Origin of the sequence: Priestia sp. FSL P4-0332, assembly GCF_038005845.1 — a bacterium.
GTDB lineage: Bacteria > Bacillota > Bacilli > Bacillales > Bacillaceae_H > Priestia.
Map to the genome: position 1 here is coordinate 1,690,759 of NZ_JBBOUA010000001.1, position 57,671 is coordinate 1,748,429.

General features: G+C 34.7%; 62 protein-coding genes and 1 pseudogene (2 of these 63 only partly in view). 37 read left to right on the forward strand and 26 right to left on the reverse strand.

Annotated features, from left to right (window positions below):
* Positions 1-223: the start of an AraC family transcriptional regulator gene (locus MKY06_RS08540; RefSeq protein ID WP_013056385.1), read on the reverse strand. It extends 671 nt beyond the left edge of the window; 223 of the gene's 894 nt are visible here — the first part of the coding sequence; it begins with the start codon at positions 221-223; its stop codon lies beyond the left edge, outside the window.
* A 192-nt stretch (positions 224-415) separates the two neighbouring features.
* Between MKY06_RS08540 and MKY06_RS08545 the strand changes: the two genes are divergently transcribed.
* The 4 genes from MKY06_RS08545 (at position 416) to MKY06_RS08560 (ending at position 2,705) form a co-directional block, all read left to right on the forward strand.
* The gene (locus tag MKY06_RS08545) at positions 416-1,003 is read left to right on the forward strand and encodes an NDxxF motif lipoprotein (protein ID WP_029324358.1); all 588 of its coding nucleotides are present in this window, start codon (positions 416-418) and stop codon (positions 1,001-1,003) included.
* Positions 1,004-1,166: 163 nt separating this feature from the next.
* A complete protein-coding gene (locus MKY06_RS08550) occupies positions 1,167-1,655 on the forward strand; it encodes a hypothetical protein (RefSeq protein ID WP_098278209.1) in 489 nt (162 codons plus the stop codon).
* A 159-nt stretch (positions 1,656-1,814) separates the two neighbouring features.
* The gene (locus tag MKY06_RS08555) at positions 1,815-1,997 is read left to right on the forward strand and encodes a hypothetical protein (RefSeq protein WP_098239462.1); all 183 of its coding nucleotides are present in this window, start codon (positions 1,815-1,817) and stop codon (positions 1,995-1,997) included.
* Positions 1,998-2,306: 309 nt separating this feature from the next.
* Positions 2,307-2,705: a hypothetical protein gene (locus MKY06_RS08560; protein ID WP_098278208.1), complete on the forward strand. Its 399-nt coding sequence runs from the start codon at positions 2,307-2,309 to the stop codon at positions 2,703-2,705.
* Between the two features lie 259 nt (positions 2,706-2,964).
* On the opposite strand, the gene MKY06_RS08565 is transcribed toward MKY06_RS08560, so the two are convergent.
* Positions 2,965-4,479, reverse strand: a complete 1,515-nt coding sequence (locus MKY06_RS08565; protein WP_098278217.1) for an arylsulfotransferase family protein — start codon at positions 4,477-4,479, stop codon at positions 2,965-2,967.
* 356 nt (positions 4,480-4,835) lie between these two features.
* Positions 4,836-5,879: a calcium/proton exchanger gene (cax, locus tag MKY06_RS08570; RefSeq protein WP_013056387.1), complete on the reverse strand. Its 1,044-nt coding sequence runs from the start codon at positions 5,877-5,879 to the stop codon at positions 4,836-4,838.
* Between the two features lie 440 nt (positions 5,880-6,319).
* On the opposite strand from cax, the gene MKY06_RS08575 reads away from it, so the two are divergent.
* Complete coding sequence (locus MKY06_RS08575) at positions 6,320-7,816, forward strand: class I adenylate-forming enzyme family protein (protein WP_098278207.1); 1,497 nt, start codon at positions 6,320-6,322, stop codon at positions 7,814-7,816.
* A 73-nt stretch (positions 7,817-7,889) separates the two neighbouring features.
* Here the strand turns inward: MKY06_RS08575 and MKY06_RS08580 are convergent, their stop codons facing one another.
* Positions 7,890-8,111: a hypothetical protein gene (locus MKY06_RS08580; RefSeq protein WP_013056389.1), complete on the reverse strand. Its 222-nt coding sequence runs from the start codon at positions 8,109-8,111 to the stop codon at positions 7,890-7,892.
* 231 nt (positions 8,112-8,342) lie between these two features.
* On the reverse strand, positions 8,343-10,565 hold the full coding sequence (locus tag MKY06_RS08585) for an MMPL family transporter (RefSeq protein ID WP_340960565.1): 2,223 nt from the start codon (positions 10,563-10,565) through the stop codon (positions 8,343-8,345).
* Positions 10,566-10,700: 135 nt separating this feature from the next.
* Here MKY06_RS08585 and MKY06_RS08590 point away from each other — a divergent pair, with 135 nt between their 5' ends.
* The 6 genes from MKY06_RS08590 to MKY06_RS08615 all read left to right on the forward strand — a co-directional run bounded on the left by MKY06_RS08590 (position 10,701) and on the right by MKY06_RS08615 (position 15,360).
* Entirely contained in the window at positions 10,701-11,321 is a 621-nt protein-coding gene (locus MKY06_RS08590; protein ID WP_013056391.1) for a TetR/AcrR family transcriptional regulator, read from the forward strand.
* 337 nt (positions 11,322-11,658) lie between these two features.
* A complete protein-coding gene (locus tag MKY06_RS08595; RefSeq protein ID WP_053487090.1) occupies positions 11,659-12,432 on the forward strand; it encodes a TerC family protein in 774 nt (257 codons plus the stop codon).
* A gap of 347 nt (positions 12,433-12,779) precedes the next feature.
* Positions 12,780-12,977, forward strand: a complete 198-nt coding sequence (locus MKY06_RS08600) for a hypothetical protein (RefSeq protein ID WP_013056393.1) — start codon at positions 12,780-12,782, stop codon at positions 12,975-12,977.
* A 17-nt stretch (positions 12,978-12,994) separates the two neighbouring features.
* The gene (locus MKY06_RS08605; RefSeq protein ID WP_013056394.1) at positions 12,995-13,285 is read left to right on the forward strand and encodes a spore coat protein; all 291 of its coding nucleotides are present in this window, start codon (positions 12,995-12,997) and stop codon (positions 13,283-13,285) included.
* Between the two features lie 259 nt (positions 13,286-13,544).
* Positions 13,545-13,871 carry a general stress protein gene (locus MKY06_RS08610; protein WP_098287200.1) on the forward strand — a complete coding sequence of 109 codons (327 nt, stop codon included), beginning with the start codon at positions 13,545-13,547 and terminating at the stop codon, positions 13,869-13,871.
* A gap of 727 nt (positions 13,872-14,598) precedes the next feature.
* The gene (locus tag MKY06_RS08615) at positions 14,599-15,360 is read left to right on the forward strand and encodes a PAS domain S-box protein (protein ID WP_013056396.1); all 762 of its coding nucleotides are present in this window, start codon (positions 14,599-14,601) and stop codon (positions 15,358-15,360) included.
* Positions 15,361-15,667: 307 nt separating this feature from the next.
* Here MKY06_RS08615 and MKY06_RS08620 read toward each other — a convergent pair whose 3' ends face one another.
* Together MKY06_RS08620 and MKY06_RS08625 are read right to left on the reverse strand one after the other, a co-directional pair.
* Positions 15,668-15,880, reverse strand: a complete 213-nt coding sequence (locus MKY06_RS08620; protein WP_029324376.1) for a hypothetical protein — start codon at positions 15,878-15,880, stop codon at positions 15,668-15,670.
* Between the two features lie 265 nt (positions 15,881-16,145).
* Entirely contained in the window at positions 16,146-16,568 is a 423-nt protein-coding gene (locus tag MKY06_RS08625; protein ID WP_013082584.1) for an Lrp/AsnC family transcriptional regulator, read from the reverse strand.
* Positions 16,569-16,712: 144 nt separating this feature from the next.
* On the opposite strand from MKY06_RS08625, the gene MKY06_RS08630 reads away from it, so the two are divergent.
* Together MKY06_RS08630 and MKY06_RS08635 are read left to right on the forward strand one after the other, a co-directional pair.
* Positions 16,713-16,919 (forward strand): DUF1272 domain-containing protein, encoded by a 207-nt coding sequence (locus MKY06_RS08630; protein WP_081085204.1) that lies wholly within the window; start codon positions 16,713-16,715, stop codon positions 16,917-16,919.
* Positions 16,920-16,928: 9 nt separating this feature from the next.
* Positions 16,929-17,132, forward strand: a pseudogene (locus MKY06_RS08635) (cysteine hydrolase); the annotation flags it as partial.
* Positions 17,133-17,307: 175 nt separating this feature from the next.
* Here MKY06_RS08635 and MKY06_RS08640 read toward each other — a convergent pair.
* Entirely contained in the window at positions 17,308-17,805 is a 498-nt protein-coding gene (locus MKY06_RS08640; protein ID WP_029324379.1) for a DinB family protein, read from the reverse strand.
* 214 nt (positions 17,806-18,019) lie between these two features.
* Here MKY06_RS08640 and MKY06_RS08645 point away from each other — a divergent pair, with 214 nt between their 5' ends.
* Entirely contained in the window at positions 18,020-18,814 is a 795-nt protein-coding gene (locus tag MKY06_RS08645) for a hypothetical protein (protein WP_098278203.1), read from the forward strand.
* A gap of 185 nt (positions 18,815-18,999) precedes the next feature.
* Here the strand turns inward: MKY06_RS08645 and MKY06_RS08650 are convergent, their stop codons facing one another.
* Complete coding sequence (locus MKY06_RS08650; RefSeq protein ID WP_013056401.1) at positions 19,000-19,311, reverse strand: DMT family transporter; 312 nt, start codon at positions 19,309-19,311, stop codon at positions 19,000-19,002.
* Positions 19,311-19,649, reverse strand: a complete 339-nt coding sequence (locus tag MKY06_RS08655; RefSeq protein ID WP_013056402.1) for a DMT family transporter — start codon at positions 19,647-19,649, stop codon at positions 19,311-19,313. The genes MKY06_RS08650 and MKY06_RS08655 overlap by 1 nt, the downstream gene beginning before the upstream one ends.
* Positions 19,650-19,833: 184 nt before the next feature.
* Between MKY06_RS08655 and MKY06_RS08660 the strand changes: the two genes are divergently transcribed.
* On the forward strand, positions 19,834-20,727 hold the full coding sequence (locus MKY06_RS08660) for a LysR family transcriptional regulator (protein WP_029324383.1): 894 nt from the start codon (positions 19,834-19,836) through the stop codon (positions 20,725-20,727).
* A 298-nt stretch (positions 20,728-21,025) separates the two neighbouring features.
* Here MKY06_RS08660 and MKY06_RS08665 read toward each other — a convergent pair whose 3' ends face one another.
* The gene (locus tag MKY06_RS08665; RefSeq protein ID WP_013056404.1) at positions 21,026-21,172 is read right to left on the reverse strand and encodes a BH0509 family protein; all 147 of its coding nucleotides are present in this window, start codon (positions 21,170-21,172) and stop codon (positions 21,026-21,028) included.
* Positions 21,173-22,120: 948 nt separating this feature from the next.
* Between MKY06_RS08665 and MKY06_RS08670 the strand changes: the two genes are divergently transcribed.
* The gene (locus MKY06_RS08670) at positions 22,121-22,324 is read left to right on the forward strand and encodes a cold-shock protein (RefSeq protein ID WP_013056405.1); all 204 of its coding nucleotides are present in this window, start codon (positions 22,121-22,123) and stop codon (positions 22,322-22,324) included.
* A 282-nt stretch (positions 22,325-22,606) separates the two neighbouring features.
* On the opposite strand, the gene MKY06_RS08675 is transcribed toward MKY06_RS08670, so the two are convergent.
* Positions 22,607-22,810 (reverse strand): cold-shock protein, encoded by a 204-nt coding sequence (locus MKY06_RS08675; RefSeq protein WP_013056406.1) that lies wholly within the window; start codon positions 22,808-22,810, stop codon positions 22,607-22,609.
* A gap of 284 nt (positions 22,811-23,094) precedes the next feature.
* Here MKY06_RS08675 and MKY06_RS08680 point away from each other — a divergent pair, with 284 nt between their 5' ends.
* Positions 23,095-24,495 carry a DEAD/DEAH box helicase gene (locus tag MKY06_RS08680; protein ID WP_029324387.1) on the forward strand — a complete coding sequence of 467 codons (1,401 nt, stop codon included), beginning with the start codon at positions 23,095-23,097 and terminating at the stop codon, positions 24,493-24,495.
* Between the two features lie 295 nt (positions 24,496-24,790).
* Here MKY06_RS08680 and MKY06_RS08685 read toward each other — a convergent pair whose 3' ends face one another.
* Positions 24,791-24,991 carry a cold-shock protein gene (locus tag MKY06_RS08685; protein WP_013056409.1) on the reverse strand — a complete coding sequence of 67 codons (201 nt, stop codon included), beginning with the start codon at positions 24,989-24,991 and terminating at the stop codon, positions 24,791-24,793.
* Between the two features lie 735 nt (positions 24,992-25,726).
* Positions 25,727-26,371, reverse strand: a complete 645-nt coding sequence (locus tag MKY06_RS08690; protein WP_029324389.1) for a glycosyl transferase — start codon at positions 26,369-26,371, stop codon at positions 25,727-25,729.
* Between the two features lie 531 nt (positions 26,372-26,902).
* Between MKY06_RS08690 and MKY06_RS08695 the strand changes: the two genes are divergently transcribed.
* Together MKY06_RS08695 and MKY06_RS08700 are read left to right on the forward strand one after the other, a co-directional pair.
* Positions 26,903-27,697 (forward strand): DUF2935 domain-containing protein, encoded by a 795-nt coding sequence (locus MKY06_RS08695; protein WP_013056411.1) that lies wholly within the window; start codon positions 26,903-26,905, stop codon positions 27,695-27,697.
* 352 nt (positions 27,698-28,049) lie between these two features.
* Positions 28,050-29,645 carry an acetolactate synthase large subunit gene (locus tag MKY06_RS08700; protein ID WP_289913338.1) on the forward strand — a complete coding sequence of 532 codons (1,596 nt, stop codon included), beginning with the start codon at positions 28,050-28,052 and terminating at the stop codon, positions 29,643-29,645.
* A gap of 60 nt (positions 29,646-29,705) precedes the next feature.
* On the opposite strand, the gene MKY06_RS08705 is transcribed toward MKY06_RS08700, so the two are convergent.
* Together MKY06_RS08705 and MKY06_RS08710 are read right to left on the reverse strand one after the other, a co-directional pair.
* Positions 29,706-30,266 (reverse strand): hypothetical protein, encoded by a 561-nt coding sequence (locus MKY06_RS08705; RefSeq protein ID WP_064471535.1) that lies wholly within the window; start codon positions 30,264-30,266, stop codon positions 29,706-29,708.
* A 366-nt stretch (positions 30,267-30,632) separates the two neighbouring features.
* Entirely contained in the window at positions 30,633-32,063 is a 1,431-nt protein-coding gene (locus MKY06_RS08710) for a PQQ-dependent sugar dehydrogenase (protein WP_029324396.1), read from the reverse strand.
* A gap of 317 nt (positions 32,064-32,380) precedes the next feature.
* Between MKY06_RS08710 and MKY06_RS08715 the strand changes: the two genes are divergently transcribed.
* The 7 genes from MKY06_RS08715 (at position 32,381) to MKY06_RS08745 (ending at position 37,922) form a co-directional block, all read left to right on the forward strand.
* Positions 32,381-32,755 (forward strand): cupredoxin domain-containing protein, encoded by a 375-nt coding sequence (locus MKY06_RS08715; protein ID WP_098287197.1) that lies wholly within the window; start codon positions 32,381-32,383, stop codon positions 32,753-32,755.
* A gap of 438 nt (positions 32,756-33,193) precedes the next feature.
* Positions 33,194-33,889 (forward strand): Na-translocating system protein MpsC family protein, encoded by a 696-nt coding sequence (locus tag MKY06_RS08720; RefSeq protein WP_098278198.1) that lies wholly within the window; start codon positions 33,194-33,196, stop codon positions 33,887-33,889.
* Positions 33,890-34,066: 177 nt separating this feature from the next.
* Positions 34,067-34,282, forward strand: a complete 216-nt coding sequence (locus tag MKY06_RS08725) for a hypothetical protein (protein WP_057274723.1) — start codon at positions 34,067-34,069, stop codon at positions 34,280-34,282.
* 139 nt (positions 34,283-34,421) lie between these two features.
* Positions 34,422-35,111: a Na-translocating system protein MpsC family protein gene (locus tag MKY06_RS08730; protein ID WP_029324404.1), complete on the forward strand. Its 690-nt coding sequence runs from the start codon at positions 34,422-34,424 to the stop codon at positions 35,109-35,111.
* Between the two features lie 117 nt (positions 35,112-35,228).
* Positions 35,229-35,660, forward strand: coding sequence for an ATP-binding protein (locus MKY06_RS08735; protein ID WP_098591178.1), 432 nt, complete (start codon positions 35,229-35,231; stop codon positions 35,658-35,660).
* A 544-nt stretch (positions 35,661-36,204) separates the two neighbouring features.
* Entirely contained in the window at positions 36,205-37,467 is a 1,263-nt protein-coding gene (locus MKY06_RS08740) for a glycosyl hydrolase family 18 protein (protein WP_013056431.1), read from the forward strand.
* Between the two features lie 119 nt (positions 37,468-37,586).
* The gene (locus tag MKY06_RS08745; RefSeq protein ID WP_013056432.1) at positions 37,587-37,922 is read left to right on the forward strand and encodes a L,D-transpeptidase; all 336 of its coding nucleotides are present in this window, start codon (positions 37,587-37,589) and stop codon (positions 37,920-37,922) included.
* 147 nt (positions 37,923-38,069) lie between these two features.
* Here MKY06_RS08745 and MKY06_RS08750 read toward each other — a convergent pair whose 3' ends face one another.
* Complete coding sequence (locus MKY06_RS08750; protein WP_029324409.1) at positions 38,070-39,029, reverse strand: aldolase catalytic domain-containing protein; 960 nt, start codon at positions 39,027-39,029, stop codon at positions 38,070-38,072.
* Positions 39,030-39,505: 476 nt separating this feature from the next.
* Positions 39,506-40,552, reverse strand: coding sequence for a YeiH family protein (locus tag MKY06_RS08755; RefSeq protein WP_098322041.1), 1,047 nt, complete (start codon positions 40,550-40,552; stop codon positions 39,506-39,508).
* Between the two features lie 579 nt (positions 40,553-41,131).
* Here MKY06_RS08755 and MKY06_RS08760 point away from each other — a divergent pair.
* The 5 genes from MKY06_RS08760 (at position 41,132) to MKY06_RS08780 (ending at position 45,606) form a co-directional block, all read left to right on the forward strand.
* Positions 41,132-41,701, forward strand: a complete 570-nt coding sequence (locus tag MKY06_RS08760; protein WP_098278195.1) for a MarR family winged helix-turn-helix transcriptional regulator — start codon at positions 41,132-41,134, stop codon at positions 41,699-41,701.
* An 87-nt stretch (positions 41,702-41,788) separates the two neighbouring features.
* A complete protein-coding gene (locus MKY06_RS08765; protein ID WP_098322042.1) occupies positions 41,789-42,817 on the forward strand; it encodes a serine hydrolase domain-containing protein in 1,029 nt (342 codons plus the stop codon).
* 220 nt (positions 42,818-43,037) lie between these two features.
* Positions 43,038-43,865 carry a mechanosensitive ion channel family protein gene (locus MKY06_RS08770; protein WP_223272344.1) on the forward strand — a complete coding sequence of 276 codons (828 nt, stop codon included), beginning with the start codon at positions 43,038-43,040 and terminating at the stop codon, positions 43,863-43,865.
* Between the two features lie 226 nt (positions 43,866-44,091).
* Entirely contained in the window at positions 44,092-44,853 is a 762-nt protein-coding gene (locus tag MKY06_RS08775) for a class I SAM-dependent methyltransferase (protein WP_098278193.1), read from the forward strand.
* Positions 44,854-45,132: 279 nt separating this feature from the next.
* Positions 45,133-45,606, forward strand: coding sequence for a stress protein (locus MKY06_RS08780; RefSeq protein WP_098197171.1), 474 nt, complete (start codon positions 45,133-45,135; stop codon positions 45,604-45,606).
* A 228-nt stretch (positions 45,607-45,834) separates the two neighbouring features.
* Here MKY06_RS08780 and MKY06_RS08785 read toward each other — a convergent pair whose 3' ends face one another.
* Entirely contained in the window at positions 45,835-46,209 is a 375-nt protein-coding gene (locus MKY06_RS08785; protein WP_013056440.1) for a winged helix-turn-helix transcriptional regulator, read from the reverse strand.
* 102 nt (positions 46,210-46,311) lie between these two features.
* On the opposite strand from MKY06_RS08785, the gene MKY06_RS08790 reads away from it, so the two are divergent.
* From MKY06_RS08790 to MKY06_RS08800, 3 genes are all read left to right on the forward strand, one after another.
* Positions 46,312-46,971 carry an MBL fold metallo-hydrolase gene (locus MKY06_RS08790; protein ID WP_029324417.1) on the forward strand — a complete coding sequence of 220 codons (660 nt, stop codon included), beginning with the start codon at positions 46,312-46,314 and terminating at the stop codon, positions 46,969-46,971.
* An 11-nt stretch (positions 46,972-46,982) separates the two neighbouring features.
* A complete protein-coding gene (locus tag MKY06_RS08795) occupies positions 46,983-47,789 on the forward strand; it encodes a carbon-nitrogen family hydrolase (RefSeq protein ID WP_098278192.1) in 807 nt (268 codons plus the stop codon).
* Positions 47,790-48,358: 569 nt separating this feature from the next.
* Positions 48,359-48,952 (forward strand): hypothetical protein, encoded by a 594-nt coding sequence (locus MKY06_RS08800; RefSeq protein WP_098278191.1) that lies wholly within the window; start codon positions 48,359-48,361, stop codon positions 48,950-48,952.
* A 304-nt stretch (positions 48,953-49,256) separates the two neighbouring features.
* Here the strand turns inward: MKY06_RS08800 and speG are convergent, their stop codons facing one another.
* Positions 49,257-49,781 carry a spermidine N1-acetyltransferase gene (gene speG, locus MKY06_RS08805; protein ID WP_013056444.1) on the reverse strand — a complete coding sequence of 175 codons (525 nt, stop codon included), beginning with the start codon at positions 49,779-49,781 and terminating at the stop codon, positions 49,257-49,259.
* A 175-nt stretch (positions 49,782-49,956) separates the two neighbouring features.
* Here speG and MKY06_RS08810 point away from each other — a divergent pair, with 175 nt between their 5' ends.
* Positions 49,957-51,279, forward strand: coding sequence for a DUF1565 domain-containing protein (locus MKY06_RS08810; RefSeq protein ID WP_098287196.1), 1,323 nt, complete (start codon positions 49,957-49,959; stop codon positions 51,277-51,279).
* 303 nt (positions 51,280-51,582) lie between these two features.
* Here the strand turns inward: MKY06_RS08810 and recA are convergent, their stop codons facing one another.
* The 5 genes from recA to MKY06_RS08835 form a co-directional block, all read right to left on the reverse strand.
* Positions 51,583-52,608, reverse strand: a complete 1,026-nt coding sequence (recA, locus tag MKY06_RS08815) for a recombinase RecA (protein ID WP_013056446.1) — start codon at positions 52,606-52,608, stop codon at positions 51,583-51,585.
* Positions 52,605-52,799 (reverse strand): hypothetical protein, encoded by a 195-nt coding sequence (locus tag MKY06_RS08820; RefSeq protein WP_064471540.1) that lies wholly within the window; start codon positions 52,797-52,799, stop codon positions 52,605-52,607. The genes recA and MKY06_RS08820 overlap by 4 nt, the downstream gene beginning before the upstream one ends.
* Before the next feature lie 302 nt (positions 52,800-53,101).
* Complete coding sequence (arsC, locus tag MKY06_RS08825) at positions 53,102-53,524, reverse strand: arsenate reductase (thioredoxin) (RefSeq protein ID WP_013056447.1); 423 nt, start codon at positions 53,522-53,524, stop codon at positions 53,102-53,104.
* Between the two features lie 24 nt (positions 53,525-53,548).
* The gene (locus MKY06_RS08830; protein ID WP_098322043.1) at positions 53,549-54,847 is read right to left on the reverse strand and encodes an arsenic transporter; all 1,299 of its coding nucleotides are present in this window, start codon (positions 54,845-54,847) and stop codon (positions 53,549-53,551) included.
* Positions 54,848-54,865: 18 nt separating this feature from the next.
* On the reverse strand, positions 54,866-55,213 hold the full coding sequence (locus MKY06_RS08835) for an ArsR/SmtB family transcription factor (RefSeq protein WP_098278188.1): 348 nt from the start codon (positions 55,211-55,213) through the stop codon (positions 54,866-54,868).
* A 407-nt stretch (positions 55,214-55,620) separates the two neighbouring features.
* On the opposite strand from MKY06_RS08835, the gene MKY06_RS08840 reads away from it, so the two are divergent.
* Entirely contained in the window at positions 55,621-55,950 is a 330-nt protein-coding gene (locus tag MKY06_RS08840; RefSeq protein WP_029324433.1) for an ArsR/SmtB family transcription factor, read from the forward strand.
* Positions 55,951-56,000: 50 nt separating this feature from the next.
* Complete coding sequence (locus tag MKY06_RS08845) at positions 56,001-56,435, forward strand: ArsI/CadI family heavy metal resistance metalloenzyme (RefSeq protein ID WP_063671221.1); 435 nt, start codon at positions 56,001-56,003, stop codon at positions 56,433-56,435.
* A gap of 435 nt (positions 56,436-56,870) precedes the next feature.
* Here MKY06_RS08845 and MKY06_RS08850 read toward each other — a convergent pair whose 3' ends face one another.
* Positions 56,871-57,671 carry the 3' end of a cation:proton antiporter gene (locus MKY06_RS08850; RefSeq protein ID WP_098278187.1) on the reverse strand. It continues 1,263 nt past the right edge of the window, so 801 of the gene's 2,064 nt are visible here — the last part of the coding sequence; the start codon falls outside the window, past its right edge — the gene reads right to left on this strand; its stop codon occupies positions 56,871-56,873.

Consider the following 57,671-nt stretch of genomic DNA (forward strand, 5'->3'; position numbering starts at 1 on the left):
CAATGACTTTTTCATCTGTGAAAAATAAGCGTTCTGCTGCGCGTGTAAGTCTTCGTTTTCTCACATAATTCATCACTGATTCTCCAACCATGGCTTGGAAGACACGGTGATAATGAAAAGGAGAAAAACAAGCGATTTCTGCTAACTTTTCTAAAGTAATTTGTGTCTCCAAATTCTCCTCAATGTAATCTAGCGTTCTCTGTATACAAGTTACATAATTCATTTACATCCACCTACCTTACGTTCACTATAACAGCAAACAAATCTTTGTTCTTAACATTTTTTGCTACATTCAGTTAGGTGAGGATGTTTTTGTAATGTACGCCTCTGGATGTATAGCCCTAAGGGGATTTTAATGTTGAAATTTTCTATGTAAATTAATGGTATGATTACATTATTAAAGGGAGCGTTTGAATTGAAGAAATTTTGTTTTAGCTTAATGATTATTTTTTTATTAGGTGCTTGTTCTTATCAGGAAAGTACAAAAGAAGCTAGTGAAGAAATTGTATTACCAACTTCCACATTTAGTTCATCAAAAAATAACGCCGTAATTGATGAAAAGGAAATAAAAGAAAGTATAAAGACTTACTTAGATGCTAACGAGGATTTACTCAACACCAGTGATCAATTTGAAGAAATGATGGATTCTGATCAACAGCTAACTAAAGCTGAAGCGAAAAAACTTGAACAACTAAACGATCTGGTCAAAGAAAATGATCGTAACTTTTCCACATATATCTCGCACAACACTCTACCAGAAGGATATAAAAAAGAGTCAGAGAGAATTAGCCGCTTTATTACGGGTTCCAATCAAATTTTGGATGAACTGGATCAAGCAATCGATGACATGGTTGAGCGTATGAGCGAAGGAGATTTTTCTGAAACAGAAATTGAGTCACTTATGAATAAAAATGAAGGTGTAAATGGAAGGGAACAGAAAAAAATAGAGCATTTTCTAGATGACAAAAATATTGATACAAAAGCTTTTGGACGAAAGAGTTAAAATAATTTAATAGATTTGCTTTGGTTAGGGGGAGTTTACTATTGGAATAGTTAAGTCTACAAACAAACTTGCATTTTCTATTATCTATTTAGTCTTCGGTACAGCTTTGGGGATAGTAGCCAAATATTTAGATACCATCGCAGGTGTTGATGGAAGCTGGTGGATGAATATTCTGCCGTGCTTTGGGGATTTGTGTTCTAGGGCCGGTATTTGGGTACTGATTGCTACCCTTATAGCCGCGTATAGTAAAAGCCAAATTAGTGCGGCTCTTAATACATTCATGTTCTTTATAGGAATGCTAACAGGCTATTATATATATTCCGCTTTTCTATTTGGATCTTTTCCAACTAGTTATTTTTTACTGTGGGGAAGTATCGCACTAGCGTCTCCGTTTCTAGCAGCTATTGTATGGATGGCTAAAAATAATTTACGTCTAGCTTGGATATTACCAGCGTTGCCTATGGGGTTATTGCTAAGTCTTTCCTTAGCGGTTGGAGTATTTTATATATATGTAAGTTATATTGAAGAATTCATTATGTATGCTGTTTTATGCGGAGTCTTTTACAAAAATCCAAAGCAGCTAGCGGCAACAATTTCTGTTTCGTTTATCATTTCGTTTATTATCAAACAAGTAAGTCCATTTCACTTTTAATTTAGATTAAGATTAAAAAAAAGAAAGTTTACTATGTGAAAAGGGGGTTTCGGTAACTAACTATAAATACAATTTAAAACGGCTTTTACATATATATTCTTTAAAATACAGTAATTAGGAAACTTTTGTAGAAGTAATTCGTATAAAAGGTAGGAGGTGATGGATATTAACACGGAAAAACGTCTGGATGAAATTGAAAGAAAATTAGATGATTTACATAATAAGATAAGTAATCAAGAAAATAGAACAAAGTATAAACCTATCTTTACAGTTGTGCTCATTTTATCTGCAATTCTCATATTTTTTGTACTAATAGGTGTTGTAAGCTTTTTTACAGGTTAATTTTTTTTACTAATCTCTCAGAATTATTTCTGGGAGACCTTTCATTATTTAAACTAACGACAATTCATTTTGTATAAACTTGTATATAATATAACCGCTTAAGATAAAAGGGGATAAAGTTATGATGGGAAATGAAAAGAAACGTTCCACATTTAGTGCGGCTTTCAAAACCTACGAACAGTTATTAAAAAAGATCTTAAATATGTTCTTTGTTAGATAATATTCTACGCCATGTTAACTAAAGATATATATTTTAATAAAATATAAGGTAGTAAAAATGACATTATGGTGTTTACATGGAGGAAGAGCATGAGAAAGTTTTATATTGCTTTATTTAGTCTTTTCTTTTTTATTTCATTAGTTGGATGTCAAAGTAAAGCTGAGGATCCTTTAGAGTTTTCAGGTGAAACTCAAAGCTGGTCAGCTACTATTACGTTATATCCCGTTGAAAATAGTAAAGAAATAGCTCAAATGAACTTAAATTATCTAGGTGGTGAGGTAGAATCCGTAGGAGATTTTGGGATTAATTTAGACACTTCAAATAATCAAAATGGAATTGCAGTGAGAGACGCAAGGTTAAATAGAGAAGGGAATTTCAAAGAAAAAGTAAAGGTTGATGCTAGTAAAGATGTAATTAAACCTGAATATATGATTTTAACTGTTAAATGGAATGAAAAGTCAGAAGATATTATTTTAAAAGTTAAGTAATTAGGGAGAAAAAGCACCTTATACTCATCTATATCAAATATTCCCTCAGTTCTTTATCCTTACTATTTGTTAAAATATAATATTATATATCAGGAATTTTACTTTTGTAGTTTAGATTAATATAGTCGCGGTTTTTTTTAAAAACCTTAGCTCACATAATTTTTATTTAATTCCGTAAAAGGTGAATGCCCCCCCAAGCCTTCTGAGTAGGAGGCACCATAAGAACATTTTTAAAAATCTAGTAGAGGATTATTAATGCTCACTTTCGTCTATTTCGTCTTATTTTTACGTAAGTAGTCGGTGATGTACCAATGACGTTCCCGCAGGAGTCTAATGCTTTTACTTGAAAATAGGGGCCAACTTCCTGAGCATGAATATCTGTTTCGAATCCAGTACGAGGGGTACTAAATACCACTACTGCTAATTTAAAAGGTGTTGGTCCTGCTAGTACCTGCCAAGCAACCGTTTCGGTTGAACCATTCCATGATGCGTAAACTTTAGCTTCACCGTCGGGCAATAAGTCTACCGTTATGCTAGGCGGATAAAGTGGTAGACCTACCCACTTATTTTTGAATGCTCGATACGAAAGATTCTGATTTGGATATCGCATATCATATAACAAATTAAATGAAGGGTTTCTCCGTGTATTGCCCGCGTTCCTAAATTCCGAAAGGTACGGCTCTTGTCCCCACCCAATGAGTTGATTTCCATTGGAAAGCTTTTGCGCATTTCCTTGACTTGGAACATATAAAGCTGGGTCATGATAATATGTTCGATCTACACTTGCAACTTTGTCTTTATAATCTAAGTGAAGAATTAAACCACGCGCCTGTCCTTCAGGAGGAGAGGTGGAAGAAGCGCAGCAGGCGTCATCAAACAAGCTTATCCTATTTTCGGACCTATAGCGCGCATCATGCTGCCAAGAAAATGCAGCGTTCGGTCCAAGCTTAAAATCACTTTGTTTTCCACCAAGTTGCCAAATTACCTTTCCCGTTTCTTTATCAATGTTATAAATGGCCCACATATTACGCATACTCACTAGAAGTGTATTGTTTGGCCCTTCTTCGACTGAATTTACGTGGTAGCAATCCCATATATTATTAGAACTTGTCGCGGATGAAGCAGGTACCATTGAATCAGCTGGATTAATATGTTCAAGTGCACTCCAAAAGAAAACAAGTTCTCCCGTCTCAATGTCTACTTCTTGAATAGAGTAATCATCAAAATACCCGCGTAATGGTCCACCATACTTAGATAAATCCGCAGGTACTTGTTTTACCGCCGTAAACAAAGCCGTATTCCGTTTGGTGATTGTAAACTCATGCACATCAGCTGTAAATCCTTTTTTAGCAAATAACTTTTTAATGACCTTATAATGCTGGTTGATAATTTGAAAATAAGCACCAGGTTCAGGATCGCCTGCTGGAAGGTTTGGGGTTGCGGTTTGAGTTCCTGAAATTGTTCCTTGCCACATCGTAAGAACAGGGTTCCCGCAGTACATTTGTACTCGAAAGTCTGTGTTTTGGATATATCTACTAGCAAGTGGTCTAAACCACACTGGATTCCCTGTCTGATCCATAATTAGTGCCCCAGTTTGGCCAATCATAGCTGCTTCATATACCGTATAGGGCGCAACAAATAATAGGCCGGGAGCTGTTCCAGGCTTATTAACATTAATGGTAACCTTCATGGGATGTAAATTAGGAGCCGAAACAAAATTCCATACTTGCGGGTTTGAATGATCAGTGGATGATTGTGAATTAAAATTATCCATTCCCACTCTCATCTCCTCTAAATTTTATTATTAGCACTGTCGAGCTATTAATATGTCATTTGCGTCAGAATATGTACATATGTTTTAGGTTTGTGTGTTTTGTTTATTTTTAATGTTTATGTGTAAGGGCAGATGAAATAAATGTAAAAAACGAGCCCTTAGCAGATAAGAGCTCGTTTTTCTCGTTCATATACCATTATATATTATCAATGCAGCAATATTTTAATCGTGTTTAAAGTTGAAAACCATGCAAAAAAAGCAAATTTTTTTGTATATGTTATTCATCAAGATTTAAAAAGATGACCAGGCATTATCTTTATGTAAGCTGAAATTTTCATCTTTTTCTTGAAAAAATTCTATAAAAGGTAAAAACTAAAGCCTATCGCAATGTAGGTACCGACAAGTAAAACACCTTCGAACCAGTTGGAATCACCGTCGTTCACAACGGTCACCGTCATGAGAGCGGCAAGGATCATCGCAATCATTTCCGCTGTATTAAATACAAGAGGCAAGAAATCATACAAGTATGAGAACAGAACGAGTATAGGAGCAACAAACATGGCCGTTTGGACGGTTGAACCAATGGAAATCTCCACCATTACGTCCATTCTGTTATTATAGGCCATTGCAATTGCTGACACGTACTCTGCAGCACTTCCCACTATGGCCACAACAATAATTCCAATAAAAACGTGACTCCAGCCTAAGGCAGCACCTACTGGCTCAATGGTGCCAACAAGTTTTTCACTAATATAAGCTAGTACAATTGTGGCCAGTCCAAGTACAACGATTGCTTTCTTTTTTCCCCATTCTGGTTCCTCTCCATTTTCTTCTGCGTTTCCAGTAAAAATCCCCTTATGCGTGACAAGTTTAAAAAGAAGAGCAAGCAGGTAAATGGTCAGCATCACAATGGCAAAAGAAGTTGATAGAACCTGCATATCTTTATCATCCAGGCGTTTTGCAAAGATAAATGGCAATACAAAAGTTACGATAATAGCAAACATTAAGAGGGAGGTATTATGTCGTGTTTTAAACACACTAAATTTTTGCTTTTTAAATCGAATTCCTCCAACAATCATTGATATTCCGCTCGCGAAAAGTAGATTAACGAGAACTGCTCCAGTAATGGAGGAAATGACGATTGTATTTAGTCCTTTACTTAATGCAAAAAACGAAATAATAATTTCTGCAGCGTTGCCAAACGTAGCATTAAGTAATCCCCCTGCTGTTGGACCTACTACAACGCTAAGGCTTTCAGTAGAACGTCTGATGTAATTAGCCAAACTAATTAATGTCACACAATAAATAAAGAACATGAAAATATAATTCCAATTAAAAATGCTGCCAATAATTGAAAGAGGTACACCAATAATCATAAAAATGAAAAAGACTTTATTCATATTTTCCTCCATGGTCATTTATAGATCCTATAGCAAGAAGAGAAGCTTTATATTATCTTAGCGTTTTTATTAATATAACTCTTAAGACTTTTGTTATTCACATGGAGAGTGCAACTAGCAATTAACTCGACGCATAGAAAGAGAACATACTTAATAGCTGGTGCAAAAGGGGGCTAAATTAAAAAAGAAAAGAATCTTACAAGATAAAGCGCTATGAACTCCTCAACATAAGCTTCAAAGTATATTGAATAGTCTGCTCTGAATAAGCAATATGTATCTTTTACATGCTAAAAAGATATGAATTTTCCAAACGCCTATAATTGACGTTTGCGTTAACGTTAATTATGGGTAATGTAGTTTATAGAATTAAAAATAATTAGAATGAAGCACCATTTAAATATGATTCAAACTGGTCATTATCATTAAAGGAGAGAGCTATCATGTATACACTTGGAGAACTATTAGAGCAAAGGGCTACACAATCTGCTGAAAAAGAGGCTTTAATTTGGAGTACATCTTTCCATACATTTAAAGAATATAATGAACGTGTCAATCAACTCGCTCATTACCTGTTAAGCCATAACGTTAAAAAAGGGGATCGAATTGCAATTCTCTGTCAAAACAATCATCCGTTTCCTACCATTCTGCTAGCCGCATTAAGAATCGGAGCCGTAGCGGTTCCTATTAGCTGGCAGCTTACGAAGTATGAAATTATTGATATTTTAGATAGTGCACAACCTAAAGTTATTTTCTACGACCAAAAATTTCATGAGGTTATTCCTTTTGATTTTGAAATATTAAATGACGTTATTACTTTACAAGTAGGAAGAAAAAATAGTGTGGAGACAGTTGAAGAATATAATGAAATTTTTTCTGCGTATTCTATACTAAATCCAAATATACAGGTCTCTCAAGATGACATAGCTATGCTTCTTTTTACTTCTGGAACAACTGGCAACGCAAAAGGCTGTATGATTGAGCATGGTCATGTGTATTCTTATATACAACCATCTAGTCAACGAATCGATTATGAAGAGGATGGTCGTTTTCTTGCCTCGCATCCTTTTTATCATATGAGTTCTATTAATAATATTTTGAAATCTGTTTCCAACGGGATGGGGTTATTTCTGTTGTCAGATCCTACACCGGAAATCATTTGGGAAACGATTGAAACTCATAAGATCACTATGATGTTAGCGTTTCCCTCTATGTATATGCAAATGCTCGAAGTAGTGAAAAATGCAGGGTCAAAGAAATCTTCACTAAAGGTTGCTATTGCTGGAGGGGCAAAAGTTCCTGCTTATCTTATTAAGGAATATGAAAAATTAGACATCAGCATGATACAAGGTTATGGAAGTACAGAAGCATGGACAGTAAGTGTATGGACACCAAATATGGGAAATGAAAAAATTGAATCAGCAGGTAAGCCTCTTTCTGGTGTAGAAGTAAAAATTATTGATCCTGAGTCAGGACAAGAAGTAAAAACAGGAGAAGTTGGAGAAATTATTATAAAAAGCCCCTATTGTTTTAAAGGCTATTGGCATAATCAAGAGGCGACTGACAAAGTCCTTAGAGATGGTTGGTTCTATATGGGGGACGCTGGAAAGGTAGATCAAGACGGTTTTTTATATATTATGGGACGCTATAAAGATGTTATCGTATATGGCGGTGATAATATCTATCCTGATCAGGTAGAAGAAATAATTGAGCAAATAGATACGGTTATAGAAGCTGCTGTAGTAGGAGTAGAAGACCCAGTTTATGGAGAAAAACCTAGAGCGTATGTGGTAAAAGATCCTCATTCTTCTTTAACAAAAGAAGATATCCTAAAATATTGTAGAGATCGTCTAGCAAGCTACAAAGTTCCCGAAGTTTATTTTATTGATAAACTTCCTAAAAATCAGCTCGGTAAAGTATTAAAAAGAGAACTAAAATGAAGATAGTTAAAAGCGTGGGCTGAATGCAGTCCACGCTTTTAGGATGGAAAATTATATATCTAAAGCAGAAATGTTAAATAGAAAGTCCTTTTATATCAGGATAACAAACACGAAGTGTATTCTCATACTCAGATTCGTATCCTGTAAATACCAGCTTTTTTTCTTTATTCTCATAGTGAAATCCGAATTTCTTTAAATCATTTTTCAATATATCTTCCCTAATTTTCATGGAAGAAGCAATATCTTCATAAGTAGCACCATTATTTAGCTTCTGAATAATCTCACCTATTAACAAGTTACAACCTCCAGTAGTATACGTTTCTTAAGTAATAATTTATCCTAAACAGCTGCTTTTATGAGATACAAGTAAAGATTAACACTTTAAGTGAGGGCTATATTAAAAGAAGTGTAGAAAGCTGCATGTTTTTAATGGTAAATTATTTCTCTTGTCCTTTATCATAAAATTTAATTGATCCTGAAAAAAGCAAAGAGAATATTCTCTTTGCTTTTTTCTTGGCTTTAATATTTACTGCTCTTTTTCTGGTGCCATTTCAACTTTACCTGGCCAGAAAGCAAATTTTCCTAAAACCGTAGTAATCGCAGGTACAAGGAATGGTCGCACAATAAATGTATCTAACAAAACACCTAAAGCTGTGATAATTCCGAACTGAACCAGAACTTGAATAGGCAGTGTTGCTAGAACCGCGAAGGTAGCAGCTAAAATGATTCCAGCTGATGTAATAACACCGCTTGTTTCGCTTACGCCTTCTTTAATTGCTTGCTTTAATGGCATGTGCTTCTTTTTCTGCCAGATGCTTGAGATCATAAAGATATTATAATCCTCACCTAGCGCCACTAAAAATACAAATGCGTATAAAGGAATCGCTCCTTGGATAGCATCTGCCCCCATGATGTTGTGAATAATGAGCCAGCCTAATCCTAAGGCTGCACTGTAGGACAAGATAACCGTTCCAACCAAGTAAAGCATGGCTACAATGGAACGCAAGTAAGCTAATAGCAGGAGCGATATGAAAATAATAATTAATGGGACAATGATACTGTCGTCTTTATCACTCGTGGTCATCGTGTCATACTGTGTAGCTGTTTGACCGCCGATCCATACTTTGGATTTGACTGCGGAAACTCCGGACTGTGACAGTGCCTTTTCAGCTGCATCTCTCAAGTCTGGAACAGCTTTCATTGCTTCTATACTATATGGATTCACATTAAACGTGACGTCATATACTTTTAAATCCTCATTATTTGTACCACTTTGAGGTACAGAAACGGTACTAATAAGGTGATTTTTCTTTAATGCTTTTTCAAGGTCAACCGATTTTCCTTCCGTATCAATGACTACTTGTGCCGGTGCTAGTTCACCAGGAGAGTAAGCATCAGAGATAATGGTAAACCCTTCACGAGAAGGCATATCTTCAGGGAAAGAAGACAATAAATCATATGTGTACTTGATTTGACTTGAGTAAATGGACAAAGCTCCAAAAAAGACTAGACAAGCTACAATGATTGTCCATGGTTTAGTCGTAACCACATTACCAATCCAATTCCCGAAACGGTTTTTCTCTTTTCGGTCACGCACCGGTTTTCCTTTCTTTTTCGCCAATTCCTCTTCCATTTCAGGAGTACGAGGAACGAAAGGATAAAAAGAACCTCTTCCCATAACCGAAAGCAGGGCGGGAATAAGTGTTAAACTTGCTAATCCCATAACTAGAATAGATAAGCTAAAAGGGATTGCAAAACGGTGGTAAGCACCGTATTTTGCTACAATCAAGGCCAGAAGAGAGATGACAACTGTAAATCCACTCATAGCTATAGCACCTGAAGCACCTTTAAAGGCGTTAATAAGTGCTTGTCTCTTATCTTTTACTTTGCGAAGCTCATCCCGATAATGAGAAATTAAAAATAAACAATAGTCTGTTCCTGCTCCAAATAACAAGACCGTCATAATGGATATGGACTGCGAGTCAACCGTAATCCATTCTTTATCTGCCAAAATACCGAGAATCGGACTCAGAACCCCATAGGCAAAACCTACACCGATTAAAGGAATAATCGCTAAAATTGGGGAACGATAAATTACAAGAAGTAAAATTAAGACTAATAAAACTGTCGCGATTAGTAAGGAAACGTCTGCTCCTTCAAATAAGCTGGTTGCATCTACTTGAATTCCTACAGGTCCGGTAACGCGCGTGCTTAGCTTATCTTTTGCATCGATATCTGTAGCAAAAGAATCATATGAAACCTGTTCTTTTACTTGTTTTTTAATCGTGTCTAGATTTTTTTCTAGTACATCCGTTTCAACGTTTTCTTTAAAGAAAATGGGCTGTACAAGCGTTGTACCGTCCTTCGAAATCATATTTTGTAAAGCTGCTAACGGTAATTTGTGCAAAGGCGGAGTAGACGTTTGTTCTTCTAACGGTTTCTTTTCTAAATCTGCCGCCACTTGCTGAATAGATTTTAAGTCATCGGTATTCAAACCTGAATCTTTATGCCATGTAAGCAGGGCAGGAACCCCTGAAGAGTTAGGGAATTCTTTCTTTATGAGATTTTCAGCCTCTACAGAAGGTGAATTCTCACTTAAGTTTGGTGCATTGTTCACTTCCGTTTTATTAACGGCAGGCCAAGCAATTGTTAGAACTGCAGTTGCCAGAATCCATACGGCAATAACAACCCAACGACTCACTTTTCCAGTCATCAATCGGCTGAATGTTGCTAAAGGTGATTCTTTCATTAATTCTCCCTCATTTCCAAATCTGTTTGTTTCTATTACAATATATATAGAACCTTCAATAATTATATATACCAGAAGGTTAATTAATCAACTAGTTTAAATGTGCCAATTTCTTGAACTAGAAGGAGGGCCCTTATGAATACGAATCAGACGCCGAAAAAAAAGCCTGGCAGACCTAAAATAACAACTGAAAATAATATAACAAGAGAGCAAATTTTAAAAACAGCTGCCCATCTCTTTATGGCATATGGATACGAAAAAGTTTCAATGGAGCAAGTGGCTGAAGCAAGCGATGTGACCAAGGCCAGCGTTTACTACTATTTTAAAAATAAGGCAACTTTGTTTACCGTTTCGGTATCAAGTATGTTCCAACGTATCACAAAACAGACAGAGAAATTATTACAAAACTCCAAAGGGCTGAAACACAGATTATATGAGGTAACCTTGGATCATTTAAAAAGACCGCATATTGATTTTGAAACATTATTGCAAGAAGCGACTTCTTCGCTTACAGAAGGTCATATTCATGAAATTCGTGAAGCGGAGAAAGCGATACATGAGGCATTAGAGAACGTATTCAAGCAAGCTGCAAACAGCGGAGAAATCGTCGTAGCAAGTCCAAGATTGCTTGCGCATACATTTTCCACGGTAACAATGATTCGGAACAAAAAAGAATTAATTACAGAATTAGGAGGCCCTGAAAAAACGGCTCAGGCTCTAGTGGATCTTTTTTGGGTAGGGATTAGTCCTAATTAATTTTCTTATTCCACTATAAAAACCGGCTGTAACATATTGGTTAATATGTTACAGCCGGTTTTTTTTATTGTTCACAGGTACTTCTTGAGAAAAGGGGAAGGGCATAACAATAATAGGGTGACTTTCTAACCTATGTAAGTATGTTGACATAAACTATTTACTGACATACTGGAACTCGTGTTTATGTTTATGTTTATCTTAAGAGATGTTCAATTGTTGATTAGTGTTAAAAAAATGAAAATCTTATCTTTTAGAGTTTACTGTAGCATATATGGTTATTCTATTGTAAACAAAACCTTTAGTATAACAGCTTACATTTTGGAAAGGAGAAAAATGGATGGAATCTATTTGGCTCGAATACGTATGGGCATTATTGATTCTAATCGGGTTAGAAGGATTATTATCAGCTGATAATGCTCTTGTACTAGCAGTTATAGCTAAACATTTACCCGAGGATCAGAAGAAAAGAGCGATTAATTACGGAATTCTTATGGCATTTATTTTTCGATTTGGAGCTCTTTTTGCCATTTCATTTATCGCCAACGTCTGGTGGATACAGGCGATAGGAGCAGCTTATCTTCTGTATTTAGGTTTAAAGCATGTCATTAAGGCACGGTTTGGGAAACACAATGAGAATATTCATAATGATGATGAAAAGGAGTCTGCTGGAAAAGGGTTCTGGCCGACGGTGGGAAAAATTGCGTTAGCCGACCTAGCTTTTGCCATTGATTCTATTTTAGCTGCGGTTGCTATAGCTCTCGGACTTCCGGATTCACAGTTTGGAGAAATCGGCGGTATGGACGGAGGGCAGTTTGCAGTTGTAGTTCTTGGAGGGATTGCAGGTCTTATCTTAATCAAGTTTGCAGCGACCTGGTTTGTAAAACTCCTTGAAAAGCGACCTGCTCTAGAAACGACAGCATACGCCATTGTTGCCTGGGTAGGGGTGAAACTTGCTGTTATTACTTTTGCGCATAAAGATATTGGTGTCTTAGATCCTCATTTTCCTCATAGCACTATCTGGACTCTAATTTTCTATGGAGTATTAGTTGGTATTGCTCTATTAGGTTGGTTTGCACCGGGCAATAAGTCATCAGAAAAATCATCGGCCTAGAAGGTAATCGAGTGTAATGCGCACCCTGAATTCACCAATCATCCTTACTCTTTCCGTCCAAATGGATCCTCATTTCAGCATTTAAAAGGATGTTTAGATTCTATAGAAAAGTGAGTTTTGTTGTTTCAAGCGTAACGATCAAGTGCGTTAATCCAAGCCGGGTTAACGCATTTTTTAATTGAAACTATTGCGCAAGCGAACCGGATTATTTTATTTATTATTTTTGTTAGTTTTAATATTCCTGTTTCTCTTTCTAAAATTTCAAAAAAATAATCAATACTTGTTTAAATGGAAATGGTTTGGGAATATAATTCACAAGTCAAAAAAATGACAAGGAGGATGCAAACATGGCAAAGGGACTAGCTATGCACGAAACGCTAGAAGTTCATGAAATCTTAACGCTTAAAACATCATGTGTAACAAAAGGAACAGCTATGTTGGAATTGGTAGAGGATGAGGATTTAAAAAAGATTCTTGAAGAAGATGTTCAAACATCTACTGAAGCGATTAAAGAATTGAAAAAAATCTTAAAGAAAGCTCAATAAATAGGAGGGGTAGAAAAATGGCCACTAAAAGTACTCTTACTAAAACGTTAGATGATCTTGCTATCGCGACTGATTTATTATTATCAGCTAAGAATGGTGTACGAACATACGCGGTAGCGCTTACAGAAACGGCGACGCCTGAAGTTCGAAAGGTATTAAAAAAGCAATTAGATAAAGCCATCGAGCTTCATGAAAAGATTGCCCAATATATGATTGATAATGAAATGTATCATGCCTATGATGTAGAAGAACAAGTAAATCACGATTTAAAAAAGGCAGATAAAGCGTTAGATTTAGCGAAAGGTTAACTAAAATTCCCCCTCTGACAATAGAGGGGGAATTTTTTCAAGGTTACATAAAAAGTTCTCTTTCGATATTTCTACAAAGGAAAAGAAGTCTATATTTTATTCTCTTAGAAGTAGATAATTTACCCCATTTCATACAATATTTAGATGATATTTTATAGTCTTTTATCCCATATCCGAATAAATTGGTTTTAATTGGCTGCTGAAGGATACACCTATTAGTAGAACGACATATTCTATGGGGATAGAGGAGGAGAAAATAGTGAAGGAAATTAAAGTAGCAGAAAATAGTGGTCAGGCAAATAAGTTTATTGAAGAGTTTTTTGCCCACGGGTTTAGTAAAAGTGAAATTTATTTATTGACCTATAATAAAGAGCGCTCGGAATATTTAACAAATACAACAAATACAAAAGAATATCGAGCTTCTGAACAAGGAGTTTTTGAATCTGCAGTTAATAAGTTATTTTCTCGTGAAGATGAACTTCATTCTAAAATGGCCTCGTTAGGTTTAACCCAAGAAGAAGCTAAACAATGTGTCGGTGAAATGAAACAAGAACGTATAATCATTATTGCAAAAAAAGATGTGTAATGATTTTTCCTTGCAATAACTTTCGAAGAAACTAAGTGATCGAGAACTATTAGTAAATCATACTAGCATGTTGCTTTATATATAATATTTGTTCTTCTGTACGAAGGGTTTATGAATCGGAAAGATACTGAACGCAAAGTATATTACTAGAGTCGTTTACTAATCTCATATAGAGGTGAAAGGATAATGATTCAATTTTTGGGTATCCACATAGGGACGTTATACTTTCCTACAAGTATCCTTCTAATTACTTTATTAGTTTTAGTAGGTTTTATTATCTATTTTCTTAGTAGAAGAAAAAGAAATAGAGATCAAACGATTCATTCAAATGAGAATAGGGTAAAGGGGAAAAGAGGAAAAGATAAAACTCTGTAAATGATCTAAAAGAAGAATTAATATATTTCGTCATCAAAAAGAATTCCCGTTTGAAGTGAAAATAAATTATCCTAATCCTACAGTTCCTGATACAGCCTTACACCATGATTTAACTCGTGAGAAAGTATGATTTAAATAAATGCAGAGAGGGCCCTTGAATTCATTTCTAAGGGCTGTTTTTATTTTTGTTCTGTAAAGGACAGACGACCTTTTAATCTTCTATTTTCTTACTATTTCTTATTTATAACTTCAAAAGAAACTTTATTATCGTTTTTTAAGATCTTAAACAAGCAATTGAACCCTTGATAAATTTGAAATAGTAGTCTAACCTTCATATTAAGGAGTGAAAATTATGAATGAAAACATTTCGGGTATTGATTATCAGGAAGTCATTGAATATGCGTTAGATCCACTCATTATTCATTCAAATCATAAGATTATATATGTTAACCACGCAGCTGAACATTTTTTTAGAGGAAAAAGGGAAGATATTATAGGTGCAAGTCCCTTAGATATATTTCAAGAAACATCTAAAGCAGCAATAAGGAAAAGAATCCAATCTGCTTATGAACGCCCAGCAGAGCTCATTGAGGAAACCATATTTAGATTGGACGGGACAACTGTTAATGTTGAATTATATTGTCATCCCTTGCTGCTGGGGGATAAAAAAGTAATCCAAACCTATGTGAGAGATATTACGGTAAAAAAAGAGAGTGAAACAAGACAAAAAGAAATAATAAAGCAAATAAATGAACTGTCTACAACCCTTGTTCCTCTTTTAGAGGGAATCGCTGTACTTCCCTTAGTAGGATCCATAGATGAGGAAAGAGCAAACCAACTTTTAATGGCCGTTCCAGTAAAAGTGCAGACGCAAAATGTAAATTGTTTAATTATAGATTTTTCCGGTATTTATACATTGAATTCAATTGTAACGGAGCATCTTTTTAAAATTAATAGCGTTATGTCACTACTTGGAGTGCAATGTATCTTAACAGGATTAAGGCCAGAATTATCTCGCTCTGCTGTACAGCTAGGTATTAATTTAGATTCTACCCGGACAATGGCTACTGTAAAAAATGCACTTCATTTTTTAGGAATTACTTCTAGTAAATAATCTGTAAAATGAAAATAACTAAAGCCACTTTTACGTTTTTAAAGATACATATGATATGAATCTTTAGATGGTGCTAACCCTTTCAGAGGAAGTTTCTAATTAAAGAAATAGTGGCATCGTCTTTCCGGTTTCGTGCTGTTTTAAATATTTTTAGATGGTTTTTTAAATTAGATTTGTATTTTGTATACATTAGAAAAACCAAAGAAACTCCTGAACATATACCAGGAGTTTCTTTGGTTTAAAATAACATATTGTGCAATCGCACGTTTGTTAAATAAAAGATAGAAGAATCATTGAATCGCTTTCTTCAGTTTAAGATCTTGTATAAAGCTTCAGAAGCGTTATCTATATCATAATCGTTATAATTTAAGGTTTTTTGATCCGTAAGTGTAGTGATTTGAAAAATCTTAGATGTTTTACAATACGACAGTTCCAGTACTTGAGGAATGGTATGAGTAATAGCACTATCCTCGTATTGAACAAGAGTATAAAGCGTTTTTTTTATTTCAAGTATATTCATAAAAGTACCTCTTTCCATTATAAGGAAACTCAGGGTACAAAGAGACCATATAATTTTAATTTATGTTCTTTCTCTATTGTAACATATGAACGTATAGAAAAATACCTGCCGAGAACAGACAGTATGATAACTGCAATTGTAAATTCTATGCACTTCTAATCCTGCTAGCTGATCAGTTAAAAAGGCGGCTATCAACAGAACATGTTCTTCTTATAATAGAATTACCTTAAATAGATTTAGTAATAAAAAAAGAGTAGATTATAATCTACTTTATTGCTTTATAAACAACTGGTGAGGAAAGTTTAATCAATGTAGATGGCTGCCCAAAAGCCATAGATTCATCAATGAATGTTTCAAGAGATTGAACGGAATTAGTTAAAACTTTTACTAAGTAGTTGTATTGACCTGCCAAACGATGACATTCGATAACTTCAGGGTGTTCTTTGCAATATTCTACGAATTGCTTGCATTTTGTATTGCTGTATAAAATAAAAGCAGTTACAGGTTTATTAAAATTTTCAGGATTAATTATTGCTCTATATCCATCTATTATATTTTTTTCTTCAAGTTTTTTTACCCTTTCATTAACAGCAGGGGTAGATAAACCAACCAGCTTTCCCAACTGTGTAACGGACAAACGAGCATTCTCTTGTAGATGTAGTAATATATTTTTATCAATTTCATCCATAAAACATACCCCGCTTTAAATTATAAATTAAAATAGTAGGTTTTCCGTCAATATTAAAGTTATTACTTAGTAATACAATGAGAAACATATGTAAAAATAGAAATTTATAGAATACAATTTAATTATATCAAAAGGAGGGATTTAATGGCTTTAGAAATGAGAAATACATGCGAAAAGTGCAATAAGAAACTCCATAATAGCTCTGTTGCTTATATCTGTACACATGAATGTACATTTTGTGATAAATGTAGTGAAAACGCGATGTATATTTGTCCTAACTGTGGAGGGGAACTAGTTAAAAGACCAAGGGGTAAAGAACATTCGTTAAGTTGCTCACTGAGCTTGTCATAAATTTAGAGACAACACTGTATAGATAGTGCAGTCAAAACAGCTACGATCAATGGGGTGGGCATTCAGCAGCGAGCCGTAACAGGTTTAAGTACGGAACAAATTATAAAGCATCATAGTGAAAGTTTACATGTTCATTACAATGTTGTACACTTTTCAATTGTCAGAAATGCAGAAGAAGACTTGTTTCGTCCGACACATTATTCTTATAGGTAACTAATTGCACGAAGACAAAGATTTTTAGAGTGCTGAAAATCGAATTCAGTAATCGATTGATTTATAGATAAAACAAAAGGTAATAGCACATAACTAAAATAAAGCCCTAAAAGTGTCTAATCGACGCTTCTTAGGGCTTTATTTCTGCCAATCATTGTGTCTCAATCGGTTTTTATTAAGCAGGAAAGCCTCCTGTTGGCGGTGGCCATGCTCCGTTTAATCTTCTCATAATGACAATTTCACCTAGATGATAGCTGTTGTGAGAAGCAATATTACGCAGTAATCCCCCTGGGGTCTCACTTGGCCAAGCATCCAGAGGTTCTTCGATTGCTAATGTATCAGCTAAGTGACAAGCTTCGTCAATTCCATCACAAAAATGCTGGATCGTCTTTTTCCATTCTTCCTCATCAGACGGAGCTGGATGTTCGGGCCAGCTTTCACTCACACTTTTCGGTTTTTCGGGGTTTTCTCCTTTAGCAAGGGCAAGTAAAAAGTCTTGCCAATAGCTCATATGCTTCACTAATTGATAAATAGAATAAGGTAATTCCTCTTGTTTATGTGAAGCAAGCTTCATATTAATATCAGTTATTGCGTTAATCGTCGGAAGATGACCTCTTTCACCTCGCAGTGATTTGATAAGCGCATCACGAAATGCTGTATTCGTTTGTGTCATGTTTTTTCCGGCCTTTCTTTTTCAAAGTATTAAGCTTGTAACAGTTTAACACAAATCAGTTTAATATATGTACTTCTGTGATTAACGTTTTACTATAACAAAGCCACTAAAATAAATAGTATCAATCACAATTTTTTGTTTGTAAGTCGCCTTTAAATGACGAAATATGATTTAATATAAAATATATAGAAATAAATAGAAAAAGGTACCCTTTATGGAAAGTGAAAAAGATTATGTGATTTTGAGAAAGACGATAACAACTCTTTCTACAAGCTTTATTTTAGCTTACCTTTTGGCAATAACAGGTCTGGTTCAACAGCTAACTGATGGAGAAGAACTATTGTATCATACTGGAAATGACATGGCAGGGTGGTTCCTTGTATATCTTTTTTATGTAGGTGCAGTTATTGCTGTATACGGAAATTTTGTCTCAGTTATACTGGACGCTATTCGAAAGAAATGGCTTCCCAACATGAGGTGGCTATTTGTCTTCTTCCACGGCATATTAGGCTTAATTAACGGTTTGTTTTTTCAAGATACATATTTGGCTTATTACGGGATGGCAGCTGCTATGTTATATGCATGTATAGATTGGTGGGTAGAAAGAAGAATTGACAGGGAAAAAAGTACAAAATTATTGCTAATTATACCTCTTATTCTTTTACTTCTCAGTTGGAGTATATTGGAAGCGATATCACCTAGTCTTCCGCCATTTACCAAAGAAGATGCCATAGAGTTTGCGACAACTGGTGAAGGAACAGATATTGATTTATTTCCTGATACAGTTGGAACATGGAAAGGAACGTTTGAGGGATATCACGTTCAAAGAAGCACTCGTACTAAAAAAATAAATAAAGAGTTATACCTTGTGACCTTTGAAGAAAACTGGACCAAAGGGAAACGAAAAGGACACTATGTAATGTCTTATAAAGTAGATCGCAGCAGTGTCTCAGGGTATGGCGGAAGTGGCACAACACCTCCTTATTATGAGAAGGTATTACAACAATAAAATAGTAAAAATTAAGTTTATGAATAAAGGAGCTTTGATCTATGTCTAAAATTTCTCTAGCAGAGGCTGTGAAATTGAAAAGTGTATTATCAAAACGAATACATGAATTAGAAGAAGAGATGGACCGTGTTGCATTGGTGCCCTTACTTATAAGTTAAGTAAGGGCCTTATTTATCTTATTTTTATTAGAAAGCTTTCAGTATAATAACACCTGTAATAATAAGAGTAACCGAGATAATCTTTCTTTTGTTTTTTGATTCCTTAAATATATAAATACCTAACAGCGTTGTACTAACAATCGTCAGCCCTGCCCATATAGCAAAAACGATTCCCATTTCAAAATAGTGTGTCGTTAGAGAAATAAAATAAATACAAGCAATGAAGAGTAGAAATGCGCCTATCGTGGGAACAGTTTGTCTAAAGCCTTTAGATAGTTTTACACACATTTGCCCTGCAATGCCTAAAACTAAGCCAATCGTTAAAAATACGTATCCCATTACGCTGTCCTTCTTTCTTTAGAGCTCCCTTTAATGTTAAGAGAAACTGCACCGATTATAATAAGAGAAACACCTAAAATTTTAGATAAGGAAATAGTTTCATCAAAAAAGATGATACCTGTGACAACAACAAGTACGGTTGCTCCTCCTGCATACAAAGCACTTGCTACTCCTACTTCACCTTTGGCGTTAAGTAGCATATAAGCAGCAATTGAAGAACAATAAAATAGTATGGCGAAAACAGTAGGAACAAAGTTTGTGAATCCATTTGTAAGATTAAGAAAAAATACTGCGATTACCTCCAAGATGATGGCAAGAAACAATAGTAAATAAAACAATCAGATTTCCTCCTTTCAGTCACCTCATTTTAAGAACTTTACGTAATTGCTACTAAATAATTGCAGTAGCAATCAGATGTCATTATTTTATCTAGAGCTTGATATCTTGTAAAATAATGATAAATGATTGTAGATATCACTATTATTAATACCTAAATGAATGTAAGTGGAAAGGAGGATGTTTATGGAAGTAGAAGATATACGCATATTTATGGCTGTAGCAGAATACGGCAGTGTAAGCCTTGCCGCTGATAAGCTAGGCTATGTCCAACCAAATGTAACAGCACGTATTCGGTCTCTTGAACGAAAAATTGGACACCCATTGTTTCATCGTCACAGACGAGGAATGACATTAAATGTAGAAGGTCGAAAACTTTTAACGTATGGAGAACAAATGATGCGGCTGATGGATGAAATACAGAAAGCATTTCAAGATGAGCGTAACCTTGTTGGATCATTATGTATTGGGTTAGTTGAAACGGTAGTAGGGTTTCCTGAAATCATTTCTTCCTATCATAATAAGCACAAAAATGTGGATATTTCTTTAGTATCAGGAGTAAGTACACAATTAATAGAGAAAGTTCTTAAGTTTCAGTTAGACGGGGCATTTGTAGCAGAACCAGTAAATGTGTCAACGCTTGATCAAATTCCGGCTTTTGATGAAGAAATTGTACTTGTATGCAGTGCAAATGAAAAAGGAAAGAAGCAGATTCAGTCTGCCAAAGAGTTACTACACTTACCATTCATTTTATTTAATGAAGGCTGCCAATATAGAGAAAGACTACAGCAATGGTTAAAAGACGAACAAATAATATCACCAAAAATTATGGAATTTGCTACACTTGAAACGATTATGGGGACAGTAGTTTCTGGTCTGGGTGTGACACTTATAGCCCGGTCATTAGCGGAGAGATATGAGAGGGAAGGGTTAGTACAACTCTTTCCAATACCTGAACCTTACAGAAACCTCAGGATTGTGTATGTTCGTCGCTCCGACTCCTATCTAGGAGTAACTGAGCGTGAATTTATAAAGACAATCAGCGAAGTAAGAGAAGGGGAAAATCAGCGAACGAATTGAATCGATTATATAAGATATAAACGAACACACGATTGTAGAAAGAGTTGACTCGGACGAAGTAGGAGGGCTAAAGATTCTTTTATCTCAAGGTTATTTATTAGAGGTGTTTCCGAATACGTCAGAAGACGATGAATATAGTGAGTTCTGGAGACTTTTCAACCGGAAGGAAGGCAGCCCTCACTTTGTTGACACAGGAAATGGTGTTAAAAACGAGTAATCGCATAATTAAAGAAACGAAAAAAGCACAAACCCGTTGGAACCAAACGTTTTTGTGCTTTTTTCTTATTTTATAATTGAGTTACATATAATCATAAGCGGAATCATCAAAATAGAGCCAGTGATAATATTCAACCTGCGGATCTGTCATCTTCGAAACTTCTTCTTCATTGAATTTTTGATACTCAACTAATTTCTGCACTTTAGAATTTCTTTCCACTTGGCTCATTTTAAATCCTCCTTATAGTTTGAGAAGTAACAATGTATTTAAATATAGAAAGCGTTTTCTTTTTCTTGTTTTTATTATATATCTCAATATGAGATTAAAACAATATCAATTATAGATGATTTTTCAAAAAACAATATAGAAATGGTATTATGGCATCCGATTGGGACAACAAGGCTTCTGCAATCGAAATTAAATAATAGGTGATTCCCAATGGCAAGGCTAAAAATTTTTTGTTAGTATTGTTGCTTAATCCCCAAAAAACATTATGATAACTAGCTCTATAAATTAGAAATAAAGCTAGCTGTGTTAAGCTAGCTTTATATTTCTTATGCTGTTTTCCAGAGCTGTAAATTTTCAACTGTCGTTCACTTTGTTATAAAAACTCTTTAACATTTTCATCATGTTACGCCCTGAAGTTCTTGATATTTGATTATTATCTTCATCATCATGAGTACTCAGGTACCAACTTCCTTTGTTATCTTCATTTAATCTATATACCTTATTGGTTCTACTATCTGTATAAAAGTTTCCATCCTTCAGTCTCACACAATCCCCCCTCTACCAAGTGTCTATCCTGTATTATGCCCAAGATATCAATTTTATGAAAAATTTCATATACACAAAAACAGCAGGTTTCTTAATGCGCTTATTATTTTGTAAGTAATCTACAGAGGTGCAAAAATGGTGAAAGTCCATTGAATTTATGTACTGCTAGTAAACCTTAAATTAGTTCTTAATGCGATACATATATTTCCATTTTAAAATTTTATCTATTTTTCTGTATTTGCTATCTTCGGTTCTGTGTGTTACGCTTAGGTTAATTATTTTTGTTCGGTGTAGGATTGAGAGAAGAGAAATCTCTTCCATAGAAATTTTCATCTTAAGATAGTATGGTTGGACAAGGGTAGTAATACAAGTGTGGAGTATTCCACACCAGGAGGCACTATTATGGAACAAGGTACAGTAAAATGGTTTAATGCAGACAAAGGCTTCGGTTTTATCGAAATTGAAGGCGGAGACGATGTATTCGTACATTTCAGCTCTATTCAAGGTGAAGGCTTTAAATCATTAGAAGAAGGTCAAAAAGTAACGTTTGACATCGAACAAGGCCAACGTGGAGCACAAGCTGCTAACGTTCATAAAGTAGCATAATTAAAATGAGTAAAAAAGACTCCACCTAGGAGTCTTTTTTTACTTTTGATTTCACTAGCTAGCAAAAGACATATTATATCTCATTTTAAAATCTCGTTATAATAGAAAAACCAGCGTTTTAAGTCTGGTTTCTGGGTCATACGTAGGGTACAAGGTATGAACTAGTTAACCATACACTAGAAATACAAAGCAAATATGACATGTTTGTTTGGTAAGAAGTTTACTTTCAGTTAAAGAAGTGCCGTAATTTTTTTATAGATTTATACAACAGACGGACATGAATTATTTTTGATGGGGATTAGGAGACGCATCTAAAAGCCGTTCTCCTGTTCTCATTTTATGGCCACATAAAGGACACTTTTGCTGTTTTTGATAAGAGAAATTTTTTCTCATCCAACCATTACATTCTTCTGATTCACATTCCCAAATCTCTATTTGTTCTTTAGGTAAGGGCTCTTGATTTTTTTTCCTATGGTTATAATACATAACTACATCATCCCTCCTCCTAAATAGTATACCTTTTAAAAAAGAAATAGTGAGAACCATATCTTTCTAAATTAAACCACACTTTATAGATCCTATAAAAATTTATAAATACACGGAAGCGCGGATAAAATAAGGCATGAATTCGCCTTGTATAGATACGCTAAAATAAGATGTTCGTGAATAATAACACTGATTTCCAATACGCAGAAATGAATAAATAATATCTCTCGTTAAAGAGTACTTTTCTCATTTCTGAATTTAAGTAAGAGAAGGAGCACGAAAAAATGAAAAAATTTTCTGATTTTAATTTAAGCAAGGACATTGAAAAGGCAGTTCATAACTTGGGTTTTGAAGAGGCTACGCCGATTCAGGCTGAAGCTATTCCGATAGCTATGACGGGTAAAGATCTAATTGGACAAGCTCAAACCGGTACTGGAAAGACAACAGCTTTTGGCATTCCCCTTATAGAGCGGGTTGAGCTTGGTGAAGAAGGGATTCAGGGAATAGTCTTAGCACCGACACGTGAACTGGCTATTCAAGTAGCAGAGGAGTTAAATCGAATTGGACAGGTAAAAGGAGTTAAAACGCTACCCATTTATGGAGGCCAGGATATTAATCGTCAGATTAAAGCCCTTAAAAACAGACCGTATATTATCTCGGCAACCCCAGGACGCCTTAAGGACCATATGAAGCGAAGAACCATTCGTTTAAATCATATTCGTACAGCTGTTTTGGATGAAGCAGATGAGATGTTAAATATGGGCTTTATTGAAGATATCCAAACGATTCTTGGTGGCATCTCTTCTCCCCATCAAACTTTACTATTTTCAGCAACTATGTCGAAGCAAGTACAAAGTCTAGCCCAGAAATTTATGAACGATCCTGAACTGGTAAAAGTAAAAGCGAAGGAGTTAACGGTAAAGAACATTGAGCAGCAATATATGGAAATTCCAGAGAATCGAAAATTTGATGTTCTTTGTAATCTTGTAGACCTTCAATCACCAGACCTTGCTATTGTGTTTGGACGCACAAAAAAACGTGTGGATGAACTTGCTGAAGGACTAAAAAAGCGTGGGTATGCAGCAGAAGGCATTCATGGAGATCTTACACAATCCAAACGTGCCGATGTAATTCGTCAATTCAAGAATCATACGATTGAGATTATGGTTGCAACCGACGTTGCAGCAAGAGGACTTGATATTACAGGTGTTAGCCATGTCTATAATTTTGATATTCCTCAGGACCCTGAAAGCTATGTTCATCGTATTGGCCGAACAGGACGGGCAGGTACTAAGGGATTGGCAGTTACCTTTATAACTCCAAGAGAACGTAATCATTTAAAAGTGATTGAAGATGTCACGAAAACCAAAATGTCTAGACAATCACCTCCTACTTCTAGTGAGGTAATGGCAGGGCATCAGGAAGCAATCATTCACCAGGTTTTGACCGCTATCGACAAAGGGGAGTTTGTGGAATATAAGCCAATGGCGGAAAAGCTATTAGAAGAAGTGGATTCTGTTTCTTTACTGTCAGCCACTTTAAAGCTCTTAACAAAAGAATCAAATATGACCTCTGTCCAATTGACTGAAGTGGCACCACTTCGTAATAAAAAGGCAAAAACAGAGCGTAAGAGAAATAGAGGGAGAAAAGAAACAGTAGGCCGTAAAAAAACATATAGAAAATAATACCTGATTATTTTTGATGCGAGAAAGGATAATGGCTATGAGTGAGAAAATATTTAGTAATGGAGAAATAGTAAATATAAGAGTATCAAATGAATTAGTGACAATCTTAAAAAGTCATTATGTAAAAAACATGAAAAGATACTCTTATACAGTCGACAAATACCCAAGTACCTTTTTCTTTGAAGAAGAGTTAAAAAAACGTGAACTATAATTATTGATGAATAAGTGTTGATATAAAAATCTTTTTAAGTAAAAACAGACTCTGAAAATAGAGTCTGTTTTTTAGTATGGTTTCTTATGCTTTATTTACGTTTGTCGCTTGTGGTCCACGTTGTCCCTGTTCGATATCAAAAGTCACTTCTTGACCTTCATCCAAGGATTTAAAACCTTCACCTTGAATAGCTGAGAAGTGAACAAATACATCTTCTCCACCTTCGCGCTCAATAAATCCAAAACCTTTGTCAGCATTAAACCATTTCACTTTACCGTGTTCCATTTTTTATTGCCTCCTAAAATATAGAAAATAAACCAGATTATCATTAAATCTAGCTTATTTATTATATTATCCCAATAGAGACATCTTAAACTTAAATTAATTTGATCTTTTTAACTTTCTTTATCATCACTCATTCCATTAAAATGTAATAAGGGTATGACTATATACATCATAATGAGGTTCTGGTGCAAAACCTTCAAAATATTTATAAGTGATCTTCTAAACATGGAAATGATAGAAGTCGAGTATTAGCCACTGTTCACACAATTATTAAGGGCATTGTATTCATAAATATGAACCTAAATTAGATGAGAGAGCACAATGGAACCGGTCTTTCCTAAAGAAAAGGAAGTTCACTCAAAAAAATTTTGAATAGTGGCGTAAAAATACATTCTATTAGATAGGAATCTATATACCTTTTTCATATAAATACAACCTTCGCACTAAAATCCGTAAACTTGTTTCCAAATAAAAAATGACGCCGTTTTAGGCGCCATTTTTTATAGAATAGAGAAGGACACACCCTAAGCACGGGCGGTACTCTTAACACATCGTCTTGATTTGATAATACCCAGTGTTTAAATTTAATAAACCTTTGGTTATGACGCTTTATGCAGAATATCTACGTTTACCTTTTTAGTAAACATAAGGTTTCTTAGAGTCATCAAGTAAAAGAGCCCTTACAGGTGCAGTGTTTTATGAAGAAATTTCAAATAATACTGGATATTATTAAAATTATTTATTAAATTTCTTTGGAAACTGCTTCACAACTCCCGCAGATATAGTATCTGCCATTAAGATAATATGTGAGACTCCTTCATCAATTGCAACGATTCTTGCCTCCCAATCTTTTTCTAAGCTTGCAGATAAATCATTTGTCACTAATTTTAGATGCATATACAGTAATTTTTTCAAATCTTCATTTTTTAAATAAGGGTTGGCCTGGCTAAGGAACGCTGCTATATCATCAGCATTTCTATACCATTCTTTGTTTAATTGGTTCACCAAGGCTTTCTTTCCCGTTTTAGCCGCATCTACAATCTTGCCAGCAATCACAATATGTTCCTTGAGCAAATCCGTAAGTTTATTCCCAGCTTTCTCTCCGTATATCGGCTTTACAGCATTCCCGATATCTTCTTGATTTTTTAATAACCTTGCCAACACCTGTTTTTGGTCTTCTGACCCTGCTGTTGTTGCACTTGTAATATAATTGCTTGTCCACAATACATGATCCATCCAAAGACTTCTGAATTCATTTTCAAACTTTACCTGAGATTGACTAACACGATGTTCTTGTGTTTGAGCACGAGTACTACTTGGGTCAACCAGCATGTTTAGCGAAAATAACAAAATAAATCCCATCCATAACAATTTTTTCATAAAAGCTGCTCCTTCCAATTTAAATGATCCGTCTTATTATTTGTATATGGCATTTTTCACATTCCTCAAAATGTTATTTTCTAATAATAATTCTTTATAGAGTACTACCACACTCCCAATCAGCTCACACGGATGAAGGGTTACAGAGGATACCTTTCTATAAGGTGATAGTAGAGAATTCGAAATTTTAGGCTCTTGTATTTATACATTCATAAATATTATTGCTTGTCTCATATGTTTATATAAAACTCTAGAAGAAAAAGAGGTGAAAAATGTGAAGCATATGCTAATGGTATGTAATCAGCATGTGAAGGAGGGACTTATTGGTCTTAAAACCCCCCATGTAAAGAAGATTCACTACTCTACATGTACCTGTTCTTTTTGTGAGAGAAGGGCTAAAATCAAAATCTTTTATTCCATTCCTCAAAAATATAGTAAAACCAATTTTTATGTGAGCTTAAGCATGTCCAGACATAAAACAGAATAACTTAGAATGAAACTAATTTACAATTATATATAGGAGGATTAATAATGACTAATGCATTTGTTGCACAATCCTTAGATGAAATTCGTTTTTGGTCAAGGATTATGAAGGAACACTCATTGTTTCTTCGATTAGGTTTTAGATGTGAGGATACACAATTAATACAGGAAGCGAATCAATTTTATCGTTTGTTTGAAGATATTGAACAACGCTCTCATTCATTTACTAATCAAACAGATCCGGAGCAAATGAGAAGATTTAATTCGGAAGTCCAACAAGCAGCCACAGGTATATTTGCATTTAAGAGAAAAATTTTAGGTTTAATCTTAACCTGTCAACTACCGGGCTCAAATAACTTTCCTCTTTTGGTTGATCATACTAGTAGAGAAGCCAACTATTTTAGAAAACGATTAATTGAATTAAACGAAGGGAAATTGAAGCCGCTAGCTGATGCCATTATAAAGGAAAATGTCTTCTTTTTAAGAATTATGGCTGATCATGCCCAATTTATAGGCCATCTTCTTGATCCATCAGAAAGAAAACTTGTAGATATGGCGAGAAACTTCAGTCACGATTTTGATCAATTAGTTTTTCAAGCAAGAGATTTAGAGTCTATGAAGCCTCAATCTCAAACGGTACCTCTTTTGGATCAATTTCTTGATCAGAATCGTGTTTCCGTGGCCTCCCTTAGAGACTTTAAAAAAACAGCAAGAGATTTAATTGAGGAATGTAGAATTAAAAGTATTATTCATCCTCTTTTAGCTGATCATGTTTTTCGAGAGGCTGAAAGGTTCCTTCATATTATCGATATGTTTGAAAAGAATCTTCAAACACAAAAATAATACATTGATGTTTCCTCTTTACAAATCTTAATGACTTAATTTAAAAGGCTTCAGCTTTTGAGGGAGCCTTTTTTTGTTCACTAACAAAGAAACAGTCATTGAGGTTTAATTTCATTCCAATTTTTTTGACTCATCCAATTATTTATACATTCTCTAAAAAATGTATTTAACATAAGAACCTAATGGCAACACTATAAACAATAGTTAGTGAATAGGATAGTTAGTGAATAGGATTTCCTTGCATATATTTGGGATTTTTGCGAGTTAAAACTAAAAAAATGAGATAAAGATTAATGAGCTATTCCTTTCACATAAGCTTGTCACAATACTATCTAAAGAGAGGTCGAACAATATGAAAGTGACCGACACACTTGTTCAATGTTTAGAAAATGAGGGAGTTGAATATATTTTCGGAATACCCGGTAAAGAGACCTTGGATTTTATTGATTCTTTATCAAGCTCTAAACAGATTCAATTCGTGAATGTGAGGCATGAGCAAGGAGCTGCTTTTATGGCAGATGTATACGGAAGGTTAACAAACAAAGTAGGGGTATGCTTATCAACATTAGGCCCTGGAGCTACTAATTTATTGACAGGTATATCTAGCGCAAAGCTAGACCATTCCCCTGTTGTTGCTTTAACAGGACAGGCTGCTTTGGGAAGGCAGCATAAAGATTCGCATCAGTATATGGACATTATCAAAATGGTGGAACCGGCAACGAAGTGGGGTGTTCAGATAAAAGATGCACAAACGCTTCCTGAGATTATTCGAAAAGCATTTAAAATTGCACAAATGGAAAAGCCAGGACCCGTAGTAGTAGAATTGCCAGAAGACTTAGCAACTCAAATCGTTCCCATTAAACCTATTTTACCTACATCTATACCCGTAAGCATACCTATATTGGAGTCCATTCAGGCTGCCAATACTCTTATTAAGCAGTATAAGAAACCTTTTGTTATTATCGGTAACGGCGCTGTTAGACAGGGAGCCGTGGATGAGCTTCAACCATTTATTGAACGCCTTCAGTCACCGGTTACCCATAGTTATATGGCTAAAGGTGTATTGTCTAAAGATCATCCACAAAATTTCTTTACGTTTGGATTTAATGAAAAAGATGAAGTGCTCGCAGGCTTAAAGGAAGCTGATCTACTTATTGTAATTGGGTTTGATTTTGTCGAAAGGTTACCCAAAGAATGGAACACGGAAAAAACACCAATTTTACATATAGATACTTTACCCGCAGAAATAGATGAATATTATCCTATAGAAGTCGAATTGGTTGGAGATATAAAGCAGACTTTACGAGTATTCAATCAGCTGGATATTCCTTCTAAACCATGGATTCCCTCTGGCAATCTCCAGAAACATATTAAGCAATCCTATCACATTGAAGAGAAAAAGATAGACAGCAATTTGCTGCCTTTGACAATCGAGAATATCTTGCATATTATCGACAAGCTCTCTTCAGAGAAAACAATTGTGATTTCAGATGTAGGAGCTCATAAAGTATCTATAGCCCGAACTTACCAACCCAAAAACCCTAACAAGTTTATTATATCAAATGGTCTAGCTTCCATGGGTATTGCTTTACCAGGCTTAATTGGAGCTAAACTAGCCTGCCCTAATGATCCAGTTATTTGTATTACTGGAGATGGAGGAGCTTTAATGAATTTTGCTGAAATAGAGACGGCAAAGCGCTTAGGGCTTTCATTCATCATTATTGTTTTAAACGACTCTACATTAAAAATAGAGCAGGAAATGATGAACAAAAAGTTTGGTAAGAGCTATGGAGTAACTTTTACAAACCCAGATTTTGTTCAACTGGCAACCAGCTTTGGAATTAAAGGAGAACGGGCAAATAGTTTAGTTGAATTTGAAAATATAATGAAAAGAGCCTTAAAAAATTCAGATAAGATTGTCCTAATTGATGTTTTTCTAAAAAGCTGATTGCGATTTCTCCATTATTTTAACGAGTTATCTCTGTTACGGGATTAATTTGTAGATTCACTAGGAAATAAATGTTTTTGATTTTTTAAAATAAGCTAAGCTGAGTTCAACCCAAATCCAACTATAGAGGAAATCAAATAAAAAAATAAAGCCAGCAGTAGAAAGAGAAAAATTCTTGGAAATCACGGGACCTAGTACTGGGAATTTGAAAACGCACAATAAGGTAATAATCCCAACAGTTAATAGGGTGGCACCACTTATAATAATGTACAATCTCTTTTTAAAAAAGTAAAAAGATGCTCCTATGCCCATTCCCAATATTCCTGTTGTAAAAGGAAAAATAATAAGTTCACTTGGCTGGATAATCAGAAGAAGCAGATTTGTTAGCGTATAAGTAATAAATCCTAGAGGGAGCGAAAGTATAAAACAAAAAAGAATGGGTGCAGTAGACAACGGACTAATAAAAAATCCTATTCCTGGTAAGAAACCTCCTGCTGATTGAAAAAAGGCTGCTAAGCTGGCGAAAAGAGCGCCTGATACAAGCTGCTTAGTTTTAGATAGTCTATTAAAAAAAAGCTGCGCAGATTTTACTTCATTTGAAAGAGACTTTAAAAAGTACATGAATTTCACCTCGGTTAACTGTTTTTACATTATAAGGGGTTAAAGAATAAGGGGTTAAAGAGAGATTTAGATCATTGTCCGATATATCAACTCTTACATGTAATATGCGAAGAAATTAAGAGGGAGGACTAATAAGTCGCATTTATTTTTACAGGAATAGGTCGCATCCATTAAGATAAATTTCTTTATCTTTCTAAAGGTATGTACTGTAGCCCATAAAATGAATCTTTTATGGGCTTTATTGATTAAAGGCTTTCTTATTTTCTAGAAAGTTCATTTGTTCATTCCTATAAAATAACTGGTGAAAAAATTAAGCTGTAATTTTTGGAAGAAAATCAATGCCCAGTCGAATTTTATAAATATAAATCATGGAACAATTTCAAAAACAGTACCTTGATTAAAGTCAGACACTTTCATAGAGCCATAAACTCCTAAATAAAGCCTGGTTTGATCCAGGTTCGTTCCCAAACTAACGTAGTAAGCTGATTGAGAACCAAAATTATAATCAATTTCCACAACACTAAAATCATTTAGCTTACAATCTGTACCTGCCCTGGTATAAGCCAAAACTCCTCTAACTGGGGATTGAGATTCTTTAACCTGTGCAATATCCGTAAACATAACGCTTCCTGTTAAGTAAGGGATTTTATTCCCCATATATGGCTGAACTCCTGTAAGGGAGGTCCCCAAAAATTTATTGGGGCGGGGATCTTTATGAAAATAACTAGTTAAAGGCTGAAGACGTCTCACTGAAGTTTTTACCGCTTCATTGTAATAAGCAATTATTTTCTCATCCAAGGCCGGATTTTCAGAACATCTTTTTATAAACGAAGTTGGAAAATCTCCTTCCCATCCCCGCCACCCAAGGTTAATAAATCCTTCTTGGCTGGGTTTAGCTCTCATTAAAGAAGCTTGAACAAGTTGAGGAACAGGTATTGGCTTATAATGAACAAATGAAAAAATCGACTCTACCACGTCTTGTCCAACATTTCCCACATATTTGATGTACTGATTATAAAATTTTTGAAATGAAATGCCCGTTATATTGCGAACACCCTTAGCAATGAGCGTAAGAGTTTCCTGAATAGGTGAGGGGAGTTCACTAAAACGTGTGACTACGGGTGGATTATGGATAAATGTATTCTTACCTACATCAATTTCGATTATTTTACCATAAATTTCCATATCATCCTGACTTAAGTTAAAGGGGTCATAGCCTGATCCACCATCTCCGATTGTTAAGATAAGTTTTCCAGTTTCTGGTGAAAAGTTTAAGCTGTTGACACCATTATGATTAAAAAATGGTCTTCTTAAGTTAAGTAACGTCCGTCTTTTTTGAGGCTGAGCATTTGGTTGGAAAACCCATTCTTCCACTGTATCAATATGATCATATTGAGTTTCTCTATTTATCCACCTTAAGTTTGAAGTTTTAGGATCACACGGGTTAGGCCTATAATGTTCGGAAAGTGCACCTGGGCCTTGTGTTCCAGCTACTGAGTAATGAAGATAAAACAGACCGTTATAATAAAATTCTGGATGAAACGCTAGCCCTAGCAATCCTCGTTCATCATATCCTCCGCGAGAAACACCTGGTTCAGAGGTACCTAATTTTATGATTCGTGAGCGAATATCTAAAAAAGTCTGTATAGCTTCGTCTCTTATGTAAAAGATCTCTCCTACTTGGGTTGCAATAAATAAGCTTTCAAATGAGTCACCAGGAAGTATAGCTGTTTTCAACACGGTAGGTAAATTTATCTTACTAACAATAGGCCGTAAACTAACCTTAGCTTTTATCAACTAACTTGACACTCCTTTTTATTGTTTTCTTTTATAAGAATATGATTGTAACTGTTCTATTAGTATCAATACTATTTTATAAAGTTAGGTAATTTAACTAAGAGACCTAATTGAGAGGCTCTTTTTATAAAAATTATCCATTCCTGATTACGCCTGCTATTTTCTTCTCTTAGCACTCACGCTTCTCTCAACGTTCATAACTATTTGTGCTTTCCAGAAATTGAAATTAAGGAAAAATAATACTTCATTCACAAAAAAATAGTGATATTATTTTATGAATTGGAAAAGAATATGGCTTATGAAAGGAGTGAATGCAAATGTCTATGAAAAAGTGGTTAATGGGATTAGTCGCTTTGTTTGCGATGGTTATCGGTGTGATGACTTCAGGATCACTCGGCGTTTTGGCCGAATCCGACGTAGTAAGACAGAAAGCCATAGAGGTTCAGTTGAACGATGATTACTTTAATCCAGAAACCATCAATATCCCGAGTGGAAAAACGACAACATTGATATTGAAAAATGAAGGTCAGAAAGAGCATACCTTCACAGTAGAAAAACTCGGAATTGATGCTGAAGTCCAGCCTGGAAAAGAAAAAACCATTACCGTGAAACCACAAAACCCCGGTACATATGAACTGATATGTAGGTATCATTTTAATAGTGGAATGGTGGGGAAAGTGATAGTCAAATAACAAGCAGGGCCAATCGGTCTCTGCTTTTTGGAGTGAATATAGCATTATTTTTCCATAGAAATAAAAAAAGGGCTTTAAATTTAAAGTCCTTTTTATGTTTCGCTGATTTAATTGAAAAAACTAATTCATTCATTTTATATTGGAGTTAAAATTCTTTATTTTTATTAGCATAAACATTGCCCTTGTTCTCCTAGCTTTTATTATTGGAGCGTTTGTAATGGACTCACTAGGTAGTACTATGACAAATGAAAAAGGCAGCCAAATACGTGAGTGCCTTTTTCACAAGGAAGAGGTTTTGAACATCTATAATTAGGTTAAACATATTGTAATAATTATTTTTTTATTTATTCTGTATATTTAAATTATTCGTTCGTAATGATACAATAAAATGATGGAAAGAGGATATGATGCTTCTTTCTTAATAAAGGATGAAGAAATATGGATATTAAGGCTCAGCAAACAAAGCTGGCGAATAATTTGGGCAAATTGTTACGAGATAACTTTGGAAAAGGCCCCGAGGCTGTTCATGTTACAATTTATGAACCTTATGTTGTTATTTATGTCAGTGGCTTCGTATCACCTATGGAGCAAGTACTGTTAAACCAAAATGAAGAACTTCAGGTTATGACTACAAGAGAGCTTTTAGTAAAGACTCTTGAACCTCAAATCACTGGGCAAATTAAAGGGATTACAGACCTTGACATACAGCACTTATATTATGATTGGAATTTAGATCACCACTCCGGAATTTTTGTGGGAGTGTGTCTGGACGATTTGAAAGCCGATTTGACTGAGGGTGACCCTTACCCAGGAAAACAAGCAATTCATGATCGAATTACAAAGATGAGTGAGATTGCACAAAAAGGACCTGAAAAAATCTCTTCATATAAACTAAGTGATCGCACATTGGTCGTCGTACGAGAAGGAATACTGGTAGCTATTGAAAAGCAGCTAATTTCGTTAGGTTTTGATGACACCCTGCGCATTTCTAAGCGTCCTTTGGAAAAAGGAATCTTACGACAAAACGATGACTATGATGAGATATTAAATGCAGACATTCTTGATATTTTTGTAGATTGGGATTTTGAAAAGGATAATAGTATCATTACGCTTATCCTAAAACCAAAAAATTAATGAGGCAGTAATGAATTGGACACACTGTGCCAAACATAAGCCGAGGAAGCAAAGGACATACCTTTTCTTTTTCGGCTTATTTTTGTTGTCTAAAAAGAGTAAGTCCTTTTGTAACGGAATAATTCCCTAAAACAGCACCTAAAAATAGGATGTGCCAACAGAAAGGATTTGGTCGGGATGGCTGATAATCATGAGATTGTATTGTTTATAAAAGAGCTTCGTCGATTGTTGCAGGATTACCAAAAGTATGACAATGAATTATACAAAGAAGAAATTAGCAAGGATATACTACTTTTAAGTACCATTATCTATGGAAGTAAAATTGGAATTTTAAATGAAAGAAGAATCTTTAAACACAGGAAATACAAAGCTAAACAGAAACCAATCTATTAAAGGTATACTAGTATGCCTCGTTTACACTTTATAAAAAGTGAATTCTTATTGCCGAAAATGATCTTATGATGAAGAAGGATTTTTCATAAAACATCACGAATAGTATACCTTATGAAACTAGAAACTAGGTGCACCATCTATGGATAAAACGAAACTGGAAAAAGAATTAAGTAGCTATATGGGAAGGTTACTTCGTGAAAACTTTGGAAGAGGTCCTGGAGGTGTATTCACCGTCATTTCTCCTCCTTTTATAACCGTTTATTTTAAAGCCTTTTTATTACCTTTAGAAAAGGCTTTGTTAGACAAGGGACAAGTTATCTATGTTCAAAAAACACGTGATTTGTTAATGGAGACTTTAATTGAAGAGATAAAAGGATATATACAATTAAATATACATTTAGATATTAAAGAATTTTATTATGATTGGAATTTAGAGCTGCAGTCTGGGATGTTTACCATGATCCATTCTGATAAAGAAAACATAGCTAATCATTCCTATAAAAATCAGAAATTGCTACATAAAGAAGTTGAGGAAGTAACTCAAAAAGCAGAAAAATTCCCTCACGATGTTTCTTCTTATTTATTAGATCAGAGAACACTTCTTATAATCAGGGAAGGTATTATGGTAAGTATAGAGAAAGAATTAGTTCAATTAGGATTTGAAGAAAACCTTACATTGGCTAAAAGAAATCTCGAAAAAAGGCTACTTTATGAACATAGTCAATCATTAGAAATAATTTTAGATTCAAAGGTAACAGATATACTAGTAGCATGGGACTTTCATAAAGATAAAAGTACAATTCTTCTGATTTTAAACCCAACTTCATAAAGGCACTGATAAGCTAGGCACTGAACTAGATGTAGGCCAAAAAGAAAGGTTATCTAACCTTTCTTTTTGGCCTATTGTTTTTTTACTACTATTAAAATAAAGAAAGTGGTGATACTTATGCTATTTCAATCGGATGAAGGAAAGGAACCTCTAACTGTTCAGATACACACGGAAGGGGATATAGTAGAAGCCCGTCAGAAAGGGCGGATGTTCTCTAATTGTTTAGGCTTCAGTACACTCGATCAAGCCCGAATTATTACGACTATTTCAGAATTGTCCAGAAATATATATAAATATGCCACTACCGGAAAAATTATAATAGAAATAATAGAGAAACAACCTGAAATAGGACTCAAAATAATAGCTATAGATAAAGGACCAGGCATTAAAAATATTCAAAAAGCGCTGGAAAGTGGCTATACAACGTCAGGAGGGTTAGGCGTTGGTTTATCAGGGGTGAAAAAATTAATGGACGAATTCACCATATCATCTCAAGAAGACCATGGCGTTAACATCCAGGTTATAAAATGGAAAAAAAGAAATAAATAAAAGAAAACGTTTATCTAGATTATGTAGGAAGATGTATGGACTTAGTAGCAGCTAAAAGAAGAAATATCTAGATAAAGAAGCTGAAGAAAGACTGCATTCCCTCTTCACGAAAGAACCCTCCACTAAATAACAGGTATCTCCTGAAGAATATGATCCCCTTGATTTACTTTGGCCTATGGTCTAAAAAAACTGAGATTAAACTAGTAACTCTATTCTCAGTTTTACGCTTTATCCTACAAACTCCCTTGGTTTTTATATAAGGTATGTATTACAGTCGCTGATTACAGACAGATTTATGTAATAATTTATTAAAAAAGTAATTATTTTCAGGTTGTCTCATAACCATGATTTCTGAAACAGTTCTCTATTCGTAGTTCATCAAAAGCTTTAGAGCAATGGAGGAGATGGGGTATGTACGGACACTTACCATCACTTAACTCAGTTATATAAACAAACAACGCTCATATACATTTATTGAATGGCTTTTTTAAACTTGTCGCGGATGAAAATATAAATGGATAAAGAGTACATAGGAGGAGAAAACATGTTTGTTCATATAGTTCAACCTGGTGATACGTTGTCTTTAATAAGCAGTAGATATGATTATCCCATTGCGCAGCTTAGGAGTGTGAATGGGTTAGAAGAAACGAATATTGTTCCAGGTCAAGCCTTACTTATAGCTTCTTATGTATACAGAGTTCAACCTGGTGATACAATGAGCAGCATTGCTAAAAAAGCTTATGTGTCCCTAGAACAATTAAAAAGGGCTAATCCTTCAGTCCATTATAATTATTTGCAGGTGGGAATGAAAATAAAAATTCCTAACATATCAAACTACATTGCAGGTACACTGCAATACTATGCTGTTCGAAATCCAGAGTTAGACCGCAGTTTAATTACTGATTTTGCAACTTATTCCTCGTCCATTTCTATCTTTGAATATCATTTTGGCAGCAATGGAGATATCATGAATAATTTAAACGATTTAGTAGCGATTGAAACGACTTGGAAAAACCGAGTTACACCGTTAGTTACGATTACTAATCTAACTTCTGAAGGATTTAGTTCTGATCTTGCCCACCAAGTTTTAAATAATCCTCAGGCAAGAAACAATCTTGTGAATAATATTTTTTATTTAGTATCTAGAAAAGGCTACGGCGGGGTGAATATTGATTTTGAACGTGTAAAGGCCGAGGATAGAGATCTTTTTACAGGATTTTTACGTCAGCTGGGTGAACGTTTAAAACCTGCCGGATACGTGCTGACCATAGCGGTTCCAGCCAAGACAAGCGAAGATATTCCTTGGTTAAAAGGATATGATTACGGGGGAATAGGTGCCGTTGTTAACTATATGTTCATTATGGCATATGATTGGCATCATGCAGGCAGTGAACCAGGACCTGTTGCACCTATTACTGAAGTAAAAAGAACAATAGAATTTGCCATAAAAAGTGTTCCGCGAAGAAAACTTATCATTGGAGTCCCTTTGTATGGATATAACTGGTCAATTCCTTACAAGCCTGGCACAGTAGCATCCGCTATATCCAATCAAAATGCGATTAAAACAGCGATGAGATATCAGTCTCCCATCCAATATTCTAAGGAGTATAAATCACCATTTTTTCAGTATAGAGATCAAGCGGGACAGATGCATGAAGTATGGTTTGAAGATGTAAGAAGCATGAGTGAAAAAATGGTGTTAGTTCGTAAATTTGGTTTGCAAGCAATAGGAGCTTGGCAATTAACGCTTGGATTTACGCCAGGGCCTTGGCTTTTAAAGAAATTTTTCACTATTAGAACGGTATAAATAGTACTAATTTTTATGGATCAATTTAGATATTTTTCAGTTAACAGTTATTCGATATACGTGGTTAACAATAAAAAAATTCTATTTATAGTAACTTATAAGAGATTGGAGGCAGTGCTATGGCAAAAAGGATAGATGTCTCAATAAAGCAGCATCAATTAAAACTATATGATGGAGCTAAATTAGTAAAGACATATCCTATTGCTGTAGGGAAAATGATCACTCCAACTCCAACTGGAAAATTTAAAATTATTAATAAAGATACTACCCCTCCAGCTGTATTTGGTCCCTTATGGATGGGACTGTCAAAACCTACATATGGAATACACGGGACTAATGATCCAGCTTCTATTGGCAGAGATATGTCACATGGATGTGTCAGAATGGACAATGAAGATATTCTAGAACTTTCCTCTGCAGTTCCTATTGGAACGCCGGTTTATATACATAAATAATAGTTTAAGAAGAGCACGACTGCTTACATTTAGCTAATTGTCGAGATCGAGGGTATCAAAGTTTAAGTATATGCTATACAATCATGGGCTTTTTGTACGAAAACAAAAAAGTACCCCGATTAACAGAGGTACTTTTAGCATTTTAACTTATTTTGATGCTGGAGACGTAGTAACTTCTGGAGACGTTACTTTGTCATAAAAATCTACGAATTTGTCACGATCCTCGCTATCACGGTAAGCCATAGCAACACGTGGATGTTCATTCAGTACACCAGAAATCATGTAAGGAATGATATAGCCCCATTCCCACTTTTGACGCATTTCAAGCATATGCTTTTCAATTACGCCAAGAATCGGTTTCATCTCATAGCTTGGTTTTGGTATGTAGCTAACAAGCAGCTCTGTGTTACAGTTACCAGCTGCACGGCCCATACCATAAACAGATGAATCAAGGAATGTAACGCCATTACGCATCGCAGTTAATGTATTAGCAAAAGCTAGCTGCATGTTGTTATGCGTATGGATACCAAGCTGTTTGCTAGGAATCATGGCTTGAAACTTTTTCACTTGATGCTCAATATCCGCAGGGTCTAGGCTTCCAAAGGAGTCAACGATATATACAACATCTACAGGGCTTTTCTTTACCATTTCAAATGCTTCAATAAGCTGATTTTCCGGTACGCTAGATAGTGCCATAATGTTAAGTGAAGTCTCATAGCCCAAATCGTGAAACATTTTTATAAGCTCTAAGCCTTTATCTACTTCGCGAATATAGCATGCCACTCGAATCATATCTAACATACTTTGTTCACGCGGCAGGATGTCGTTTGGATCTACACGCCCAATATCTACTAAGGCAGATAGCTTCGTAAACTTTTTCTCAGGGATAATTTCTTTGAGAAAGTTATCGTCAAGAAATCTCCATGGATTGGGCTCGGTTGCTTGAAGAAGCTTAGGTGAATTTTTATAACCGATCTCCATATATTCAACGCCGGCTGCGCTTAGGCCGTTATATAAGTCTTGCACAAATTCAACGCTAAAATCCCAATTATTAATTAAACCTCCGTCACGAATGGTACAGTCTATAATTTTGCCATTATGTTCCATGGTAGTTGTTTCCTCCTATGTATTCATTTATATGAGTATTATTTTAAACTTTATCGCTTTTATGCTTTTAAGCACTAAACTCTCCTATTGTGTTTATACCATGACTGATTCAGAGGCGTCAATGTATTTTCTAAATGTGTCTCTGTTTTACTGTATTCCATGGGCAGGAGATGCTTTGGCTTTTCATCCGCTTGATGCTCTTAAAACAACATCAAGTTCAGCAGTACAACCCCTAGTATATACAAATACAGCGCATCTTACAGCACTACTTACTGCAATAAAGATTGTTTTTTAAGTGAAACTGTTTATTAGAGAGGGAACTACCATTAGTATTTAGGTTATAGGTTTAGATTTCTCTATAATTAATCCATAAATTTGGGAAGAGATTTAAAACATGATAAATAAGAAACTTTTTTCACATTAACAGTTGTATAGGAAGTATTAGTTGTTACTTAATTATTCTAATTTACTTATCTTTACATCGTCCAAAATGTAAGGAATGATAAGAGTATAGAGGTAATAAACATCGCAATCAACGGCTTTAATGCTTTTGTTCGAAGAGCCTTCATACTTACATTTAACCCTAACCCGACCATAGCCATTGTTAAAAGAAAGGTGGTTAGAGTTGAAATATCATTCATAATCGTTTTAGGTATTATAAGGTGCTTACCGACGACATAACTCCCAAAAATACTCATGATTATAAAACCTATTAAAAACCAAGGGAATTCAATCTTCGTATCCTTTTCAATTTTTCCTGTTCGCTTCATCCAGTACATTAAGATAAAGCTTAATGGCACAAGTAAGAGCACTCTGCCTAACTTAGCCAACAGTCCAATAGCTAGGGCATCGCGTCCAGCCGGTGCTGCAGCTAGAGCTACATGGGCAATTTCATGGAGACCTACGCCTGACCAAATTCCATATTGAATATTTGTTAAATGTATATAAGGTCTTAAAATGGTATATCCAATCGCAAATAGGGTTCCCACTAAAGCAATAACACCAGCTCCGATAGCTGTATCTTCTTCTTTTGCTTTTACAATCGGAGAAACAGACGCAATAGCTGCGGCACCGCATATTCCTGTTCCTATCCCTAAAAGAAGGGATAAACCACTATCAGCCTTCATCCATTTGGCTAGAAAAACCGTTAAAACAATCGCAAATACAGCCGTTCCCACATCGCGAAGTAACAATCCTAACCCGTGATGAATAACAACATCAATATTAAGCTTTAGTCCATATAAAACAATCGCATAGCGTAACAGCTTTTTAGAAGAAAATTCAATTCCAGATCTTATTTTTTCAGGGTACCCCAAAATTTGACGATAAATGACTGCCATTATAATTGAACAGGCTAGTGGACCGATATGATTAAACCCTGGGACTTTCGCTAAGCTATAAGCAAGTAAAGCAAAAAGAAAAGTAAAAGCAACTCCTCCAGTCCATAAAGAAACAGTAGATGATTTTTTAGCATTTGTTCGTGAAAATAGATTCTGCTTTTGGGCTTTATCTATAGTTATCATACATTTCATCTCCAATATGAATTCTTATCAAGCGCAGCTTCACACAAGAAGTGTATATTTTAACTATAAAAGACGGTTTATTATTAGTAAAATATAGATAAATGATGATTATAATTAAAAATATTAATGAACAATACAAAAAAACAGCAAGTTGATTTTCAGTGACTCTAAAGATCAACTTGCTGCTTTTGTTGGTTTTTATCCCTTAATACACGTTTTGATATCTGGTTTAAAGGTTGTGTGTGTTGGTTCATGTTTTTTCTCCTTTACTTCATATCGGTTTTCTTACATTTTTTTAGAGTAATATTAAATTAGATTGCTAATTAGATAAAGAAAGGACAACTTTTGCTTACGAGCGGCCACTATTTCTTTGCCTAATTTAGTGTAACAGAATAGTCTCCTTAGAATTGTCAAAATTAAAATAAGATAAAAAGCAACCTCTGGTGATAGGGAGTTTGCTTTTTTATTTGTTCACATAATCCGAATGTTTCTAAAATAAAATAGACAATATATTGACTAAATTATCAAGGTGTAATACTCTTATTTTAGACATTATATTGTCTAAAATGGAGGCTGAATATGGATATTTATAAAGAGCTTTTCTTAATGCAGCAAACTTACGCTACTTTATTTTCTCTGGCAAATAAAATCCAAGTAAAAGGTGATAAATCTCTTGAACTTTTAACATCAAGACAGCATATGGCGATGGTGGCAATTGCTCATTTACCTGAAGATGAAACAACATTGAATAATATCGCTAGAAAATTAGGAACCACAAAACAAAGCGTCAAACAGTTAATTACCATTATGGAAAAGAAGGGTTATGTTGACGTAGTTCCTAGCAGTAAAGACAAGCGTGCAGTTAACGTAAAAATTACAAAAGCGGGAAAAGTGGCACTGCTTGTTGTCTCAGAAAAAGGAATTTTCTTTTTGGAAGAACTTTTTAAAAAGTTCTCAACTGAAGAGCTGGAAATAATGTGGAAGCTTTTGAAGAAACTCTATAGCTTTGATGGGGAAGAACATGATGGATTTGAAGAAGAAGGCAACATCAAAATGGATGATGATCACAATGAATTACAGGTGAGAGTAATAAGGGAGCTTGAAAGTCGAAGAGTTCAAGCAATTGATAATATGAGAAAGAATATATAAAAAAACTCGATAGGCTAATCTAACTTAAAGCATATCGATTAATCCTTTTAAAATTTTAAAAATAAAGGATAAGGGAGAGCAATCATTATGTTTGAAATCAGCGATGAAACATTACGGTTAATTAATAAAACCTGTAAAGGAAAAAAACACTTAAAATTAACCGTTGGCTACTTAAAGGACAATGATCCTGTTACAAAAACTTATAACGAAGGCGGTGAAATAGATTCATCAAAAAAATATCATTATGAAATTGGTTCTATTACGAAAACTTTCACTGTATCGCTGCTCTCAAAGTATGTATCTGAAAACAAGCTGTTAATAAATGACTCTATACAAAAATACATAAAAGAAATTAAAGAAGACACGTATTATCCCACATTGCTTCGCCTTGCTACTCACTCTTCTGGATATTCAGGAAGCTTACCTTTAAATAAACGGGAATATTTTAAAATAATTTTAGGTTTGATTTTTGGCGGAAGTGATTTGAACAAAAATAATCCGCTGCATATGGATTTTAACAAAATGAAGATGCTAATCGAAAGTAATAAATTGAAAGAAGTAGATTATTCATGGAAATATTCCAATTTCGGCATCTCACTTATTGGGTACGTGTTGGGAATGGTATCGGGCAGGGGATATTGGGATACCATGAATGACTTTTTTCATAATGAGCTCGGACTAAAGGATACTTGTTTAGGCAGCTCAAATAATAATCTACAGGGTTATGACCGCAAAAATAATAATTGTGGCAACTGGCAGTGGGACAAGGAAAATTTTATATCACCTGCCGGGGCGGTATCCTCAACCGCTGACGATTTACTTAAATACGCAAAAATAAATATGTATGAAGATAAACCATATCTTTCTTTTTGTCATAAAAAACACGGGAATGGAACAAAGAAGTTTGATATGGGTCTTGGATGGTTGCTTTTAAAGAAAAACAATAATGTAGTGTTGCACGGCGGTGGAACAGGATGCTTCAGCTCATTTTTAGGGATTGATAAAGAAAAGAAAGTTGCGTCCGTCGTTTTAGCTAATTATAGACTAGGTAGAAATAATGATGAACATATAGGAATGTCTTTATTAGAAAGCCTGCAAAAGTCAAAAGATATATAAGAATAGTCTACAAAAAAACGAAGAAAATTAGTCTATTACAGTTCACCTTACCCCTTTAATTTCAATTAATTGAGAGATTATCATCAATATACCCAACTTCAAGAAGCATAGATTACGCTTCTTTTTTTGATGAAACCGTGCTATTATCATTAAGGTTTATGAAGAACAGAAGATTTTTGTTTTTACGTGCATTCTTTTGGTATAGTGTTAGAAATAAGGAGTGGATAGGTTGGTTTTTACTGAATTCTTCCAGCAGTTTCCCGTAAAGGTTTTAACGGTAGCGCTGCTGATTATACTTATCGTTTATTTTATTCGCAAATTCATTAAGCTTTTCTTTGACAAAACGAGCTTCTTAGATGAAAAACGAGAAGAGACGCTGATGCATTTTTCTAATCAGGTGACAAGAGTAGTAGGCCTGGCTTTTTTCTTTATTTATGTGCTTAGCCATTTCTTTGACTTCGGAAAGATACTCACTAGTTCAGTAGTGTTGGCCAGTGCCTTGGCAATAATCCTCCAGCATATTATCCGTGATTATATAATGGGACTGACTTACTTGTTTGAACGCCAGATCCATCACGGAGATTATGTTATTCTCAACGGAAACCGCCAAGGGAAAATAGAAGAAATCACCATGCGCTACTTAAAGATTCGTCAGTATGACGGTTACCTCTATACAGTCTCATATAGCAACATTACGGAACTACAGAACGGAACCCGAGGAAGACGCCGGGTAAATGAAAGTCTTATTCTCAACTATAGGCAAAATCCGGACGATGCCTTCAAAGTAATGGAGCAAGTAGCACAAACATGTAACGAGAAATATGGTCAATATTTGTTGAAAGATGTGAATGGAATTCCTATAGAGAGCTTTCAATTCAATCAAATTACTGAACTGAACGTAGATTTTAAAGGTCACCAATATTCATTATCAGGACTTGTGAAGGAAGCAGATTTTGTAGAAGCGGGTCAAAAGGTGAGATATGAACTCGCAATGGCTGCCTACAAAAATGACCTAATGATGGCTGAAAGCTTCGAGACAAGTCATTAAAAATAAAACTCGTATCTTGTTTATATACAAGCTTTTATACTTAAGATAAAAACACCCTTTTAATTTTTTAAAAGGGTGTTTTTATTTTTAAAAATATCTATTAAGTACTTCTCCAGTACAAATTAATTATCTGAAACAGAAAAAATTAATTTGTACATCTAAATTATTCTTCTAGTGACATGGTAAAATTAAACAAAATACTAAAAAAGGTAAAGGGGGAGTAACTATGTCACAAAAAGCTGATTATACAAAAATTAACTCAAAAATGTGGGATGAGTGGGCTTCAGCTGGAGGAGAATGGTCATTAGCTATTAATCATCAAGACTTTGTAGATGCAACTCAAGGTGTTTTTGATATTTACTTAACACCTTGTAAGCCTGTTCCACATAACTGGTTTATTCCATTTAAAAAAGCAAAAATATTGGGACTTGCTAGCGGAGGAGGACAGCAATGCCCAGTCTTTGCAGCACAGCATGCAGAAGTTACAGTGTTTGACTACTCTGATAAACAATTAGAATTAGAAAAAATGGTGTCCGCTAGAGAAGGCTATTCTATTGATTTAGTTAAAGGCGATATGAGTAAGACATTTCCCTTTGAAGATGAGACGTTCGATATGATTTTTAATCCCGTATCAAACTGCTATATTCAAGATGTTGAACACGTTTGGCAAGAATGTTTTAGAGTTCTAAAAAAAGGTGGCGTTCTGCTATCTGGCTTTGCAAACCCTGCTCTTTATTTATTTGGAGAAGGTGAGAAAGCATTACAAGTGGTTAATAAATTACCTTATGATGGAACTAAAAACACGGTAGAAAATGATGAAGAACTTATAAAGAATGGCGGTGTACAGTTTAGTCATTCTTTAGAAACTCAAATTGGAGGACAGCTAAAAGCTGGATTCACCCTACAAGATCTTTATGAAGATCATCACCACAAGGGGAAAATCACTGAATATATGCCTTGTTATCTGGCAACTAAATCCATTAAATAATAGTTGGTTATCATGTTGAATGAGCTACCTCAACTTTTTCCAATACGGCGTCACAGTGGAGTGGTGGCTCAAAAATGAGATGCCATATTCACCGAGAGAAATAGCAGAAAAAGTAGGGAGCTTTTAGAAAGAAACTTATAAGCTTAGGTTTAGTTGAACAAAAGCTTTAAAAGAATAAAATTATCCATCTCCTATTCTTAATTATAGTATCTTTTTTGTTTTAATTTGGTAATAAAGGGTAAATGTTCTAAGAATCACCTAAAAATAGGAGGAGATCAAATGAGAAAAGCGAAACAAGCTGTTGTAGCTTCTGCCGTAGGTTTAGCTGTGTTAGCGACGCCATTAGCTCTACCGAATTTAGGAGGTTCTGCAGGCTCCGCAGAAGCTGCAGAAGTTGGAGGAGACGTAACAGTTGATCCCGTAGCCATAGGACAAGCGATTGCAGATGCGGCTAAAACAGCCGACAATCGAAGTGGTTTCGTCAAGGGAGCAATGGAAAAAGCATTCTTTGAGTCAGGTCAACAATACAATGTAATGGTTATGAATTTGAGCCAAGGGTATAATTCAGATCAATTACAAGGTGTTCAATATTTTGACACCGTAGATTATGATGGTATTACATATGGTGTCTGGGTATTTGAAGAAGGAACATTTATTAATGAAGGCGATGGAGGTTATGATAACTGGGCTTTCAGAGGATGGTTTGAACGAACAGGAGATGACGAGAAAACAGTCGATTTTCATAGACCTTAATTAAAAATAAAGATAAAGATAACAAGAGATTCCCATCAGGGAAGAGCGTATGAAGAGCCTTTACCGTCATGGTAAAGGCTCTTCTCATTTAATAAGTTTTCGTTTTAATTAAAGAAGAGCTGGAGTTAGTATAGTTTCATGGACACCACTTAATTAAGTCCTTACATTATAAAAAACAAGGCATCATTAAAAAGAAGTAAAATATAGTTAAGGAGTTTATTTAAAGCGTTAAGATTTTTTTAATTCTTCTTCCTGCTGACTTATATAAGCATTGCCCCACTTCTCTAAAGATTTTAGTATTGGAACAAAACTTTCTCCAAGATCTGTTAAATAATATAAAACCCTTTTAGGGTTATCGTTTGTTTCTTCCCTTTCAATCAATCCGTTTTTTTCCATATTCCTAAGCTGCAGTGTAAGGATGCGCTGGGTAATACCCGGTATTTCACGGCGCATTGCATTATAATACATGGGTGATTTTGATAACAAAGATAAAATAATACCTTTCCATTTACCACCCATAATATGCATCGTTAACTCAATTGGACAAGCATGTTTTACAGTTAACGTACAAGGACCGTATTGATCACTTTTAAAGTCTGACATTTTCTCACCTCAATGGCTAGTAACAAAATTGTGCCTTCTTGTTACGTCTATTTTTTCTTACTAAACTTATATTGTCAAATAAAACAAAAGAAGGTGCATCAATTGGAATTTGTCCAAATCTCTAGCCATATTTACAAACTTACTTACAAAACCATTGTGGGAATTCCAGTCAAAATCAATACATGGTACGTGCTAGATGGTGAGAATGTTCATATCATTGATACCGGAATGAAAGACTATGCACATACTCAGTTAAATATAGCAAAATCTTTAGGTATCCCCAAAAGTATCTTACTGACACATGGCCATTTAGATCACATTAATGGCGCCAAGTATTTAAGAGATAATTTAAATATTCCTATTTACGCACACGAAATTGAAACGCCTTTTATCAATGGCGAAAAGCCATATCCAAACAAGGCAGAAAAGGAAACAACAGGCGTGGAACATCAAGTTGAAAGTTTAAGTGACAACATCATTAAAAAGTTACCTTTAGATGTATATTTAACGCCCGGTCATACACCAGGACATGTGATATACCATCATAAAGATGACAATGTGCTGCTAACTGGAGACTTATTCTTTTCTAATGCTGAATCCTTACATCCACCGATTCGAAAGTTTACAGTTGATATGGGTGAAAATATTAATAGCGGGCGAATTATAGATGAAATTAAACCTTCTATTATTTCTTCATCACATGGCGAAGATGTCAAATATAACTGTGATTTATATCCTATTTATAAATTTATATATGAATAAGAGGGAGAAATATGAAAATACAATTATTTCAAACGGAGATTATAGAAGGAGAAGTTAAGCAAAACGAAAACCGCATTGAGTCCTTATTTGAAGAAAAGCTTCATATAGATACTGAGATTGTTGTGATACCTGAAATGTGGAATACAGGTTATGATTTAAAAAATGTAGCAGAAAAAGCAGATATTGATTTAAAGAGAGCTTTTCCCTTTATTCAACGTTTAGCAATCAACCATCAAGTGAATATCATTGCAGGTTCAGTTTCAAATAAAAGAAATGAAAATATTTATAATACAGCCTTTGCTGTATCAAAAACGGGTAAGCTGCTCTATCAAAAAGATAAGATACATCTCGTGCCGATGTTGGATGAACATCATTATTTAACAGGGGGAGATGAAGTCCCAGATGTCTTTGAGATTAACAATATAAAAGCCAGTCAAATTATATGCTACGATTTACGTTTTCCAGAAATCACACGCTACCCAACGTCTCAAGGTGCAAAAGTCATATTCTACGTTGCACAATGGACTACCAGAAATATAAACCATTGGAGAACACTATTGAGGGCAAGAGCTATAGAAAATTGTGTTTATGTCATTGCATGTAACAGTGTAGGAAATGTAAATAATAAAAATCATGTTGGCAACACATACGCGGGGCATTCAATGATCATTGATCCAAATGGAAACATTGTAGAAGAGGGGGGAGATCAAGAAGAGATTATAACTGCGGAAATCCATATACAGAAAGTTACAGAACAACAAAAATACATCCCAATATTTGAAAGCCTGAGACCGGATGTTTATAAGCATGCAGAATAGAAATTTGTATATCATATCCAGCTTAAAAACAGAAAAAAATGGGTTGCAAATGCCCAAGTTCTGAAAGCATTCTAATTGTATTTTGTTCCAAAATGTACTAACAGCAAATAAAAAGTAAATACGTGAAAAAAGAAAGCAATCTCATTCACAGGTATTAAAGTGAGGTTGCTTTCTGATCTATTAACAGATTAATCCGTTAATAGATCATCATCTCAATTTTGAGTGTTATCAGAATATCTTATGAAAGTTTACTAAAAAAAGAGGCAATTTCACCTGGAAATACTATATTTTTTAAAATTAACATATGTATAAAAGGTGCACTTCTTATACATTAGATTCTCATCCACCTACTGAGAAAACGTTGATCAGTCAACAATGTATAAAAAGCTGCATACTCCGGAAAAAGGGCCCTTGGCAGTCCCCGTCCTTCATCAAGGGTTCTTTTTTATGATGTTTTCTGAAAGAGTGATTATGTTAACAGATTATGTATGAATTATATATACGTCTTTATAAGGATTTTAATATATAATTAAGGTTAAAAAAGAATTATTTTAGGAAGAGGAAAATGTGTGAAACGTAATCGATTGTTGCTTTTATCGTTAATTAGTAGTTTGTTAGTTATTTTAGTGTCATTGTTCCAGTGGGATCTGATTGATATTATAACAGAATTTTTAATGTTACCTATTTGGTTATTTGTATATGCTTTCTTTATCATAATGACTATATGGACATTGATTCATCTTTTAAAAAATAGAAAGTGGCAGCCGTTTGTTATTCAGCTCATTACTATCTTATTATGGCTTTTCTTTCCATTCAATCAAATCAACTTAGATCTCAACTTTAGAAGCCATCAAGATAAGAGAGAAGAGGTTGCAACTAAAATAGAAAATGGTGTTATTAAACCTAATGTACCTAATAGTCCATCCCTTATTCAATTACCTAAAGAGTATACTCAATTGTCTAAAGGTGGGGGCGACATCTTAGTAGAAACAAAAGGAAAGGCTAAATCAATTCTTTTCTTTACATACCGTGGGATGATAGACAATTTTTCGGGATTTGTATATAACCCAAACGATAATAAACCTTCAAAAAGCGATTTTAACGGGGATTTTAAACAAATAAAAAAAGTACATAAAAACTGGTATTATGTATCTTCTTATTAAAAAAACCTACTGTTTTGATAGCAGGTCCTTCTTGTTACTTATTTCTTTTTTAACCTTTTAACAACTTTAAAAGCTAGGAATCCTATTAAACCAATAATTATTAAGAATAATAGCAATCCTGTTGGACTAAATGTACTCATAATACCATCCTTATGATTTCTATAATTTACAATGTTATCAGATTTAAATGGTTTGCACATTTCTCCTCCAGGATTTTTCACCCCTATAGCAGAAGCCCAATTTCATTCCCAATTTCATTCTTTCTTCTTTTTTTAGTGACCAGGACTCTTATACTAGTTCAACCTTAGTTTTTATTTTTGGTTTGTAAATATTCTTTTTGAAACATACACATTCTTATAGCGTTATGATAGCTTCCATCAACAAAAAATTCATCTTTTAACTCGCCTTCAATAGAAAAACCAACCTTCTTATAGATATGAATTGCTTTTTCATTTTCCTTGTCTACAATTAAGTAAAGTTTATGCATATTCAATACCGAAAAGGCATAATTCATTGCTAGGTTTGTGGCAACCATGGCGTAACCATGACCTTGATACGTAGGGTCAATGATAATTTGAAACTCTGCTCTACGATGAATATAATCAATTTCGACTAATTCCACTAATCCAAGCATATCCCCGTCCTTTTCAAGTATGAAACGACGCTCACCTTGATCGTGAATATGTTTATCATATAAGTCCTGTAGCTCTACAAAAGCTTCATAAGGCTCTTCAAACCAATAAGACATAATGTTTGCATCATTATTGAGTTCATGGACAAATTTTAAATCTTCTCTTTCCAAAGGACGTAACTTAAGTTCCTTATTCATTTCTCAAACCTCCACATTCTAGCATTACTTTAGCACTTTCCGTTTTAAATGTAAAAATTGTTGTAGTTTTAAAAAATAATAAGACATAGTGCGATTATTTACATCCTTATTAAAAGAACCATAGTATAATTTAAAAATCTTGCAAGTGAAATTCATTAACTTTAAGGAGGATCTTATGAAAAAAGCAGTTGGTATTCTTCTTATTTTACTATGCTGTATAAACCAAAGGGTTGAGGCAGCTAATCAACCTTCAGCAGCTCCTATAATACATCATGAAATTTATGTTTCTCCTACAGGGGATGACAAAAACCTAGGTACTAAAAGCAAACCTTTTAGAACATTAAGAAAGGCAAGTGAAGTAGCTCAGCCCGGAACTACCGTTTACATCAGAGGCGGTATCTACTATGAACAATTAATTATTAGCCGTTCAGGTACTAAACAAGAGCCTATTATCTTCAGGAACTATAAAAGTGAAAAGCCCCTTATTAGTGGAGAAAAAATAAAAAGCCGTTCTACAGATGGAGGGCTAGTTAGCATAAAAAATAAGAGCTACATAACAATTCAAGGTTTGAATATAGGTCATTTTTCTACTTCTAAGGAACAAAATACACCATGTGGTATTTTAGTAGAAGGAAGTGGAAAGAACCTTCGAATTATTAATAATCATATTTTCGATATTAAGACTGCACATAAAAATGGAAACGCTCATGGAATAGCTTTTTATGGATCCAAAGCGCCGCGTTCATTAGAAAACATTAAAATATCGCGAAACCTACTTGAAAACCTGACCTTAGGTTTTAGTGAAGCGCTGACTCTAAATGGGAATGTTAAAGATTTTATCGTCAATGCCAATACAATTCGAAACGTTGATAATATTGGGATTGACGTAATTGGCTTTGAAAAAGTAGCTCCTATTGAGAAATATGACCGAGCCCGTGAAGGACTCATTAGTGAAAACCATATTTACAACGTCAGCAGTTATTCAAACCCTGCTTACAAATATGAATACTCCGCTGGTGGAATCTACGTAGACGGAGGAAAAGATGTTATTATCGAGCGTAACGTTTCAAGTCATAACGATCTAGGAATAGAAATCGCAAGTGAACACTATGGTAAACAAACTAGCAATGTTCAAGTTATACGGAATATGATTTATAAGAATCGTTTTACAGGAATTTCAATTGGAGGCTATGATAAAAAACGTGGAGGGACGATAAATACTCTTATTGAACATAATATTTTATATGGAAATGATACGATGAACATGGATGGTGGCCAATTACTGATGCAATATCATGCAACTCATAACACTATCAACAATAATGTTATGGTTTCAGTAAAATCTAATTTGCTTCTGGCCAATCTTCATTACTCAAATAAATATAATCAACTTAATCATAATGTGTACCTAAATAAAAGTAGAGATAAAGCGAATCGATGGATATGGAAGGGGGCAGAAATAGAAAGTTCTACTATCATATCACCTAGGCTTTTTTAATAAGAATTTCTTTTTAGAAGATATTCTTTATTTAGTTACTCGCTGGGATTCTATTTGAGGCCGAAAAATTATTCACTTCACTATCTGCTGATTATACTTTTTATTTCATTGAAACAAAGAGAAAGGTGCGTTCGTTGTAAATATACCAATGGATTGCAAGAAGATTCATGCTGTTTCTCTATATGAGTAGTGTTTATTTAGGTACAAATCAATAGTCTTGACATAAAAACCCCCCAATCATTAGAGTTTTTTTATCTAATAATGGGGGGGCAGTTCAAGCCGTGGGAAAGGTGTTTTATGCTTTTATTGGTTTTCTTTTTCGCTATCGTTATCGTTATTAACATTATCACTATATTTGAAATCAATAATTCTTTTTCTAATTTCTTCTCTAATTTCAGGGTTTTCTTTTAAGAAAATCTTAGCGTTTTCTCGTCCCTGTCCTAAACGCTCCTCATTATATGAAAACCAAGATCCAGACTTTTGAACAATGTCTACTTCAGAGCCGATATCTAAGATTTCTCCTTCTTTTGAGATACCTTCTCCATACATAATATCTACTTCAGCAATGCGGAAAGGAGGTGCCATTTTATTTTTAACTACTTTAATTCTTGTTTTATTACCAACTATGTCATTTCCGAGTTTAAGTTGTTCAGCGCGGCGAACCTCCAGACGAACGGAAGAATAGAATTTTAGTGCTCTTCCACCTGGCGTTGTTTCCGGATTTCCAAACATAACGCCTACTTTCTCCCTGATTTGGTTGATGAAGATGGCAATGGTTTTAGACTTATTGATTGCTCCAGATAGTTTACGAAGAGCTTGAGACATCAAACGAGCTTGTAAACCTACGTGAGAATCTCCCATTTCTCCTTCAATTTCTTTTTGTGGAACTAATGCTGCTACTGAGTCAACAACAATAATATCTACAGCACCACTTCTAACTAATGCTTCAGCAATTTCAAGTGCCTGTTCACCAGTATCTGGTTGAGATAACAGTAACTCATCAATATCTACACCTAGTTTTCTTGCATAAACCGGATCAAGTGCGTGTTCAGCATCAATAAAGGCAGCTCGACCTCCATTTTTTTGTACTTCTGCAATTGCGTGTAAGGAAACGGTTGTTTTACCTGAACTTTCGGGCCCGTAAACTTCCATAATTCTTCCCTTGGGATAACCATTAATTCCAAGAGCTATATCTAAAGCTAATGAGCCTGAGCTAGATGCCTCAACTTTTGTATGTGTGCCTTCTCCCATTTTAATAATTGATCCTGTACCGAATTGTTTTTCAATTTGTTTTAGAGCCATATCTAGTGCTGCTTTTTTATCATTCATAATTTGAAACCTCCGATTGTTATTACGTTTACAATAAACGCCAAGGTATTTCGATAAATAATAAGAGTTGGCTCAAATGTTTTTGCTCCGTGCGAGAAAATTTTGTGTTTAACTGTCTTAGTTTGTTCTGGTGTTCCTTCATTCATCTCTAAACCCTTAGCATCGAACAAATGTTCCTGTTGTGTAATCATACAATAAACGCATCTAATTGTAAAGGCGAAAGTTTTTCTACAAACTAGCTAAAAGAATATCTTATATTTATAAAAAGTAAGTTTATACTTTTACTTTTATATAAGTTAAATTAAATAAGTAACAATAAGTGACGCTTTTTATAGAAGTAGAATCGATTACAATCTGCATTTTTAAATTTGTATGTATATGAATCTACAAATCTGGTTAGACTAATAACATATTCCTCATATTCCCAGTTACTATAAAACAGATTTCAGGAAGAAATAAAGCAGTCTACACAAATAGACTGCTTCTTGATTAATTATTTACCTGTTTCAGCAAAACGCTGAATACGTTCAGCGATTTCATCACGTACACGCTGGAAAAACGCCCATTTTTCTTCTTCTGTTCCTTCAGCTTTTGCTGGGTCATCAAATCCCCAGTGTTCACGCTTCACATGGGGAGGCGTTACTGGGCAGTGATCTGCTGCATGGCCACATAATGTAACGACCAAATCTGCATTATTTAAAATTTCAGGATCAATGACATCAGATGTTTGATTTGAAATATCAACACCAGCTTCTTTCATTGCTTTTACAGCATTGGGATTTAATCCATGAGCTTCTAATCCTGCACTGCGTACATCCCATTCATCGTTATTTAGATATTTTTTTGCCCATCCTTCAGCCATTTGGCTACGGCAAGAGTTACCTGTACATAAGAAATAAAGTGTTTTTTTAGACATGTGTAAAATCTCCTTTATAATGTGTTAAGAAATAATTGATAACCAAATATATAAACCAACAAGCGTAATAAACAATGTTGGGATGGTTAAGATGATACCTGTTTTAAAATAGGTTCCCCAAGAAATCTTAACTCCTTTTGTCGAAAGAACGTGGAGCCATAAGAGAGTGGCTAGAGAGCCAATAGGTGTAATTTTTGGTCCTAAGTCCGAACCAATGACATTTGCATAAATCAAGGCTTCTTTAATTGTACCTGTTGCAGAAGTTGCATCAATGGCCAAAGCATCAATCATCACGGTTGGCATGTTGTTCATAATCGATGAAAGAATGGCTGCAATGAATCCCATGCCAATAGTTGCTGCAAACAATCCATGGTCAGCCGCTGTTTGAATAAGGCTTGCTAATACTTCAGTTAGCCCTACATTACGTAATCCGTAGACAACCACATACATACCAATGGAAAAGAAAACAATTGCCCACGGAGCTCCTGCTAACACTTTTTTAGTGTGAACAGTGGGACTCTTTCTCGCTATTCCTAAGAATAAAATTGCAATAATTCCTGCAATAATTGAAACGGGAACATCGAAAAACTCACCAATAAAGTAACCAAGAACTAAAATGAATAAAACGATTCCTGATAAACGGAACATTTTTTCATCTTTAATAGCCTCAACCGGTTTCTGTAAGTCATCTAAGTTGTATTTCTTAGGAATGCTTTTACGAAAGTACAAATATAAGACAACAATACTTGCCAAAAGTGAGAACAGATCTGGCACAATCATACGTGATGCAAATTCAGAAAAGCGAATACCAAAGAAATCAGCTGATACAATGTTGACCAAGTTACTTACTACAAGAGGTAACGATGTTGTATCTGCAATGAATCCACTGGCGATAATAAAAGGAAAGACCATTTTATCTTCAAATTTTAGTGCTCGTACCATGGCAAGTACAATAGGTGTTAGAATTAAGGCTGCTCCATCATTTGCGAATAATGCGGCTACTACAGCTCCAAGTAGGGATACATACACAAACATGCGAACGCCATTTCCTCCTGCAGCTCGTGCCATATGTAAAGCTGCCCACTCAAAAAATCCAATTTCATCTAAAATTAAGGAAATAATAATAACTGCAATAAACGTTAATGTTGCATTCCATACAATTTGAGTTACATTTAGCACGTCATGGAAATCAACCACACCCGCTAAAAGAGCTAATACTGCGCCTCCGCATGCTGACCAGCCAATAGACAAGTTCTTCGGCTGCCAAATGACAAAAATCAATGTCACTAAGAAAATGAGGGAGGCTACTATAACTGATACCACTTTACAAACCTCCTACTATTAGCAACAACTAATACGTAATCCTTGCTTTTCTAGTTCTTTTAATCGTTCATCTTCGCTTGGCAAAGAATCGAGTATATCAAGGACAAACTGATAATAGCTGTTTTCTTTATTTAAGGAATAGAAGATCCAATGTCCTTTTCGTCTTTCACTTACAAGTTCGATATCTCTTAATTTACGTAAGTGTTGGCTAATAGCCGGTTGACTTGCTTTATAAATTTCAACTAGCTCACAAACACAGCACTCGTTATTTTGGAGCAGCTTCATCATTGACAATCTTGTCTTATCTCCAAGCAGCTTCAGTATCTGTGCTGCTTTTTCCACTTCTACCTGCGCTTTTACATCCATTATGACTCGCCTCCTTATTTTCAAATATAATTATATAAGTATTTTATTATATATTCAACGAAAATATACATTTTAAATATTAATCAAAAAAAGTTGATGAATACCTTGATTTATCTAAATTTTCCAGATATGATGAATACATCAAAAAAAATTGATTTATAAAAGTGAGGGTGAAAGCAGTGAGAGTCAACAACTCTGGAAACTTATCAGTTACGTACTTTCGAGCCTATTTTCATTTAGTTATGAACACTCAAGGGATGAACCATAAGAAAGCACAAAACCTAATCTTTCAGCGTTTTTTTCATCAAGATCCTATGCTAAGAGGGGAAACTACATATAGTAACTTTAAAAAAGCTGCCGAAAGCTTTGAACTTTAAATCAAAAAAAATTGATGAAGGGGAATGACAATGGAAAAAGTTAATGAAGAAAAGCACCCATTTAAACAGTACGAACAAAAATTTAAAGCTCTTGCTGATCAAAAGAGATTAGAAATTATGTATGAGCTCTGTCAGCGAGGACAGACATGCGTATGTGATCTAACTGAATGCTTTGGAATGTCTCAATCTAAACTTTCCTATCATTTAAAGATTTTATTAGAAGCAAACCTCATCACAAAAGAAACGAAAGGGACATGGAGCTATTATGATTTAAATGATAAAGAGGTAAATCACCTGTTATCTGAGGAGCTTTGCTGCTTGTTTAGAAAAGATACAAGTAAAAGCGGCTCATGCTCGTAATTTACTACATTCAAAATAATATTGTTTATCATGCGAAGGAGGAAGTGTAAATGAAATATGTTCATGTAGGAATTAATGTAACAAATCTAGAGGCGTCCATTGAATTTTATCAAAAGGTATTTGGCGTTCAACCTGTAAAAACGAAAGTAGATTATGCTAAATTCTTATTAGATGAGCCAAGATTAAATTTCACTTTAAATGTACAGGACGAAGTAAAGGGTAATCAAGTGAATCATTTCGGCTTCCAAGTAGAAACTCCCCAAGAAATCCATTCCCATAAATCACGATTAGAAAAAGAAGGCTTCTTTGCCCGTCAAGAAATGGATACAACATGCTGCTATGCTGTACAAGATAAGTTTTGGGTAACAGATCCTGACGGGAATGAATGGGAATTCTTTTATACGAAATCTGATAGTGAGGTTCATAAGGGTGAGGATAGCGTTGGGCCAAATGAAAAGCTACCTGTAGATAATGCTTGTTGTTGATTCTCCATTTAAAAATACAGATCTTATTAGAGAGGATTACAAATTTGATTCTTGAACAAATTGTCCAAGATGCTCCAACACGTCAACCTATATGATAGATAATTCTTGTAGTAGAAAAACTCTCTACGGAAATAGAGAGTTTTTTTACTTTTGAAGTGAATATCATCTACAACTTTAGTTAACATAAAACCGATTTTAGATAACCAAAAGGAATATAAAATTAATAAGTCTTTATCTATTTGCTAAATAAAGACTCGTATGTCGTAACAACCTATTGCAAATCAATCAACTTTTTTATTAATTAAAAGGTGTAAGATTACATGTGATGCAAATAAAACCCTCACCACAAATATAGATGTGACAAGGGTTTTATTTTTTAGCCAATTAAATTTTTTTAATGATATATTAGACCACACTGTGGCATATAAAACATCATTAGCTTTCATAATCACTTTTAAGAAGTAATTCTTTGGGAATTTCTGTACCACGTGAGCCTCGAATATCTGTTTCCTTCATTTCTGTTGGGTAGAACACGATGAAGTTTTCAAGATTCATCGAAGCTAGCTTTTTAGGTAATGTTTCTAATTCCGGGTGCCATGCCACAGTACCTTTTCTAGCACTTAATAAAATCACAAGATCAGTTGACTTAATATCATTCAAACCATTTTTGTAAACGGAATTCCAGCAATCAATGGATTGGAACTCGACTTCGACATTAGGGTGTACCTGTTCCGAAGCTTTTCTATAAGCTTCTAAGTCATCACGAATGACAAGACCTTGAATTGTCGCATTGAGTTGGGATACAATACCTTTAATAATTGCAATTGAATCTTCAAATCCTGGCTTGTGTACGATATTATTTGGCAGAATAAGAATCACTCGTTCCATCGTATTCAACGGATGCTTAATTGTTGTAATAAGTGAGCGTTGATAGGTATGTTCAAGGAAATTATCAATAACTCTACCAAAGACCTTTTGGCTTTCTTTCACTGAACCATCCCATCCTACGATAATTGTTGTGATTCGTTCTTCTGTAGCAGCACGTTCAATACCCCATCCAATATTATGATCTACGCGTGTCAATAACCTAACGGGAACATCTGCTCCTGATGCATACGTGAGAGCGTGTCCAAGCATTCTTTCAGCTTGTGCTACTTCATGATCCGCTTGCTTTAAATCCTTTTGAATAACTGTTAGGGGATAAATCGGTTCTTCTGTCTTTTTCGCCTTCTTAAG

Coding starts and splice junctions, on each gene's coding strand:
- MKY06_RS08550 (WP_098278209.1), top strand. CDS start 1,167: ATGAATATTCTGCCGTGCTTTGGGGATTTGTGTTCTAGGGCCGGTATT.
- MKY06_RS08555 (WP_098239462.1), top strand. CDS start 1,815: ATGGATATTAACACGGAAAAACGTCTGGATGAAATTGAAAGAAAATTA.
- MKY06_RS08560 (WP_098278208.1), top strand. CDS start 2,307: ATGAGAAAGTTTTATATTGCTTTATTTAGTCTTTTCTTTTTTATTTCA.
- MKY06_RS08565 (WP_098278217.1), bottom strand. CDS start 4,479: ATGGATAATTTTAATTCACAATCATCCACTGATCATTCAAACCCGCAA.
- cax (WP_013056387.1), bottom strand. CDS start 5,879: ATGAATAAAGTCTTTTTCATTTTTATGATTATTGGTGTACCTCTTTCA.
- MKY06_RS08575 (WP_098278207.1), top strand. CDS start 6,320: ATGTATACACTTGGAGAACTATTAGAGCAAAGGGCTACACAATCTGCT.
- MKY06_RS08585 (WP_340960565.1), bottom strand. CDS start 10,565: ATGAAAGAATCACCTTTAGCAACATTCAGCCGATTGATGACTGGAAAA.
- MKY06_RS08590 (WP_013056391.1), top strand. CDS start 10,701: ATGAATACGAATCAGACGCCGAAAAAAAAGCCTGGCAGACCTAAAATA.
- MKY06_RS08595 (WP_053487090.1), top strand. CDS start 11,659: ATGGAATCTATTTGGCTCGAATACGTATGGGCATTATTGATTCTAATC.
- MKY06_RS08600 (WP_013056393.1), top strand. CDS start 12,780: ATGGCAAAGGGACTAGCTATGCACGAAACGCTAGAAGTTCATGAAATC.
- MKY06_RS08605 (WP_013056394.1), top strand. CDS start 12,995: ATGGCCACTAAAAGTACTCTTACTAAAACGTTAGATGATCTTGCTATC.
- MKY06_RS08615 (WP_013056396.1), top strand. CDS start 14,599: ATGAATGAAAACATTTCGGGTATTGATTATCAGGAAGTCATTGAATAT.
- MKY06_RS08620 (WP_029324376.1), bottom strand. CDS start 15,880: ATGAATATACTTGAAATAAAAAAAACGCTTTATACTCTTGTTCAATAC.
- MKY06_RS08625 (WP_013082584.1), bottom strand. CDS start 16,568: ATGGATGAAATTGATAAAAATATATTACTACATCTACAAGAGAATGCT.
- MKY06_RS08630 (WP_081085204.1), top strand. CDS start 16,713: ATGGCTTTAGAAATGAGAAATACATGCGAAAAGTGCAATAAGAAACTC.
- MKY06_RS08640 (WP_029324379.1), bottom strand. CDS start 17,805: ATGACACAAACGAATACAGCATTTCGTGATGCGCTTATCAAATCACTG.
- MKY06_RS08645 (WP_098278203.1), top strand. CDS start 18,020: ATGGAAAGTGAAAAAGATTATGTGATTTTGAGAAAGACGATAACAACT.
- MKY06_RS08650 (WP_013056401.1), bottom strand. CDS start 19,311: ATGGGATACGTATTTTTAACGATTGGCTTAGTTTTAGGCATTGCAGGG.
- MKY06_RS08660 (WP_029324383.1), top strand. CDS start 19,834: ATGGAAGTAGAAGATATACGCATATTTATGGCTGTAGCAGAATACGGC.
- MKY06_RS08665 (WP_013056404.1), bottom strand. CDS start 21,172: ATGAGCCAAGTGGAAAGAAATTCTAAAGTGCAGAAATTAGTTGAGTAT.
- MKY06_RS08670 (WP_013056405.1), top strand. CDS start 22,121: ATGGAACAAGGTACAGTAAAATGGTTTAATGCAGACAAAGGCTTCGGT.
- MKY06_RS08675 (WP_013056406.1), bottom strand. CDS start 22,810: ATGTATTATAACCATAGGAAAAAAAATCAAGAGCCCTTACCTAAAGAA.
- MKY06_RS08680 (WP_029324387.1), top strand. CDS start 23,095: ATGAAAAAATTTTCTGATTTTAATTTAAGCAAGGACATTGAAAAGGCA.
- MKY06_RS08685 (WP_013056409.1), bottom strand. CDS start 24,991: ATGGAACACGGTAAAGTGAAATGGTTTAATGCTGACAAAGGTTTTGGA.
- MKY06_RS08690 (WP_029324389.1), bottom strand. CDS start 26,371: ATGAAAAAATTGTTATGGATGGGATTTATTTTGTTATTTTCGCTAAAC.
- MKY06_RS08695 (WP_013056411.1), top strand. CDS start 26,903: ATGACTAATGCATTTGTTGCACAATCCTTAGATGAAATTCGTTTTTGG.
- MKY06_RS08700 (WP_289913338.1), top strand. CDS start 28,050: ATGAAAGTGACCGACACACTTGTTCAATGTTTAGAAAATGAGGGAGTT.
- MKY06_RS08705 (WP_064471535.1), bottom strand. CDS start 30,266: ATGTACTTTTTAAAGTCTCTTTCAAATGAAGTAAAATCTGCGCAGCTT.
- MKY06_RS08715 (WP_098287197.1), top strand. CDS start 32,381: ATGTCTATGAAAAAGTGGTTAATGGGATTAGTCGCTTTGTTTGCGATG.
- MKY06_RS08720 (WP_098278198.1), top strand. CDS start 33,194: ATGGATATTAAGGCTCAGCAAACAAAGCTGGCGAATAATTTGGGCAAA.
- MKY06_RS08725 (WP_057274723.1), top strand. CDS start 34,067: ATGGCTGATAATCATGAGATTGTATTGTTTATAAAAGAGCTTCGTCGA.
- MKY06_RS08730 (WP_029324404.1), top strand. CDS start 34,422: ATGGATAAAACGAAACTGGAAAAAGAATTAAGTAGCTATATGGGAAGG.
- MKY06_RS08735 (WP_098591178.1), top strand. CDS start 35,229: ATGCTATTTCAATCGGATGAAGGAAAGGAACCTCTAACTGTTCAGATA.
- MKY06_RS08740 (WP_013056431.1), top strand. CDS start 36,205: ATGTTTGTTCATATAGTTCAACCTGGTGATACGTTGTCTTTAATAAGC.
- MKY06_RS08745 (WP_013056432.1), top strand. CDS start 37,587: ATGGCAAAAAGGATAGATGTCTCAATAAAGCAGCATCAATTAAAACTA.
- MKY06_RS08750 (WP_029324409.1), bottom strand. CDS start 39,029: ATGGAACATAATGGCAAAATTATAGACTGTACCATTCGTGACGGAGGT.
- MKY06_RS08755 (WP_098322041.1), bottom strand. CDS start 40,552: ATGATAACTATAGATAAAGCCCAAAAGCAGAATCTATTTTCACGAACA.
- MKY06_RS08760 (WP_098278195.1), top strand. CDS start 41,132: ATGGATATTTATAAAGAGCTTTTCTTAATGCAGCAAACTTACGCTACT.
- MKY06_RS08765 (WP_098322042.1), top strand. CDS start 41,789: ATGTTTGAAATCAGCGATGAAACATTACGGTTAATTAATAAAACCTGT.
- MKY06_RS08775 (WP_098278193.1), top strand. CDS start 44,092: ATGTCACAAAAAGCTGATTATACAAAAATTAACTCAAAAATGTGGGAT.
- MKY06_RS08780 (WP_098197171.1), top strand. CDS start 45,133: ATGAGAAAAGCGAAACAAGCTGTTGTAGCTTCTGCCGTAGGTTTAGCT.
- MKY06_RS08785 (WP_013056440.1), bottom strand. CDS start 46,209: ATGTCAGACTTTAAAAGTGATCAATACGGTCCTTGTACGTTAACTGTA.
- MKY06_RS08795 (WP_098278192.1), top strand. CDS start 46,983: ATGAAAATACAATTATTTCAAACGGAGATTATAGAAGGAGAAGTTAAG.
- speG (WP_013056444.1), bottom strand. CDS start 49,781: ATGAATAAGGAACTTAAGTTACGTCCTTTGGAAAGAGAAGATTTAAAA.
- MKY06_RS08810 (WP_098287196.1), top strand. CDS start 49,957: ATGAAAAAAGCAGTTGGTATTCTTCTTATTTTACTATGCTGTATAAAC.
- recA (WP_013056446.1), bottom strand. CDS start 52,608: ATGAATGATAAAAAAGCAGCACTAGATATGGCTCTAAAACAAATTGAA.
- MKY06_RS08820 (WP_064471540.1), bottom strand. CDS start 52,799: ATGATTACACAACAGGAACATTTGTTCGATGCTAAGGGTTTAGAGATG.
- arsC (WP_013056447.1), bottom strand. CDS start 53,524: ATGTCTAAAAAAACACTTTATTTCTTATGTACAGGTAACTCTTGCCGT.
- MKY06_RS08835 (WP_098278188.1), bottom strand. CDS start 55,213: ATGGATGTAAAAGCGCAGGTAGAAGTGGAAAAAGCAGCACAGATACTG.
- MKY06_RS08840 (WP_029324433.1), top strand. CDS start 55,621: ATGGAAAAAGTTAATGAAGAAAAGCACCCATTTAAACAGTACGAACAA.
- MKY06_RS08845 (WP_063671221.1), top strand. CDS start 56,001: ATGAAATATGTTCATGTAGGAATTAATGTAACAAATCTAGAGGCGTCC.